Source organism: Acidovorax sp. Root219 (genome assembly GCF_001428665.1).
Lineage (GTDB): Bacteria > Pseudomonadota > Gammaproteobacteria > Burkholderiales > Burkholderiaceae_C > Acidovorax.
Genome location: NZ_LMIJ01000014.1, coordinates 197455 through 253580, shown reverse-complemented (window position 1 = coordinate 253580; position 56126 = coordinate 197455). Strand labels below are relative to the sequence as shown.

Annotated in this window: 48 protein-coding genes and 2 pseudogenes (1 of these 50 running past the window's edge); 22 read left to right on the top strand and 28 right to left on the bottom strand. The window is 67.5% G+C overall.

Annotated features, from left to right (window positions below; translation table 11 throughout):
- The 6 genes in view from ASE28_RS17060 to atzF are tightly spaced (at most 51 nt apart) and all read right to left on the bottom strand, a layout consistent with a single transcriptional unit that may run on beyond the window.
- Window positions 1-946, bottom strand: partial view of an AtzE family amidohydrolase gene (locus ASE28_RS17060; RefSeq protein ID WP_057267670.1) — the 5' portion only. The gene continues 473 nt to the left of window position 1, outside the view; the window shows 946 of its 1419 coding nt (coding positions 1-946); its start codon is at window positions 944-946; its stop codon lies beyond the left edge, outside the window.
- A complete protein-coding gene (locus ASE28_RS17055) occupies window positions 943-1152 on the bottom strand; it encodes a DUF4089 domain-containing protein (RefSeq protein ID WP_057267668.1) in 210 nt (69 codons plus the stop codon). Before ASE28_RS17055 ends, ASE28_RS17060 begins: the two co-directional genes overlap by 4 nt.
- Window positions 1149-1970 (bottom strand): ABC transporter ATP-binding protein, encoded by an 822-nt coding sequence (locus ASE28_RS17050; protein WP_057267666.1) that lies wholly within the window; start codon window positions 1968-1970, stop codon window positions 1149-1151. The genes ASE28_RS17055 and ASE28_RS17050 overlap by 4 nt, the downstream gene beginning before the upstream one ends.
- Entirely contained in the window at window positions 1967-2797 is an 831-nt protein-coding gene (locus ASE28_RS17045) for an ABC transporter permease (protein ID WP_057203092.1), read from the bottom strand. The genes ASE28_RS17050 and ASE28_RS17045 overlap by 4 nt, the downstream gene beginning before the upstream one ends.
- A gap of 11 nt (window positions 2798-2808) precedes the next feature.
- Window positions 2809-3828 (bottom strand): ABC transporter substrate-binding protein, encoded by a 1020-nt coding sequence (locus ASE28_RS17040; protein WP_057267664.1) that lies wholly within the window; start codon window positions 3826-3828, stop codon window positions 2809-2811.
- 51 nt (window positions 3829-3879) lie between these two features.
- Window positions 3880-5622, bottom strand: coding sequence for an allophanate hydrolase (atzF, locus tag ASE28_RS17035; RefSeq protein ID WP_157422010.1), 1743 nt, complete (start codon window positions 5620-5622; stop codon window positions 3880-3882).
- Window positions 5623-5973: 351 nt separating this feature from the next.
- Between atzF and ASE28_RS17030 the strand changes: the two genes are divergently transcribed.
- The 5 genes and pseudogenes from ASE28_RS17030 to ASE28_RS17010 all read left to right on the top strand — a co-directional run bounded on the left by ASE28_RS17030 (window position 5974) and on the right by ASE28_RS17010 (window position 9289).
- Entirely contained in the window at window positions 5974-7020 is a 1047-nt protein-coding gene (locus ASE28_RS17030) for a histone deacetylase family protein (protein WP_057267662.1), read from the top strand.
- Window positions 7017-8040: pseudogene (locus ASE28_RS17025) on the top strand (NAD(P)/FAD-dependent oxidoreductase). The gene ASE28_RS17030 and the pseudogene ASE28_RS17025 overlap by 4 nt, the downstream one beginning before the upstream one ends.
- 156 nt (window positions 8041-8196) lie before the next feature.
- Entirely contained in the window at window positions 8197-8502 is a 306-nt protein-coding gene (locus tag ASE28_RS17020; protein ID WP_057203089.1) for a DUF883 family protein, read from the top strand.
- 65 nt (window positions 8503-8567) lie between these two features.
- The gene (locus ASE28_RS17015) at window positions 8568-8963 is read left to right on the top strand and encodes a phage holin family protein (protein WP_057203088.1); all 396 of its coding nucleotides are present in this window, start codon (window positions 8568-8570) and stop codon (window positions 8961-8963) included.
- Window positions 8963-9289 carry a hypothetical protein gene (locus ASE28_RS17010; protein ID WP_057203087.1) on the top strand — a complete coding sequence of 109 codons (327 nt, stop codon included), beginning with the start codon at window positions 8963-8965 and terminating at the stop codon, window positions 9287-9289. The genes ASE28_RS17015 and ASE28_RS17010 overlap by 1 nt, the downstream gene beginning before the upstream one ends.
- Window positions 9290-9337: 48 nt before the next feature.
- Here the strand turns inward: ASE28_RS17010 and ASE28_RS17005 are convergent, their stop codons facing one another.
- On the bottom strand, window positions 9338-14917 hold the full coding sequence (locus ASE28_RS17005; RefSeq protein WP_082608110.1) for an alpha/beta fold hydrolase: 5580 nt from the start codon (window positions 14915-14917) through the stop codon (window positions 9338-9340).
- Between the two features lie 98 nt (window positions 14918-15015).
- On the opposite strand from ASE28_RS17005, the gene ASE28_RS17000 reads away from it, so the two are divergent.
- On the top strand, window positions 15016-16758 hold the full coding sequence (locus ASE28_RS17000) for a hybrid sensor histidine kinase/response regulator (RefSeq protein ID WP_057267658.1): 1743 nt from the start codon (window positions 15016-15018) through the stop codon (window positions 16756-16758).
- Between the two features lie 15 nt (window positions 16759-16773).
- Here the strand turns inward: ASE28_RS17000 and ASE28_RS16995 are convergent, their stop codons facing one another.
- Together ASE28_RS16995 and ASE28_RS16990 are read right to left on the bottom strand one after the other, a co-directional pair.
- The gene (locus ASE28_RS16995) at window positions 16774-17424 is read right to left on the bottom strand and encodes a response regulator transcription factor (RefSeq protein ID WP_057267656.1); all 651 of its coding nucleotides are present in this window, start codon (window positions 17422-17424) and stop codon (window positions 16774-16776) included.
- A gap of 184 nt (window positions 17425-17608) precedes the next feature.
- Complete coding sequence (locus ASE28_RS16990) at window positions 17609-18664, bottom strand: quinone-dependent dihydroorotate dehydrogenase (RefSeq protein ID WP_057267654.1); 1056 nt, start codon at window positions 18662-18664, stop codon at window positions 17609-17611.
- Window positions 18665-18711: 47 nt separating this feature from the next.
- Between ASE28_RS16990 and rpiA the strand changes: the two genes are divergently transcribed.
- Window positions 18712-19401, top strand: a complete 690-nt coding sequence (rpiA, locus tag ASE28_RS16985) for a ribose-5-phosphate isomerase RpiA (RefSeq protein WP_057267652.1) — start codon at window positions 18712-18714, stop codon at window positions 19399-19401.
- A 104-nt stretch (window positions 19402-19505) separates the two neighbouring features.
- Here rpiA and ASE28_RS16980 read toward each other — a convergent pair whose 3' ends face one another.
- The 5 genes from ASE28_RS16980 to ASE28_RS16960 form a co-directional block, all read right to left on the bottom strand.
- Window positions 19506-20165, bottom strand: coding sequence for a glutaredoxin domain-containing protein (locus ASE28_RS16980; protein ID WP_057267651.1), 660 nt, complete (start codon window positions 20163-20165; stop codon window positions 19506-19508).
- A gap of 37 nt (window positions 20166-20202) precedes the next feature.
- A complete protein-coding gene (locus ASE28_RS16975; protein ID WP_057267649.1) occupies window positions 20203-22248 on the bottom strand; it encodes a M3 family metallopeptidase in 2046 nt (681 codons plus the stop codon).
- 41 nt (window positions 22249-22289) lie between these two features.
- Entirely contained in the window at window positions 22290-23144 is an 855-nt protein-coding gene (folD, locus tag ASE28_RS16970) for a bifunctional methylenetetrahydrofolate dehydrogenase/methenyltetrahydrofolate cyclohydrolase FolD (RefSeq protein ID WP_057267648.1), read from the bottom strand.
- A 64-nt stretch (window positions 23145-23208) separates the two neighbouring features.
- Window positions 23209-23835: a response regulator transcription factor gene (locus ASE28_RS16965; RefSeq protein ID WP_007848524.1), complete on the bottom strand. Its 627-nt coding sequence runs from the start codon at window positions 23833-23835 to the stop codon at window positions 23209-23211.
- Window positions 23832-26393 carry a PAS domain S-box protein gene (locus ASE28_RS16960; RefSeq protein ID WP_057267646.1) on the bottom strand — a complete coding sequence of 854 codons (2562 nt, stop codon included), beginning with the start codon at window positions 26391-26393 and terminating at the stop codon, window positions 23832-23834. The genes ASE28_RS16965 and ASE28_RS16960 overlap by 4 nt, the downstream gene beginning before the upstream one ends.
- 238 nt (window positions 26394-26631) lie before the next feature.
- On the opposite strand from ASE28_RS16960, the gene aceE reads away from it, so the two are divergent.
- From aceE to ASE28_RS16935, 6 genes and pseudogenes are all read left to right on the top strand, one after another.
- Entirely contained in the window at window positions 26632-29349 is a 2718-nt protein-coding gene (gene aceE / locus ASE28_RS16955) for a pyruvate dehydrogenase (acetyl-transferring), homodimeric type (RefSeq protein ID WP_057267643.1), read from the top strand.
- A 17-nt stretch (window positions 29350-29366) separates the two neighbouring features.
- Window positions 29367-29659, top strand: a pseudogene (locus ASE28_RS33105) (biotin/lipoyl-containing protein); the annotation flags it as partial.
- 1 nt (window position 29660) lies between these two features.
- Window positions 29661-31029, top strand: a 1369-nt coding sequence (aceF, locus tag ASE28_RS16950) for a dihydrolipoyllysine-residue acetyltransferase (RefSeq protein WP_235516151.1), incomplete at its 5' end; no start/stop codon positions are given.
- A gap of 15 nt (window positions 31030-31044) precedes the next feature.
- Window positions 31045-32883, top strand: coding sequence for a dihydrolipoyl dehydrogenase (lpdA, locus tag ASE28_RS16945; RefSeq protein WP_057267640.1), 1839 nt, complete (start codon window positions 31045-31047; stop codon window positions 32881-32883).
- 235 nt (window positions 32884-33118) lie between these two features.
- A complete protein-coding gene (locus ASE28_RS16940; protein WP_057267638.1) occupies window positions 33119-34318 on the top strand; it encodes a hypothetical protein in 1200 nt (399 codons plus the stop codon).
- 17 nt (window positions 34319-34335) lie between these two features.
- Window positions 34336-34854: a DUF4274 domain-containing protein gene (locus tag ASE28_RS16935; protein WP_057267636.1), complete on the top strand. Its 519-nt coding sequence runs from the start codon at window positions 34336-34338 to the stop codon at window positions 34852-34854.
- 14 nt (window positions 34855-34868) lie between these two features.
- Here the strand turns inward: ASE28_RS16935 and ASE28_RS16930 are convergent, their stop codons facing one another.
- From ASE28_RS16930 to ASE28_RS16920, 3 genes are all read right to left on the bottom strand, one after another.
- A complete protein-coding gene (locus ASE28_RS16930) occupies window positions 34869-35645 on the bottom strand; it encodes a hypothetical protein (protein WP_057267634.1) in 777 nt (258 codons plus the stop codon).
- A gap of 125 nt (window positions 35646-35770) precedes the next feature.
- On the bottom strand, window positions 35771-36745 hold the full coding sequence (locus ASE28_RS16925; RefSeq protein WP_057203071.1) for a tripartite tricarboxylate transporter substrate binding protein: 975 nt from the start codon (window positions 36743-36745) through the stop codon (window positions 35771-35773).
- 19 nt (window positions 36746-36764) lie between these two features.
- The gene (locus tag ASE28_RS16920) at window positions 36765-37877 is read right to left on the bottom strand and encodes an ABC transporter substrate-binding protein (RefSeq protein WP_057267632.1); all 1113 of its coding nucleotides are present in this window, start codon (window positions 37875-37877) and stop codon (window positions 36765-36767) included.
- 92 nt (window positions 37878-37969) lie between these two features.
- Here ASE28_RS16920 and ASE28_RS16915 point away from each other — a divergent pair, with 92 nt between their 5' ends.
- On the top strand, window positions 37970-38485 hold the full coding sequence (locus tag ASE28_RS16915) for a MarR family winged helix-turn-helix transcriptional regulator (RefSeq protein ID WP_057267630.1): 516 nt from the start codon (window positions 37970-37972) through the stop codon (window positions 38483-38485).
- 87 nt (window positions 38486-38572) lie between these two features.
- Here ASE28_RS16915 and ASE28_RS16910 read toward each other — a convergent pair whose 3' ends face one another.
- Window positions 38573-39547 (bottom strand): DMT family transporter, encoded by a 975-nt coding sequence (locus tag ASE28_RS16910; protein ID WP_057267629.1) that lies wholly within the window; start codon window positions 39545-39547, stop codon window positions 38573-38575.
- A gap of 169 nt (window positions 39548-39716) precedes the next feature.
- Here ASE28_RS16910 and ASE28_RS16905 point away from each other — a divergent pair, with 169 nt between their 5' ends.
- A complete protein-coding gene (locus ASE28_RS16905; RefSeq protein ID WP_057203262.1) occupies window positions 39717-40622 on the top strand; it encodes a LysR substrate-binding domain-containing protein in 906 nt (301 codons plus the stop codon).
- A gap of 114 nt (window positions 40623-40736) precedes the next feature.
- On the top strand, window positions 40737-40916 hold the full coding sequence (locus ASE28_RS16900) for a CsbD family protein (protein WP_057203067.1): 180 nt from the start codon (window positions 40737-40739) through the stop codon (window positions 40914-40916).
- Window positions 40917-40997: 81 nt separating this feature from the next.
- Here the strand turns inward: ASE28_RS16900 and ASE28_RS16895 are convergent, their stop codons facing one another.
- Entirely contained in the window at window positions 40998-41756 is a 759-nt protein-coding gene (locus ASE28_RS16895) for a DeoR/GlpR family DNA-binding transcription regulator (protein WP_057267627.1), read from the bottom strand.
- A 69-nt stretch (window positions 41757-41825) separates the two neighbouring features.
- On the opposite strand from ASE28_RS16895, the gene ASE28_RS16890 reads away from it, so the two are divergent.
- A complete protein-coding gene (locus tag ASE28_RS16890; protein ID WP_057267625.1) occupies window positions 41826-42233 on the top strand; it encodes a hypothetical protein in 408 nt (135 codons plus the stop codon).
- Window positions 42230-42850: a GDP-mannose pyrophosphatase NudK gene (gene nudK / locus ASE28_RS16885; RefSeq protein ID WP_082608106.1), complete on the top strand. Its 621-nt coding sequence runs from the start codon at window positions 42230-42232 to the stop codon at window positions 42848-42850. Before ASE28_RS16890 ends, nudK begins: the two co-directional genes overlap by 4 nt.
- Window positions 42851-42859: 9 nt before the next feature.
- Here the strand turns inward: nudK and ASE28_RS16880 are convergent, their stop codons facing one another.
- Window positions 42860-43351, bottom strand: coding sequence for an EVE domain-containing protein (locus ASE28_RS16880; RefSeq protein ID WP_057267621.1), 492 nt, complete (start codon window positions 43349-43351; stop codon window positions 42860-42862).
- Between the two features lie 93 nt (window positions 43352-43444).
- Here ASE28_RS16880 and ASE28_RS16875 point away from each other — a divergent pair, with 93 nt between their 5' ends.
- Window positions 43445-45229: a DUF3592 domain-containing protein gene (locus tag ASE28_RS16875; RefSeq protein WP_057267619.1), complete on the top strand. Its 1785-nt coding sequence runs from the start codon at window positions 43445-43447 to the stop codon at window positions 45227-45229.
- A gap of 10 nt (window positions 45230-45239) precedes the next feature.
- Here the strand turns inward: ASE28_RS16875 and alkB are convergent, their stop codons facing one another.
- From alkB to ASE28_RS16840, 7 genes are all read right to left on the bottom strand, one after another.
- On the bottom strand, window positions 45240-45911 hold the full coding sequence (gene alkB / locus ASE28_RS16870; protein WP_057267617.1) for a DNA oxidative demethylase AlkB: 672 nt from the start codon (window positions 45909-45911) through the stop codon (window positions 45240-45242).
- Window positions 45908-46642 carry a 2OG-Fe(II) oxygenase gene (locus tag ASE28_RS16865; RefSeq protein ID WP_057267615.1) on the bottom strand — a complete coding sequence of 245 codons (735 nt, stop codon included), beginning with the start codon at window positions 46640-46642 and terminating at the stop codon, window positions 45908-45910. The genes alkB and ASE28_RS16865 overlap by 4 nt, the downstream gene beginning before the upstream one ends.
- Entirely contained in the window at window positions 46639-47766 is a 1128-nt protein-coding gene (gene ada, locus ASE28_RS16860) for a bifunctional DNA-binding transcriptional regulator/O6-methylguanine-DNA methyltransferase Ada (protein WP_057267859.1), read from the bottom strand. Before ada ends, ASE28_RS16865 begins: the two co-directional genes overlap by 4 nt.
- A 148-nt stretch (window positions 47767-47914) precedes the next feature.
- On the bottom strand, window positions 47915-50737 hold the full coding sequence (locus ASE28_RS16855) for a DEAD/DEAH box helicase (RefSeq protein WP_057267613.1): 2823 nt from the start codon (window positions 50735-50737) through the stop codon (window positions 47915-47917).
- Window positions 50738-50777: 40 nt separating this feature from the next.
- Window positions 50778-51650, bottom strand: a complete 873-nt coding sequence (locus tag ASE28_RS16850) for a helix-turn-helix domain-containing protein (RefSeq protein WP_057267612.1) — start codon at window positions 51648-51650, stop codon at window positions 50778-50780.
- A gap of 12 nt (window positions 51651-51662) precedes the next feature.
- Window positions 51663-52019 carry a nuclear transport factor 2 family protein gene (locus ASE28_RS16845; RefSeq protein WP_057267610.1) on the bottom strand — a complete coding sequence of 119 codons (357 nt, stop codon included), beginning with the start codon at window positions 52017-52019 and terminating at the stop codon, window positions 51663-51665.
- A gap of 84 nt (window positions 52020-52103) precedes the next feature.
- Complete coding sequence (locus ASE28_RS16840; protein ID WP_057267609.1) at window positions 52104-53009, bottom strand: DMT family transporter; 906 nt, start codon at window positions 53007-53009, stop codon at window positions 52104-52106.
- A 131-nt stretch (window positions 53010-53140) separates the two neighbouring features.
- Between ASE28_RS16840 and ASE28_RS16835 the strand changes: the two genes are divergently transcribed.
- Window positions 53141-53584: an Lrp/AsnC family transcriptional regulator gene (locus ASE28_RS16835; protein WP_057203055.1), complete on the top strand. Its 444-nt coding sequence runs from the start codon at window positions 53141-53143 to the stop codon at window positions 53582-53584.
- A 3-nt stretch (window positions 53585-53587) separates the two neighbouring features.
- On the opposite strand, the gene ASE28_RS16830 is transcribed toward ASE28_RS16835, so the two are convergent.
- Window positions 53588-54448 carry a helix-turn-helix transcriptional regulator gene (locus tag ASE28_RS16830; protein ID WP_200963960.1) on the bottom strand — a complete coding sequence of 287 codons (861 nt, stop codon included), beginning with the start codon at window positions 54446-54448 and terminating at the stop codon, window positions 53588-53590.
- A gap of 109 nt (window positions 54449-54557) precedes the next feature.
- Here ASE28_RS16830 and ASE28_RS16825 point away from each other — a divergent pair, with 109 nt between their 5' ends.
- Window positions 54558-55034 carry a DUF3237 domain-containing protein gene (locus ASE28_RS16825; protein WP_057203054.1) on the top strand — a complete coding sequence of 159 codons (477 nt, stop codon included), beginning with the start codon at window positions 54558-54560 and terminating at the stop codon, window positions 55032-55034.
- Window positions 55035-55088: 54 nt separating this feature from the next.
- On the top strand, window positions 55089-56093 hold the full coding sequence (locus tag ASE28_RS16820; RefSeq protein WP_157422009.1) for a tripartite tricarboxylate transporter substrate binding protein: 1005 nt from the start codon (window positions 55089-55091) through the stop codon (window positions 56091-56093).
- The last annotated feature ends 33 nt before the right edge of the window (window positions 56094-56126 follow it).

The window sequence follows — 56126 nt, the reverse complement described above, 5'->3', positions numbered from 1 at the left end:
GGAACGCCGCCGCACGGCCGGCCTCCACCAGCGGCAGCTCCACCGGTTCGGCCTGTGCGCCCAGCGCCTGCGCCACCCGGGCCACGGCGGCGCGCGCTTCAGGCAGGGCATTGTCGGCAAAGTAGCCACCCAGCACGCCAATGCGCAGGCCGGTGATTCCCTTGTCCAGGTCGCGGGCCACCGGCTGGGCCGGCCGCTGCGCGCAGCCGGCATCGGTGTGTGCGGCAGGTGCTTCGGGGCCCTGCATGGCGTCATAGGCCAGCGCCAGGTCGCGCACACTGCGTGCCATGGGGCCCAGGTGGTCCAGGCTGGAGATGAAGGGAAAGCTGCCCGTGCGCGGCAGCCGCCCGAAGGTGGGCTTGAGGCCGAACACGCCGCACAGCGAAGACGGCACGCGGATCGATCCATTGGTGTCCGACCCGAGCGTGATGGGCACCTGGCCCGCGGCCACCGCCGCGCCGGAGCCGCCCGAGGAGCCACCCGCGATGCGGGCCAGGTCGTGCGGGTTGTGGCAGGCGCCCTCGTGGCTGTTCTCGGTGGTGAAGCCGTAGGCGTACTCGTCCATGTTGAGCGCCCCCACGAGGATGGCACCGGCGGCCTCCAGGCGCTGCACCAGCAGGCCGTCGGCCCTGGCGGGAGGGCGGTCGCGCTCGATCTTGGAGCCAGCCAGCGTGGTGAGGCCCGCCACGTCGAACAGGTTCTTCACGGCAAAGGGCACTCCCAGCAGGGGCAGGGCGGCCTGCGTCCCCGCAGCCAGGCCGGCATCGATGCGGGCGGCACGCGCCAGGGCCCGTGCCCGCAGCACGGCGGTGAAGGCGTTGACGCGGGCGTCGGTGTGCTCGATGCGGTCCAGGCAGGCCGTCACCAGCGCGGTGGCGGTCACGTCGCGCGCCGCCACGGCCTGTGCCATGCCGGCGGCATCCTGTTGCCACCAGTGCGCCGTCATGCGCGGCCTCCCCCGGCAGGCAGCACCGGGACGAAGGCCATGGCGGGCTCGTCCGTCGCGTCCAGCGGCACGGCGTTGACGGTGTCGGCAAAGCCGTTGGCCAGCGCCAGGTAGCCGAGCACGGCCGCGCGGTGCTCGGGCGCGATGGGCAGGCCGACGGCCGTGGCCGCGGCGTCGAGGTAGCGTTCGAGCTCGGCCGCGTTCATCGGCGCACCTCGCGCTGAAAGATCTCCAGGCTGAGCTTCTTCATGGCCACGAAGCTCGGCTCGCTGAGCGTGGCCAGGGTGCGCGGGCGGGCATCGTCGTAGTGCAGGATCTCGGCCACGCGGGTGGGGCGCTTGGTCAGCAGCAGCACCTCGTCGGCCAGGTAGACGGCTTCTTCCAGGTCGTGCGATACCAGCAGCATGGTGGTGCCGGTCTGCATGAACACCTCCTGCAGCTTCTCGCGGATGAACAGCGTCATCTCGAAGTCGAGTGCCGAGAAGGGCTCGTCGAGGAACAGCACCTCTGGGTTGGGCGCCAGCGCCCGCATGATGGAGGCCGTCTGCTGCTGCCCGCCCGAGAGCTCGTAGGGGTAGCGGTTGAGGTCGAACTTCACGTCGAACGAGGCCACCAGCTCGGCCATGCGGCGGTCCACCTCGGCCTTGCTCTTGCCTTCGAGCTTGAGCGGGTAGGCGATGTTGTCGATGGTGCGCATCCACGGGAACATCGCTTCGCGGTAGTTCTGAAAGACATAGCCGATCTTGGTGTCCTTGAGGCTTTTGCCGTCGAACAGGATCTCGCCGCTGTCGATGGGCACGAGGCCGGCGATCATGTTGATCAGCGTGCTCTTGCCGCAGCCGTTGGGGCCGAAGACCGAGACGATCTTGTGCTTGGGGATGTCGAGGTCGAAGTCCTCGTACAGCGGCCAGCCGGCGAAGTACTTGGTCAGCCCGCGGATGGTGATGTGGGTGCCTGCCGGGCCGGGTGTGAAAACACGCTTGGGCACATCGGCATACACGGCGCCATTGACGACGGTGTTCATCGGCCGCTCCAGTGAACGATCCTGCGTTCGGCGACGAGGAACAGGATGTTGAGGGCATAGCCCAGGGCGCCTGCAGCCAGGATGGCGGCGTACATGCTCTTGACGTTGAGCACCTGCTGCGCATCGATGATGCGATGGCCCAGGCCGTTATCGGAGCCGATGAACATCTCGGCCACGATCACGATGACCAGCGCCATCGACACGGCTGAGCGCAGGCCGACGAAGGTGGGCTGCAGGCTTTCCCAGACCAGCACGTCCTTGAAGATCTGCCAGCGCGAAGCGCCCATCACGCGCGCCGCCATCACGCGCTGCTTGCGGGCATTGATGACGCCATAGGCGCTGTTGAAGATCACGATCAGGAAGGCGCCGAACGCGGCGATGGCCACCTTGTTCACGTCCGACACGCCGAAGATCAGGAGGAACAGCGGGATCAGTGCCGACGAGGGGGTGGAGCGGAAGAAGTCGATCAGAAACTCCACGCTGCGGTAGGCGCGCTCGTTGCTGCCCAGCAGCACCCCGAGCGGCACGCCGATCACGGCCGCGATCAGGAAGGCCTGCACCGTGCGCCAGACGGTCACCGCGAAGTCCAGCAGCAGCGGCCCGCCCGCCAGGCCGGTGACCAGCGTGAGCACGGTGGCGCCGGGTGGTGGCAGCAGGATGGGCTTGATGAAGCCCAGCCGCACCACCAGGTCCCAAAGGATGAACAGGGCCAGGGGGCCGACGAAGGGAAGCAGCTTGTCCCAGGCGGGCGTCTTGGGCGCAGCGGATGCCGCCTTGCCTGCGGGCGGCGACCAGGCGCCGGCGGTGGTGGAGGTGGTTTCGGCCATGGCGCGCCCCTTCAGGCCTTGTAGATCAGGCTGTCGACCACGACCTTCTTCTCGAAGATGCCCTTTTCGGTGAACAGGTCGTAGAACTTCTGGAAGTACGCCAGGTCGCTGGGCTTGAACTCGTTGTGCAGCATGTACGAGGCCAGCGGCACCTCGGCCGTGAGCGCGCCCTCGATGGCGGTGTAGCCCTTCATGAACTGCCGCGCCTCGTCGGGCTTGGTGCGCACCAGCTCGATGCCGCGGGCGTAGGCGGCGATGAACTTCTTGGCCACCTCGGGGTTCTTCTTGATGAATTCGCTGGTCAGGCTGGCTGCGCCGCCGTGCCAGGGCGCCATCGCGTCGCCCAGGATGTATTTGGCGACCACGCCCGATTCGATGATGCGCGTGGTGCCGTTCATGCGGCCGATGGTGCCCGTGGGCTCCAGGGTGTAGCAGGCGTCGACCTGGCCGGCGACGATGGAGGCGATGTGCTGGCCAATGGGCAGCTCGGTCACGGTGGCACCCGTCGCGCCGGCACGCGCCAGCATGGTCTTGCACAGCGTCATGTTCTGGATGCCGGGGCCCGAGGCGACCTTCTTGCCCTTGAGGTCGGCCATGGTCTTGATGGCGCTGTCCTTGCCGGTGATGAACTGGTCGAGCACGAACTTGGCGTTGCTCGGGTTGGTGGCGAAGATCTTGAACAGGCCCGGCTGGGCGATCTCGCCGATGGCCAGGTTGGCCGAGCCGGTGCCGTTGGAGCTGCCGTCGGAGCGGCCCGAGAGCATGGCCTCCATCACCTGCTGGGCGCCCGCGAACTTGAGCGGCTCCACATCCAGGCCCGCCTCCTTGAAATAGCCTTTCTCCACCGCAGCGAAGAAAGGCAAACCGGCCGCCACGGGCCAGAAGCCGATGCGGACCTTGGGGCCGGACTGGGCGCGCACCAGGGCAGGGGCTGCGAGCATGCCCAGCGTGGCGGCCGAGGCTGTGAGGACGCGGCGGCGCGAAGTGCTGGTGATAGTGCCGGTGGATGGGATGGAACTGTGGGATGTCATGGCAGGCTCCTGCAGCAAGGTTGAAAGGTGAGGGGATGAAAGGGGCATGCGTCAGTTGCTGGCCTTGAGCGACGTGATGTACGCCCGCCAGCCGCCGAAGCTGCTGATGTCGCGCGCACCGGCCAGCGCCAGCGGCTCGCAGATGAAGCCCTGCACGCTGCTGGAGTCGGCCAGTGTGAGCGTGCCTATGCCCAGCGGCTGCGGGATCAGCGCGACGAAGCTGCCGTAGTGCGCGGCGGGCATGCGCCACACCTCGACCGCGATGCGCTTGCCCTGGCCCGGCGCCACACGCAGCAGGCCGGGCTTGGGCGGCACGGTGCCGGGCAGGGCGTAGAGCTGGTAGTCGGCGGCCGTTTCGGTCGCCAGCTCCAGCGTGGCGCCGCGTTCGGTGAGCTGACCGTTGAGTGGCATGCCGCTCAGGTGGGCACCGACCACGGCGACCCGTACTGTGGCGGGTGCCTGCAGCCCGGCGATAGGTTGGGGCGCGGGCAAGGGCGTGCTGCCGGCGGCCTGGGGCAGGCCGGTGGCGTGGTGGTAGCGCTGGCCCAGCTCGGCCAGTTGCCAGTCGCTGCCGCAGGGGCCGATGAGGGTGATGCCGAAGGGCAGGCCATCGGCGCGCAGGCTGCTGGGCACCGAGATGGCGGCATAGTCCAGCAGGTTGACGAAGTTGGTGTAGGCGCCCAGGTTGCGGTTGAGCACCACCGGGTCGGCCTGCATGGCGGCAATGGTGTAGTGGGTGGGGGCCGTGGGCACCAGCAGCAGGTCGATGGCCTCGGCGCCCTGCCACATCGGTGCCACCTGCTGGCCCAGGGTACGCAGCCGGGTCTGGGCGTCACACAGGTCGGCCGCGCTGTAGCCGCGCCCGCTGGCCAGGATGCTGCGCACCGGCTCCACCACCTGGTCCTCGTGCTGGTCGAAGAAGCTGCGCACGGCGGCATAGCGTTCGGCGACCAGCGCGCTTTCATAAAGCAGGGCTGCTGCCTGGGCCAGTGGCGCGTAGGGGATGGGCACCGGCGTGCCGCCCAGGGCCTTGAGGCGGGCCACGGCCTCGGCGAATGCCGCCTCGGCCGCTGCATCGCCAAAGAACTCGAGCACATCGGGCACGCCGAAACGGAAGCTGGCGGGCAATGGCTCGGCGGCCAGGGTGAGCTGCCGCCCATAGGGGTCCTGCGCGTCATAGCCCTGTGCGACCTGGAGCACGCGGGCCGCCACGTCCACCGTGCGCGCGAAGATCGAGACACAGTCGGCGCTCTGCGCGGCCGGCACCACGCCCCGGGCGCTGACCAGGCCCTTGGTCGGCTTGATGCCCACGATGTTGTTCAGCCCGGCCGGTACCCGGCCCGAACCGGCCGTGTCGGTGCCCAGCGCGAAGTCCACCTGCCCGGTGGCCACCACATAGGCCGAGCCCGAGCTGGAGCCACCCGACACGTAGGCCGGGTCCAGCGCATTGGGCACTGCGCCATGCGGCGAGCGGGTGCCGTTGAGCCCGCAGGCGAACTGGTCCAGGTTGGTCTTGCCCACCAGCGTTGCCCCCGCATCGAGCAGGCGCTGCACCACCGCCGCATGGGCCGTGGCCGTGTAGGCAAAGGCAGGGCAGGCGGCGGACGTGGGGTAGCCGGCCACGTCGATGTTGTCCTTGACCGCAAAGCGCAGGCCGCTGAGCGGGCCGCCAGGCCTGCCGGCGACGGCGGGCTCGCAGCGCACCAGCCAGGCCTGCTCAGCCAGCGGGAGGGGCGGTGAACCGTCAGGCACAGGAGGAAATTCGGCCACCAGGGAGTTTGTTGCTTGCACCATTTTGAAGAATTCAATCTTGGATACAAAAAGAGATGCAAGCGCTGTGCCAGGGCGGCCTGGTCCGCAGCGGATCGGTCAGGTCCATGTGCCGCAAGGCGGGAAGTCCGGCGCGAACCGCCTAGCGCGCACAGGGAAGCCCGTGGCTTTTGGGCCCGGACCAGGCCTGGTGCCGGCGCGTGAGGCGCGGCACGTGCGGCCGGCTGCCGGCGCTGACGGGCGCCCGCTTTTGCTGCGGTCTGGTGCATGGGCTGCGTTTCGAGCGGTGTGGGACGCGCTAAAGTGGTGAGCCCTGCCGGCCTCCGTGGGATGCATCGACGGACGCTGGCGAAACCATTTCCTGTCTGTGCCCGCATGATTTCCTTCCACAACCCCTTGCACCACCGGCATGCGCCGGTCCATGAGTTCTACCGTGGCGAGCGCGTTCCGTGCTTCGAGAAGCCGGTGCGCGCCCAATATGTGGAGGACGCCCTGCTGGAGCGCGGCCATGGCCTGCTGGCGCCCGACGTGGACAGCACACCAGTGCTGGCCCAGGTCCATGCGCCGCGCTACCTGGCTTTCTTGCAGAACGCATGGTCGCAGTGGCTGGCGCTGGATGCGGCCAACGCCTCGGTCCAGCCCTTCCCTTCGGTGTGGCCGGTGCGCAGCCTGCGCAGCGACGTGGAGCCGGACAACTTCGTGGCCAAACTGGGCCTGTACTCCATGGACAACGGCACGCCCATGGCCGAGGGGACCTGGGAGGCCGCCAAGGCCGGGGCCGACGCCGCTGCCAGCGCAGCGGCCCGCGTGGCCCAGGGCGCGCGGGCCGCGTTCTGCTGTACCCGCCCGCCGGGCCACCATGCGGGGCCCGACTTCATGGGCGGCTACTGCTTCCTCAACAACGCCGCCGTGGCGGCCCAGTGGCTGCGCAACCAGGGCAGCCAGCGTGTGGCCCTGCTGGACGTGGACTACCACCACGGCAACGGCACGCAGAGCATCTTCTACGACCGTGCCGACGTGCTGTTCATCAGCATGCATGGTGACCCGCTGACCGAGTACCCGTTCTACCTGGGCCATGCCGACGAAACCGGCGACGGCGAGGGCGCAGGTTTCAACCTCAACCTGCCGCTGCCCGCAGGCACCACGGCTGATGAATGGTTTGCCGCGCTGGAGCAGGCCTGCGTGCGCATCGCGCAGTACCGGGCGGACACGCTGGTGGTCTCGCTCGGGCTCGATGCCTTCGAGGACGACCCGATCTCCAAGTTCGCGCTCAAGACCTCGGACTTCACGCGCCTGGGCGAGCGCCTGGCGGCCCTGGGGCTGCCCACGGTGTTCGTGCTGGAAGGGGGGTACGCGGCGGCGGAACTGGGCAACAACGCCGTGAACGTGCTCGACGGCTTCGATCACGCAGCGGCGCGATGAGCGATACCGTCGACTGCGTGGTGGTGGGTGCCGGCGTGGTGGGCCTGGCGGTGGCCAGGGCCCTGGCTCGCGCAACAGCGAGGTCATCCACGCTACGCTACGGGCTCGCTCAAGGCCCGGCTGTGCGTGCAGGGGCGCGATCTGCTGTACGCCTACTGTGCTGAGCGCGGCGTGCCGCACCGGCGCTGCGGCAAGCTGATCGTGGCCACGTCCCCAGAACAGATCCCTGCGCTGCAGGGCATCGAAGTGCGCGCCCGTGCCAACGGCGTCACTGACCTGCAATGGCTCGATGCCGAGGCCGCGCAAGCGCTGGAGCCCGCGCTGCAGTGCGTGGCGGCGCTGCACTCACCCAGCACGGGCATCGTCGACAGCCATGCGCTGATGCTGGCCCTGCAGGGCGACCTGGAGCATGCGGGCGGCCTGGTGGCGCTCAACTCGCCGCTGGCCCATGCCCGCTGCACGGCCCAAGGCATCCACCTGCAGGCCGCCGACGGCACCGAATTGCTGGCACGTACGGTGGTCAATGCGGCGGGCCTCGCCGCACCCGGCCTGGCGCGGCGCTTAGAGGGCCTGGACGCCCGCCATGTGCCCACGCCGCACTACGCCAAGGGCAGCTATTTCACCCTGGCCGGGCGGGCGCCCTTCAGCCGCCTCATCTACCCCGCGCCCGAGGCCGCCGGCCTGGGCGTGCACCTGACGCTCGACATGGGCGGGCAGGCCCGTTTCGGCCCCGACGTGCAGTGGGTGGACGACCCGGCCGACCTGCAGGTGGACCCTGCCCGGGGCGATGCCTTCTACGCCGAGGTGCGCAGGTATTGGCCTGGCCTCAAGGACGGCGCGTTGGTTCCAGCCTATGCCGGCATGCGCCCCAAGATCAGTGCCCCGGGCGAGCCTGCGGCCGACTTCGTGATCCAGGGGCCGGCAGTGCATGGCGTGCCGGGCCTGGTGAACCTGTTCGGCATCGAGTCGCCGGGGTTGACCAGTTCACTGGCCATCGGCGCGCACGTGGCAGCGCTGTGATGCGTGTCAACTCCATGCCAGTCGTAAGCCATTGCGTCCAAGTCCTACAAGGGTTTTGGCGATCTGTCCGCTAAGATGGTACTGAGCGCCACATCATTGGCCGGTAGGCGGACAGGGGATGTGATTTTTTCTTTTGTACACAGAAAGGTTTGCCATATGAGCGTTTCCGACTCCATCTCCACGACCCAGGCCGATCTGGAAAAACTCGTCTCTGATCTGCGCGGCCTGCTGTCGAGCAAGGACCTTGATTCCGTGCCAGACATCAAGCTGTTGCGCCAGAAGCTGGACGATGGCCTGCAGACTGCACGCGAATCGGCAGTGCGTGCCGCGCAGGACGCAGCCCGCCAAGCCAAGGACGCAGCGCTCGCGGCAGACCGTTATGCTCACGACGAGCCGTGGCGTGTCGCCGGTGCAGCATTGGCTGTCGGTGCGCTGGTGGGCTTCGTGCTGGCCCGCCGCTGAAACGACGACGCTCTGACATTGCACAGACACCGCTTGTCTCCACTTCGTAGAACCCAAGGACACTGATGAACTGGCTTGCTCTTCTGGGCCTGGATGCGCTGGTGGCGCGCTGGCGCGCTAATGTCATAGAAGGGGCCATTGCAGCCGAAGACCGGATGGATCTGGCCCGCCTGGAATGGCGGGACCAGAAGCAGCGCCTGCAGCAACTGCTGGTGCTGACCATTCTGCTCGGCGGGCTTACGGTGGTGGCACTCATCATGCTGTCCATGGCGGTGTTGGTGCATTTCTGGGATACCGAACACCGCGTGCTGGTGGGCTGGCTGGTGGCCGGGGCCTGGTTGCTGGGCTGGGGTGGCACGCTGCTCAGCCTCGTGTCCGTTGCAAAACGGGCCGGCAACGGCTTTGCGCTGACCCGCCAGGAGCTGGCCCAGGACTGGCGCGACATCAAGGAGCGCCTGTGATGGCTGCCGACAACCAAGCCTTTGTTCCCGAACCCACGGCCGAGCAGCAGCGCGTGCTCGACCGCATTGCCAAGCAGCGCGAGCGCATCCGCGCGCGGCGCATCGCACGCGCCCAATCGGTGGCGCTGGCCCAGTCCGCGCAGCAGGCCTCGTCGGAGGAGCCGTTTGCGCTGCGGGCTGCGGCTTTTGCCAAGCAGCACCCGGCAGCGGTGGCTGCCCTGGTGGGTGTGGCCCTGGTGGCGGGGCCACGCCGCCTGGTCCGATGGGTGGGCCTGGCGATGCCGCTGGTCACCCGGCTGCGGCCCTTTCTGGCGCGCAGGGCCTGACGGTCTCCCTCAGGTGGCCTCGGAACAGGTCCGGGGCTCTTTCGCACGCTAGCGAAAAGTGGGGGAGACACTCCCGACAGCCAGTTGCGCCTGCAGTTCCTTGACCAGGACATTGCCAGGCTCGTAAATGCCCATGGCGACGGTTGCGGTGCCGCTGGCCGCAGGGTCTTGTGTGATCGTGATCTTGGAGAACTGCCGCAGGGCACCTGACGCGAAGCGCGCGGTGGAAACCACGGCTGCATCCGCGTCGCTGCCTGGCGCGCGCACCGGTGTGTCGAAGGTGAAATCGGCTTGCTGCGCGTTGGCGAAGGGCAGGCTGGCATTCCACGCCGAGCACACGAGATTGAGCGCAGTCGCGGACTTGCCCTGGCTTGTGAGTTCGAGCTCGACCAGGGCGCTCAGGTGGTAGTCGCCAGCCACGAAGATCAGCCCCTCGACGTCGTTCTCGACAATGAACCGCACCAGCCTGCGCCAGCTGGCCGGATAGCCGAGCCAGTTGTCCGCAGCGATGCAGGTCGCCGGTTCGGCAACGAAACGGTTCTCGGGCAGGGCGAAGACGCTGCCGCTGCACAGCAGCTTGGGCCCCTTGGGGTGGGCCAGCAGCCAGCCTTCGATGGCCTGCATCTGCTCTTCGCGCATGATGGGCACACCTTTCCAGTCGTGCAGCGTGCGGGGTGCGCGTTCGGTGCGCGTATCGGCGGCGAAGGCGGGTATGCCGCCGACCTCGAACGCATGCCACAGGCCGTGTTCCACGGTCCATCCCTGGGGGGTCAGGGACAGCCTGGGCAGCTCCTTGCGGTGAAAGCGTGACTGGTAGGCCGTGGCCGCCAGGAAACCGCTGTAGAAACGCTGCCCACGCAGGGAGTCCGCCGTGGCACTGTCCGCCCCATCGAGGTTGTCCTCGAACTCATGGTCGTCCACCACCAGCCAGACGGGCAGGCGCGCGAACAATTGCCGCGTGGCAGCGCTGCCCCAGCTCTCACGGTAGCGCTGTGCGCCGCGCTCATCGCGCTCCGTGGTTTCTGCAATATTGGCCGTGGCATCGGCATAGATCTGGTCGCCCAGCAGCAGCAGGGCCTGCACAGGCGCTGGGGTGTGGGCGATGTGCTGCTCCATGTCGCCGGCCAGCGCGTCGATCGCGCGGCGCTCGAAGGCCAGGCCCGGCCAGCGGCAGGAGGTGGCCAGGAAACTGGTGCTGGCGTGCGCCTGGTCATCTGCGGTCCAGCGCTGCCACCAGGGCAGCTCGGCCAGATCGAGAACGATGGGCAGCGACATGCTTGGCGCAGCGCCCGGCGGCGGGCCGTCGGTTTCCATGGGCCGGGCCGTGCTCGATTCCTGTGGACTGCAGCGCAGCGTGAGGCTGATCTGCGGCAGATCGGCAAACCGCAGCTTCTCGCTTTCCTCGACTACACAGGTCCAGTAGTAGCCCTGCCCGGTGGGCGGGGGGCTTGGCAGGGCCGGTGGGGAGCTGGGTTCCAGCACGCCGGGAAATCCTTTCACCTCTACCGAGTCGCACAGCGCGCCGCCGATCCGGACCTCCGGCACCATCGGTGTGCTGGTGGTGTCGAAATACTGTTCCACCCAGACCACCAGCCGGCGCTTCCCGTGCGGTTCGCGTTCCGTCTGCAGCATGGGGCCGGTCAGTGGCCGGATGGGTGCGATGAAGTCCCGGTCGGCCAGATCCGTGTCGCTGGACTGACCATCCGGGCATGGCAGGTCGGGGTCGATGTGGCAGCCATCGGCGATGTCCTTGAACGCGGCGGGATTCTCCAGAAAGTCTGTGAGATGCGGGTAAATGTCCGTATGGGCATGTTTGCCGAACAGAAAATCCATGTGACCGTAGCCCTTGCGGATGAAGGTGCGGACCACCGGCCCGGGCTGGTGCGCGAAGACCCTGCGCAACCGGTTCCAGGTGCGTGCCGCTCCGCGCGGATCGAACACCTGGTTGTCCAGGCCGTGTACGAACAGCGTGGGAAAGCGCCAGTTCCTGAGGAAGTTGTCTTCCAGGAGGTAGCTGTTCTCCCCCTCGCGGTTGGTGAGCCGCTCGCGCAGCACGATGAAGTACAGCTGGCGGAACACCTCGACCCCCGCCGCCCCCACGAGTTCGCCCAGCCGCTCATGCGTGCGCGGATCCAGATTGGCATGCACCCACTCGCGCCCGTAGAAAGCGGTCATCCGGTTGCAGATGGCGCACCCTGCGCCAGGCGAGTCGCGGTGCGCTTCGTGCAGGCTGCGCTCTTCATCCGACCAGGCCAGGGTGGCCGCGAACCGGTCCAGCAGTTCATCTGCTGCACCCGGCTTGGCCGGGGGGAGGGGGTCGATCATTTCGCGGCCCGTGAGCAGGTTGCGGTAGAGCGCGGCCAACGCTCCCGAGAACCGGTTGGACACGGACGGCACCACCCAGGGGTGCACCGCATGGATGATGGCCGCGCGCACCTTGGCGGTGTCAAAGCGCGCCTGCAGCGCCGCCATGGCGAAGGCGCCCGCGCCCACGCAGTGCGCGAAGACGTCGATGGGCTGGCCGCCTGCCTGGGCATGGACGCGGTTGATGGCTGCCGGAATGTCGGTGTGCGCGATGTCGTCCATGGTGTGCGCATCGCGCGCGTAGCCCAGGCGGTTGGACATGCGGTTGTCCAGCAGCCAGACGGTATAGCCCTCGCGCAGGAAGTGGCCGGCCAGGTTGGTGTCCACGGTGTCGGTCGCATACACGCCGCTGCCGTGGGCGAGCCCGTGGATGAAGAGGACATGCCGCGCGCCCTGAGGGTGGCGGTAGACCGTCAGCTGCAGGTCGATCTGGTCCGTTTCTCCGCTGCGGCGCGCCACCTTCAGCACCTCGGCCTGCGGCCGGACATCGACGCCCCCGGCTGTTTTCAGCGAGGGATGCGGCGGCAGCGCGGGGCGCGTGTACTTCGCGTAGTCCAGGCCGCGCAGCGACCAGAAGTGCGTCTGCATCACGGCGCGCAGCCACAGGGAGGCGAACGACACCAGCGCGACGATGGTGGCTGGCGTGCTCGATGCTTCACGGACCTGCAGCCGCAGCCGGCTCACGAGGTCTGCCAGATCGACGCGCAGCGCCAGCTTCCAGGGCGCCTTGTCCTGCCACCTGAGGTCCAGGTCCAGCATCGTGAGGGCGTCCCACAGCGTGCGCGCGCCGTTGCGGTAGGCCAAGAGTTTGCGGCCCTGGGCGACGACCGCCATGGCCTGGCCTGCGGCACCGCCTTGGGGTACCAGCGTGAAGTGGTAGTCGAGCGTGCGGTATTGGGTATGCAGCCAGCCCGCACGGGCCAAGCCGAGCAGTTTTTTGCGCCAGTCGGGGCCCACATCCTGGGAAATGCCGCCGGGCCGGCGTTTCAGGTAGGCGCTGAATGCGAGCACGCCGCGCCAGGCCCGGCGCAGGAAGCCGGCATGCTCGAGCGCGAGCAGCGACACTTGCCCCGTGCCGCGCAGCAGGGGTTCGCCCTTCAAGGCGTCGGCGTGGATTGCCGGCCAGCCGGGGACGGGGTTGGCATAGATCGCCAATGAGGCATCCCATGGGGTCGAGGGGTTGGCCAGCCATTGGTGCAGGTCGACTGTGACCTCGACTGCTGCGATGAACGCGCGCGGCTGCGTGGCCGCCCCAGGGGGCAGCGGTGTGTCGTGCCGGGACAGGAGCCGCTGGGCCCAGTCGGGCAGGTGGGCTTTGTCGGTGCTGCCCAGCAGGTGCTCGTGGATGCGAAAAAGCACCACCCCTGTGTCGGATGCTTTCTGTCCAGCATCTGCCACACGGGGCTGCGACCTGGAGCCCTGTGCCGCCGCAACAGGCGCTGCGCTGTCCGCGTTTGGTTGCGCCAGCCCGCTGGCGATGTCCCGGGCCGCGAGCATGGACAGGGCGGAGATCGTGACGAACGGGTTGACACCCAGGGCGCGCGGAACGATGGCTCCGTCCAGCACATGCAGGCCCGCGTGGACTTCATTCCCCCGGCCCTTGAACACCGCACCGCGCCAGTCGACGGCCCCTTGCGTGCCATCGTCGCCCATGGGGCAGCCGCCAAGCGGGTGGACCGTGATCGATTTTTCCGATTGGGCGCCCGCGATGATGTCGGAAAAGCCGTCGGGTGTCGGGTGCCACAAGGGGTTGGGGAGGTAGTCGCCCCCATCGAAGCCGCCGGCAGCATGCGCCTGGCTGAATGCCCGGTGCACAGCCTGGTAGTAGTCTGCATGCCCTGCCGTGGCGCTGGAGCTGCTGGAGGGCCACCTGACATCCAGTTCCAGGGTGTCTGGATCCCCGGGGCTGGTACCGGAGGCCGGGCGCAGGGAGATGGTCCCGTTCGATGCGTCATGGCCCATGGCCAACAGCAATTGCGCGTGCCGCGCCGCCCCACGTGGAAGGGCCAAGGGGTCGTCGGTGCCTGGAAACCGCGCGTCCACATCGTGCACATAGCGGTGCAGGGTCGACAGCGCGTGGCCCAGTGTGCTGGTGGCCTGGGCGAGCGCAGAAGGGATGGCGCCGTCCTGCACCAGGATTTCCTGCCCTACGCCCTCCACATCCAGCGGCACGCGCAGCGTTCCACAGATCGTCGGCCCGACGTCACGGCTGGGTGCCGTGCTGTCCGCTTCGGGGGCCGAGACGGCATTGACGGCCCGGTGCTGGCGCCAGCCCATCGCGAGCACGTCGCCATTGGTGGAAAAGGCCGAGCCCAGCGCCTCGGAGTGCGGTACATGGAAGGACCGCAGCAGCAACTCCGTGCTGCCCAGGCTGCCGGCGCTGACGATGACGGTGTGGGCGTCGATGCTGAACTCGACGGGCGCTGTGTTGCGGCTGCCCGTTGAACACTGGAAGTGCACACGCCAACGCAGGCTGCGCCCGTTCGCACTGCGTGCGGGGGTCTCCAGGGGCTCCACCCGCAAAGCGTTGCCGCCGACGAAAAAACGTGCGCCACGACCGTGCGCCGCCGGGATGAGGTTGGTGGCCAGCGTGCCCTTGGCGCCGATGTTGCAGCCGGTGAAGCAGTTGCCGCAGCGCACGCAGGCCTGCATCTCCACCCCGTGCGCGTTGGTGTGCTGCGTGTTCGAGATGGTGAGGGGGACCGGCTGCGCGCCGCCTGCGCGCAGCGCACCTCCCAGGCGCGACAGCGCCTGGAACTTGGAGAGGTCTGCCGCGCGCTCCAGTGGTGCCGCTTGCAGCGCCGATACGACTTCGTCCAGGGCCTCCATCAGGGCCTCCCGCCGTGCGCCACCGTGTCGGTACACGCTGGGCCAGTGCTCCTGGTCGAAGGTCTTTGCCGCCGGCTTGAAGGCCACGCCCGCGTTGACCAGGGAGCCGCCGCCCAGGCCGCTGCCGGTCAGCACCGCCACCTCGTCGAAATTGCGGACGTTGAGAAGTGCCTGCGCGTTGCCCAGGGCCTTTCCGCTGGCGCCGCGCTGCATCCGCAGGTGGCCAGGCAGGTGGCCGATGTCTTCGGGGAACTCACCGAGGGCGTATTCCTTGCCGCGCTCGACGACCCAGGTTTCCACGCCGGGACCGGCCAGTTCACGTGCCGCGAAGCTTCCCCCGTAGCCAGAACCGACAATGAGCACGTCGCATTGGGGCGCCGGGTGGGCCTGCAACATCGTTTCGATGGACTCTGAACAGCGAGAATGGGTCGCCATGGTGCCTTTCCGTGGATATCCGTTGTTGGGTAACAATTACTTACATGCGTCTTTTACCGCCCTTTCCCGTTGATGCCAATCACCCATTGGATGTAGCCATGGCGCGCGAGTCGCTGCGGCTGCGCGCACTGCAGTCCGTGAAAGCGCGCAGCATGGTGGTCGTGGCGGCTGTGGTTGCTGCGATCTGTTTTGGCTTCACCACCCCGGTCTGGCGCGTGCTGGCGTGGATGTTTCCAGTGCTGCTCATGGCCCAGATCAATGCGGTGCTCAGCGCGCGCGCGCTGGCAGCGCTTGATACGTCAGACGCAGCAGCGCTGACCGAACAACAAACCCACCACTGGTGGATCACCGTGGCCAACCAGACCCTGATGGGGGTGACGGTCTGGTGGATCGGGTATGGCAGCGCCGGAGGTTCGGCCACGTTTGCCACCGCGCTGCAACTCATCTACCTCGGGGGGGCGCTGGTGAATGCTTCGACGCACCCGCCGACCTTCATTGCGGGCGCGTGGATCAACCTCGCTTTTGCGGCGCTCTTCTGGCTTACCCAGGGCGGCACCAATGGCCTGCCGCTGGCGCTGGCACTGTTCGGTGTGGGCCTGGTCATCGCCGCCTCGTCGCGGCAGACGGCGCAGGCCTTTCGTGATTCGCTGCAGATCCGCTTCGAAAATGCAGATCTGCTGCGCCAGTTGGGAGAGGAGAAACAGGTGGCAGAAGAAGCGAATGCCGCCAAGTCGCGGTTTCTTGCTGCGGCAAGCCATGACCTGCGCCAGCCCCTGCATGCCTTGCTGGTCTTCTCGTCCCTGTTGCACCGCCATGAGACGCCGCAGACCTCGCAACTGATCGCCCACATCCGCGACGCAGCGGGATCGCTGGACAAGCTGTTTTCGGGCCTGCTCGACCTCTCCAAGCTGGAGACCGGCTCCATCGTGCCGCAGATGCAGGCCCTGAACATCGCCGCCATGGTCCGGGATCTGGTCAAGGAGTTCCAGCCGCGATGCACCGCCAAAGGGGTTTCCATGGAGGCCGAGGGGGCCGATGAAGCGTGGGTGCTGAGCGACGCGTTTCTACTGGAGCGCATCCTGCGCAATCTGGTGGACAACGCGGTGAAGTACACCAACGAAGGTGGCGTGGTGGTCTCGGTGCTGGCGCAGGAGAGCGTGGTGCAGCTGCAGGTGCGCGATACCGGCATCGGCATCGCCCGCGAATCGCAGGCCCGCGTTTTCGAGGAGTATTTCCAGGTCGGCAATCCGTCGCGCGACCCGGGGCAGGGCAGTGGCCTGGGCCTGGCCATCGTGCGCCGCCTTGCCAACCTTCTCGGGCTCGAAATGGGCATGCGGTCCGATGCTGGCGAGGGAACCACATTTACCCTCATCCTGCCCCAGGCGCCGATTTTTGAAAACATGGGCATGGGGGCCGTTTCCGCACCCGCCCAGCCCGCGTTGACCACGGCCGTGGAAGTCTGGCTCGTCGAGGACCATGCCCTGGTGCGGATGGCAACCACGCAGGCTCTGGAGTCGTGGGGCTGCAAGGTCACGCAATGGGAGGGCATGCCCCCGGATGCCGCGATGAATGCGATCACCACGCCCCCGCATGCGCTGATCGCGGACTACCGGCTCGCGGGCGATGCCACCGGCCTGGATGTGGCGCAGCGGCTGCGCTCGCGCTGGCCCGGGCTGCCGGTGGCGATCATCACCGGGGACCCCGGCATCAACCTCCACGAGGTCGAGCGGCTGGGCAATATTGCGATGTGGCAAAAACCGGTTCTGCCCTCACTGCTCATCGACTGGCTGGCCGAACTCAGTGAGCAGGCCGTGGTTCCGGCTCCGGCCCAGGTCGACTGAGGCCGCTGGGCGGACTCAGGCGATGCGCACGCCTTGTCGTGCGCAGACGTAGACGGCCTCGGTGCGGCTTTGGACGTTCAATTGGCGGAATATGACGCTCAGGTGCGACTTCACCGTCTGGTCGCTGATATTGAGTTCGCGCGCAATCACTTTGTTCGGTAAACCGCGCAGGATGGCGGCCAGAACATCCCCCTGGCGCTGGGTGAGCTCGGGGAACGCCTGGGTGAGATCGCTGGGCAGGTTGGTGTCCGAGGGCGCGGCCGTCCTCCCAGGCCCAGAGAGGAGGGTGGCAGGCAGGTAGATGCCACCCGAGGCAATGGTGTTCAGGGCCAGCAGCAGGGTTTCGGGTTCGGAGTCCTTGGCGATGAAGCCGACCGCGCCGTTGTCGATGGCCGTGCGGACCAGGGCAGCGCTCTTCTCGCCCGACAGCACGATCTGGCGTGCCTGGGGCACCAGTTCACGGATGGCCACCATGGCCTCGGCGCCCGAGAGGCCGTCCATGTGCCAGTCCAGCAGCACGATGTCCGCAGGCTGCTGGCGCAATTTTTCGAGGCCTTCTTCGCAGCTGCCGGCGATCTGGGTGTTGATGCCGAAGCCGAGCTCGGCGAGCAGCAGGCGAAGCCCCTCTCGAAACAGGGAGTGATCGTCAATGACAAGAACATTCATGGGATGGGAATACGGGGCATCGCCGTGACGCCACCAAGGCGGCATGCACAGTCAAAATGGATTGGATTGCCATCGGCTGACACATCTGGTATCACACCGACTATGCCATGGTCTTGGCGTCCATGCATTGCGACATCCCAAGTTTTACCACTTGGTGGAATGTTAACCGCCAGCAGCGCTGCTTTCAGCGCATGGCCTTGATGGCCTGTGCCGCCCGGGTCACGAGCGCCGGACCTTCGTAGATCAACCCGGTGTAGATCTGCACCACGTCCGCGCCTGCGCGCACCTTGCTCACCGCGTCCTCGGCGCTCATCACGCCGCCCACGCCGATGATGGGGAAGCGGCTGCCCAGCGCGGCACGCAGCTGGCGTATCACCTGGTTGCTGGCCTCCAGCACGGGCGCGCCGCTCAGGCCACCGGTCTCCTCGGCATGGCGCAGGCCCTTGACGGTATCGCGGCCGATGGTGGTATTGGTGGCGATCACGCCGTCCATGCCGTGGCGCTGCAGTGTGGCGGCGATCACCGACACCTGCTCCTCGGTCAGGTCAGGGGCAATCTTCACGAAGATGGGCGTGCGCTTGCCGGTCTGCCTGGCCAGCACCTCGCGGCGCTCGGCAATGGCGCCCAGCAGGCCGTCCAGCGCCTCGTCGCTTTGCAGCGCGCGCAGGTTCTGGGTGTTGGGCGAGCTGATGTTCACCGTCACGTAGTCGGCATGGGGGTATACGCCGTCCAGGCAGGTCAGGTAGTCGCTGGTGGCGTTTTCGATGGGGGTGCTGGCGTTCTTGCCGATGTTCAGCCCCAGCAGCATGCGCGGGCCGCTGCGTTGCTGGTCGCGAAAGCGCGACTGCTGCACGTTGCGCAAAAAGGCGTCGAGCCCTTCGTTGTTGAAACCCAGGCGGTTGATGAGGGCACGCTTCTCGGGCAGGCGGAACATGCGTGGCTTGGGGTTGCCGGGCTGGGCCTTGGGGGTGACCGTGCCCACCTCCACGAAGCCGAAGCCCATGGCGCCCAGGGCGTCGATCACGCGGGCGTTCTTGTCCAGCCCGGCGGCCATGCCCACGCGGTTGGGGAAGGCGAGGCCGGCCAGCTCCACCGGGTCGTCCACCCGCGTATTGCACCAGGCCCACTGCAGCGGCGTGCGCTGCCCGCGCGCCAGCATGTCCATGGTGAGTTCATGCGCGGCTTCGGCATCCAGGCCGAAGAGGAAAGGGCGGGCGAGGGCGTAGGGGATCAGGGACATGGGGGTATGACAAGGGATAATTGCGCAATTACCTCCGATTTTCCTCCATGACGACCTCCACCCCCCTGACCCAAGATGAACTCAAGGCCCTCGTAGGCCAGGCAGCCCTGCAATACGTGGTGCCTGGCGAGATAGTGGGGGTGGGCACGGGCTCCACCGTCAACAAGTTCATCGACGCCCTGGCCAGCATGAAGGGCGACATCAAGGGCGCCGTGTCGAGCTCGGTGGCCAGCACCGAGCGCCTCAAGGCCCTGGGCATTCCCGTGTTCGACGCCAACGAGGTCGTAGCCCTGTCGGTCTACATCGACGGCGCCGACGAGATCGACGGCCAGGGCCACATGGTCAAGGGCGGCGGTGCCGCGCTCACGCGCGAGAAGATCGTGGCGGCACTGGCCGGCCGCTTCGTCTGCATCGCCGACGAATCCAAGCTGGTGCCAGCGCTGGGCAAGTTCCCCTTGCCCGTGGAGGTGATTCCGATGGCGTCCCAAAACATTGCGCGCCGTTTCGCGGCCCTGGGCGGCAAGGCCTCCATCCGCCAGAAAGACGGTCAGCCCCTGGTCACCGACAACGGCCAGCACATCCTCGACGTCACGGGCCTGTCCATCACCGACCCGCTGGCCTTTGAATCCGACGTCAACCAGTGGCCCGGCGTGGTCACGGTGGGTGTGTTTGCGCACCAGAAGGCCTCGGTCTGCCTGCTGGGCACGGCGCAGGGTGTGAAGACGCTGAACTACTGACGCCCGTTTCCGGTGGTTTCGCTCCTCCTCGGGGGGGGCGGACTACAAAGCCAATGGGCCGCTGCTGCGGCCCATTTACCTGAGGTGCAGGTATCGCGTTTGGATCAGAACCGGATACCCGCAGGATTGGTCGGTGCGGTGCCATCCGTCGAAGGTGCAGGGCGTGCGCGGGGTGAGACCGTTGCGTCCGACGCCGGCGCGGCGGCTGGTGCCGGCGCGGCGGGAGCTGCAGCCACCAATGGCGTGGCTGCCGGGCGGCGGTAGTTTGCCGGCAATTGAGACTGCTTGGGATAGCCGGCTACGTCCAGGTATTGCGCCCATTCCCCCTCGGAGAAGCCCGCCATCCGTTGCGCGCCGATGGTGCCAAAAGGCAGTGTGCTGCTGCCACTAGCCGCCTGCAGAGCATCGATGTCTGCATTGCTGTTGACCGTCCGCTCCGTGAAGGGAATGCCGCGGTTGACCAGAAAACTGCGGGCGCTTGAACATGGCGCGCAGTCGTTGCCGGTGTACAGCGTCACCGGAAAGCGCTGGGCGACCCGGGAGATTTCAAGCGGCAGTCCGGCACCGGCGCCGGCACTGCCGGCTGCAGGCGCTGCGCCCGTGGTGGTGGGCCTGGCGGAGGGATCTGCCGGCGCGCGGTCCGAGAAAGTCACCTTGCCATCGGGCCCGACGATGCGGTACACCGCTTGTGCCTGGGCACCGGCACAGGCCAGCAGGACCACCATGGGGGCCAGCATCGGCAGGGACAGCAGGTTCTTGCGCATCGTCTTTCTCCTCGGGGTCGGTTTGTTGTGGGACGCGTCAGGCCGCAGCAGGCTCGGCCATGCCCTGGTGGCGCATCAGGGCATCCAGGCGCGGTTCGCGGCCCCGGAATGCCTTGAACGACTCCATCGCCGGGCGGCTGCCCCCGGCTTCCAGAATCGCCTCGCGGTAGCGGCGGCCGGTCTCGGCGCTGGGCTGGCCATCGCTGCCCACGGTCTCTTCAAAGGCTGCATAGGCGTCGGCGCTCAGCACCTCGGCCCATTTGTAGCTGTAGTAACCCGCAGCATAACCGCCCGCGAAGATGTGGCTGAAGGTGTGCGCGGTTCGGCTGAACGCCGGCGGCTGCAGCACCGCCACTTCGGCGCGCACCTGGTCCAGCAGCGGCATGATGTCCTTGGCCGGGTCGTGCTCGGTGTGCAGCAGCATGTCGAACAGCGAGAACTCGATCTGGCGCAGGGTCTGCATGCCGCTCTGGAAGTTCTTGGCAGCGATCATCTTGTCGAACAGCGCGCGCGGCAGGGGCTCGCCCGTGTCCACATGGGCGGTCATGTGCTTGAGCACATCCCACTCCCAGCAGAAGTTCTCCATGAACTGGCTGGGCAGCTCCACCGCATCCCACTCCACGCCGCCGATGCCCGAGACGTCGCGCTCGTTCACCTGGGTCAGCATGTGGTGCAGGCCGTGGCCGAATTCGTGGAACAGCGTGATCACGTCATCGTGCGTGAGCAGGGGTGGCTTGCCGTCCACGCCGCTGGCGAAATTGCACACCAGGTGCGCCACCGGGGTCTGCAGCACGCCGGTGTCGGGGCGCAGCCAGCGGGTGCGCACGTCGTCCATCCAGGCGCCGCCGCGCTTGCCGGTGCGGGCCGGCTGGTCCAGGTAGAACTGGCCGACCAGCGTGTTGCCACGCTCGATGCGGTAGAACTCCACGGCCGGGTTCCACACGGGAGCGCTGTCGCGTCGGATCGCCACCTCGAACAGCGTCTCGATGATCTTGAACAGCCCGGCCAGCACCTTGGGCGCCGTGAAGTACTGCTTGACCTCCTGCTCGCTGAAGGCATAGCGCGCCTCCTTGAGCTTTTCGGCCACGTAGGGCCAGTCCCAGGCCTGCGGATTGGCCAGCCCCAGGTCGCCAGAAGCAAAGGCGCGCAGGTCGGCCACGTCCTTTTCGGCATAGGGGCGGGCGCGGTGCGCCAGGTCGCGCAGGAAGGTGACCACCTCGGCGGGAGAATCGGCCATCTTGGCCACCACCGAGACTTCGCCGAAGTTGGCGTAGCCCAGCAGCTGTGCCTCTTCCTTGCGCAACGCCAGGATCTCGCCGATCAACGCCGTGTTGTCGTACTTGCGGGCATCGCCCTCGGCCTGGTCGGAGGCGCGGGTCACGTAGGCGCGGTAGAGCTTTTCGCGCAGGGCGCTCTGGTGGGCGAACTGCATCACCGGCAGGTAGCACGGCATCTTCAATGTGAGCTTGTAGCCGTCCTTGCCCTCGGCCTGGGCGGCGTCGCGCGCGGCCTGCAGCACGTCGGCCGGCACGCCATCCACCTCGGCGTCGGTGGCGTAGTAGGCAAAGGCGTCGGTCGCGTCCAGGGCGTTTTCGCTGAACTTCTGGCTCAGCTCGGCCTGGCGCTCCTGGATCTGGGCAAAGCGCTCCTTGGCCGGGCCGGCCAGCTCCGCACCGCTGAGCACGAAGTTGCGCACGGCATTCTTGTGTGCCTGGCGCTGCTCCACGCTCAGCGCGGCGGGGTCGATGGCCTTGTACTTGGCGTACAGGCGCTCGTCGGCGCCCAGGCGCGTCCAGTACTCGGTCACGCGCGGCAGGGCGGCGTTGTAGGCGGCGCGCAATTCGGGCGTGTCGGCCACGCTGTTGAGGTGGCTCACCGCACCCCAGGCCGTGCCCAGTTGTTCGGTGGCCACGTCCAGCACCTGGGCGATGGCGTCCCAGCGGGCGGGGAAGTCGGGGGCAGTCACCGTCTCCAGCGCCACGTTGGCACGTTCGAGCAGCACGTCGACGGCTGGTGCGACGTCGCCTGGCGTGATGCGGTCAAACTGGGGAAGGCCGGAAAATTCGAGAAGGGCGTTGCTCATGCGGTGTAGATGGCGCCTCGGGGCGTTGGTTCAAGGGTTTTTTACCGTGCAGCCGTGCGCTCGGCCGCCTCGATGGTGTTCACCAGCAGCATGGTAATGGTCATCGGGCCAACCCCGCCAGGCACGGGGGTGATCCAGCCGGCCACTTCCTTGACGCCCTCGAAGTCCACGTCGCCGCAGAGCTTGCCTTCGGCGTTGCGGTTGATGCCCACGTCGATCACGATGGCACCGGGCTTGACCATGTCGGCCGTGAGCGTGTTGGCGCGGCCCACGGCCGCCACCACCACGTCGGCTTGGCGCGTGTGGTAGGCCAGGTCGGGCGTGCCGCTGTGCGTCACGGTCACGGTGGCATTGGCCTGCAGCAGCAGCAGGGCCATGGGCTTGCCCACGGTGTTGCTGCGCCCGATCACCACGGCATGCTTGCCCTTGAGCGACTGGCCGGTGGATTCGATCAGCTTCATGCTGCCGTAGGGCGTGCAGGGGCGAAAACCCTCCAGCCCGGCCATCAGTTCGCCGGCCGACAGCACCGAGTAGCCATCCACATCCTTGGCGGTGGAAATCGCCTCGATCACCTTGTGCGGGTCGATGTGCTTGGGCAGGGGCATCTGCACCAGGATGCCGTGCACGCTCGGGTCGGCATTCAGCGCGGCGATGCGAGCCAGCAGGTCGGCCTCGCTCAGCGTGGCCTCGTACTTCTCGAAGATCGAGCGCACGCCGCTGTCCTCGCAGGCCTTGACCTTGTTGCGCACATAGACGGCCGAGGCCGGGTCTTCGCCCACCAGTATCACGGCCAGGCCGGGCTGGTGGCCACGCGCGGTGAGGGCTGCGGCGCGCTGGGCGACTTCGCTGCGCAGTTGGCGGGAAAGGGCGGTGCCGTCGATGATGTGGGCTGTCATGGCTGGAATACGGATCGAAAAGGGCGCCGGGTGGCGCCCTGGTGGGGAACTGGGCTACGGTGGCTTAGCCCTTGGGGGCGTTTTGTCCGAGGGCAATCTTGAGCAAATCGGCCACGGTATTGGCGTTGAGCTTTTCCATGATGTTGGCGCGGTGCGCCTCCACCGTCTTGATGCTGATCCCGAGGTCGTCGGCGATCTGCTTGTTCAGGCGGCCGGCGACGATGCGCTCGAGCACCTGTGCCTCGCGGCTGGTGAGTTTGGACAGCAGGGCGTCGCGGCTGGCGGCCTGCTGGTAGCCGGCAAAGGCCTCGCGGGCGTGGTCCAGCATGCGCTCGACCAGGCCGACCAGCTCTTCCTCGTCAAAGGGCTTCTGGATGAAGTCGAGCGCACCCTTCTTCATGGTGTTCACGGCCATGGGCACGTCGCCGTGGCCGGTGATGAAGACGATGGGCAGGGGCGACTTGCGCTCGATCAGGCGGTCCTGCAGCTCCAGGCCGGTCATGCCGCCCATGCGGATGTCCACGATCAGGCAGGCCACTTCGCGGGGGTCGTAGCGCGACAGAAAGGTCTCGGCCGAATCAAAGCAGCGCACCCGGTAGTCCTTGCCTTCCAGCAGCCATTGCAGGGAGTCGCGGACCGCTTCGTCATCGTCCACGACGTATACGGTGCCCTTTTTCGGAATCAAGCTCATGCAATTGTCCTTGGAATATGTGCGTTTGCTACAGAATTTGTAGTGTCATCGGCAGGCTTGGCAAGCGGCAACCAGAAGGAGAACCTGCAGCCCGTGACGTCTGAACCATTGTAGATGTTCTCTGCACGCATCCGTCCCTGGTGCGACTCGACGATGCTGCGGCACAGATTGAGGCCCATGCCCATGCCTTCTTGCTTGGTGGAGAAGAAGGCCTCGAACAGGCGCTCCAGCACCTCGGGCGCCAGGCCCTTGCCGGTGTCCAGCACCGAAAATTCGACCACCTCGCGCTCCTCGATGGTCTTGGGCACCACGCGCAGCTCCACGCTGCGGCCCGCCGTCGGTCGGTTGGCGTGCTGTATTGCCTCGGCGCCGTTCTTCATTAGGTTCACCAGCACCTGCTCGATCAGGATGGTGTCGGCCATCACGGGCGGCAGGCGCGCGGCGATGTACAGCGTCAGGCGCACATGGTGGCGGCGCAGCTCGATGTCGGCCAGCTCCACGGCCTCGGTCACCATCAGGTGCACGTCGGCCAGGGCCCGGTTGGGCTCGCTCTTCTTCACGAAGGCGCGGATGCGCTGGATGATCTGCCCGGCGCGCTGCGCCTGGTGCGCTGTCTTCTGCAGGGCGGTGAGCAGGGCTTCCTCGGTCAGCTGGCCGCTCTGGATGCGCGAGACCATGCCACTGCAGTAGTTGTTGATGGCCGTGAGCGGCTGGTTGAGCTCGTGCGCCACGCTGGACGCCATCTCGCCCATGGTGATCAGGCGGCTGACCGACTGGGCGCGCTCGGCTTGGCGCGAGGCCTGCTCTTCCGCCTGGCGGCGCGGCGTGATGTCGGTGGCGATCACCATCTGCGCCAGGCGCCCGTCCACCCAGTTGAGGTAGCGCGAGCGCACCTCCAGCCACTTGCCCAGGTCGGGCAGGAAGATCTCGGCGTTTTCGGTGCGGGCGCTGGTCAGCGTGTCGGTGGGCAGGCCCATCAGGCCGTCCTCGTCGTCCACGCCCGTCGAAGTGCTGCCCGCCACGGGCACCACGCCGGCCTGGGCCACCAGCTGCAGGTGGCCTCCGGTCTGCGAGCCGAACCACTGGCGGTACAGCTTGTTGGCAAACAGCAGTTCCTCGCTGCCCAGCGGCGCCACGGACACCGAGGCATCGAGCGATTCGAGCACGATGGTGAAGCGCTCGTGCGACGCCGAGAGCTGCTCGCGCACCCGGTTGGGCTCGGTGATGTCGGTCATCGACGTCATCCAGCCGGTCTGGTGGCCATGGGCGTCGATCAGTGGCGACACGTACAGCCGCGCATCGAACAGCGTGCCGCTCTTGCGCCGCACCCGCACCTGGAAGCCGCCGACGATGGTCTTGCCGCTGAGCTCGTCGCGCAGCTTGGCGTGCAGGGCCTCGTGGTCCGAGTCGGGCCAGTAGGGGAAGGGCGCCTTCAAGCCCACCAGCTCGGCCTCGCTCCAGCCCGTCATCTGGCAGAAGGCGGCGTTCACATAGGTGATGCGGCCTTCCATGTCCAAGGCACGCATGCCGGTGAGGATGGAGTTCTCCATCGCCCGGCGGAAGTTGGTTTCGGCCACCAGGGCCTGCTGGGCCTGCATGCGCCGGCGCGTGTGTCGCCAGGTGGCGATCAGCATCCAGGCCGTCATGGCACTGAGCGTGCCCACCAGCCAGAACAGGCCGCTGCCCACCACGCCCAGCGAGGTGCGGTAGGCCTGGGCGCGCAGCACCAGCCCGTTGCCCACGGGGGATACGGGCACCTCGTACTCATTGGCGCGCGGGCTCCAGGGCAGCAGCTGCGTGGCCGGGTTGCGCGGGCCCAGAGGGGTGCCCGCAAGCACCTGGTTCTTGCTGTCCAGCAGCGTCACGGCGTAGCGCGCCAGCACCTCGGTGGGCGTGCCGTAGCGCAGCAGGCTGTCGATGGAGTATTCGCCCAGCACCACGCCGCTGAACTTGCCCTGGTTGTTCAGCGGCACCTGCAGTTGCAGCAGGGGGGTGATGTCGCCCGCCGTCGCGGCCGGTTGGGCATACACGGGCTGCTGCAGGTCGCGCGCCAGGCCATAGGTGTCGGCCGTGTCGCCAGCCTTGAGCACCTCGCCGGAAATGCGCAGCTCGCTGCTGGCCAGGGTGGGTGCCGCGTGGCTGGCGCGGATGCGGCGGCGCTCGTCGATCCAGGTGATGGCCTGCAGTTCGGGGTATTGGCTGATCAGCGTCTCGGCCCGGCTCACGAACTCGGATTTTTCGAGCTCCTGGTTGGACAGGTCGCGCGCAATGCGCATCAGCTGCTCCTGCCGCTCCAGGAGGCGCAGGCGCACCCGCTGCTGGGCGTATTCCACGTCGCGGCGCAGGGCCTCCTGCTCGCGCTCGGCCTCTTCGGCGCGCAGGTACCAGAAGGCCGCCACGATGGCCGCCAGGAACATCAGCACCGCCGCCAGGGGTGCGAGCGCGGCAAACCGGTCCTGCCGGGTGGGCGAGAGGCTGCGCCACCACTTGCGCCACCAGCGCGCAGGGGCCGCGATGGGCGAGACCGTGGTGGGGGGCGCTGGGTCGGTGGGATGCATGTCCCTCAAGTGTAGAGGAGGCGCACACCTGGTAACGGACAGCAGGGGCAAACCTGTCCACGATCCCTTGCATGGTGTTTTCGGGCAGGACGTGGATCTTTTGCGAACGCTCGTTCTTGTGCGTTTGCAGCAAATTCTCATAATATGATATCAATGGGCACCATTTGAAATTCGCAAAAAGTTGTGCGAAACTAGGGGCAGTGTTCTAAATTGCTGCCACACCTATAGGAGACAAAGCATGTCAGCTCAGCCCGACCCTCAGGCCGCTTTTGGCCTCGGTACCGACGTCGATCAGCAGGAAACCCGCGAATGGATGGATGCGCTGTCCGCCGTGATCGACAAAGAGGGCCCCGAGCGTGCCCATTTCCTGCTGGAACAGCTTTTGGAGCACGCGCGCCAGAGCAGCATCGACATGCCGTTCTCGGCCAACACGGCCTACGTGAACACCATCGAGGCCGACCAGGAAGCCCACTGCCCCGGCAACATCGCCATTGAAAAGCGCCTGCGCGCCTACATGCGCTGGAACGCCATGGCCATGGTCGTGCGCGCCAACCGGCTGAACCCCGCCGACGGCGGCGACCTGGGCGGCCACATCGGCTCGTTCGCATCGGTGGCCAGCATGTTCGGTGCTGGCTTCAACCATTTCTGGCATGCCGCGAGCGAAGACCACGGTGGCGACCTGCTGTACATCCAGGGCCACAGCTCGCCCGGCATCTACGCCCGCGCCTACCTCGAAGGCCGCCTGAACGAAGAGCAGCTCGACAGCTTCCGCCAGGAAGTGGACGGCAAGGGCCTGTCGAGCTACCCGCATCCCAAGCTGATGCCCGAGTTCTGGCAGTTCCCCACGGTGTCGATGGGTCTGGGCCCGCTGATGGCCATCTACCAGGCGCGCTTCCTCAAGTACCTGCACGCCCGTGGCATCGCCAACACCGAAAACCGCAAGGTCTGGGTGTTCTGCGGCGACGGCGAGATGGACGAACCCGAATCGCTGGGCGCCATCGGCCTGGCCGCGCGTGAAAATCTGGACAACCTGGTCTTCGTGATCAACTGCAACCTGCAGCGCCTGGACGGCCCGGTGCGCGGCAACGGCAAGATCGTGCAGGAGCTCGAAAGCGAGTTCCGCGGCAGCGGCTGGAACGTCATCAAGCTCCTGTGGGGCAATGGCTGGGACACCCTGCTGGCCCGCGACAAGACCGGCAAGCTCAAGCAACTGATGATGGAGACGCTGGACGGCGACTACCAGGCCATGAAGGCCAACGACGGTGCCTTCGTGCGCAAGAACTTCTTCGGCCGCCACCCCGAGACTCTGAAGCTCGTCGAGCACATGACCGACGACGAGATCTTCGAGCTGCGCCGCGGTGGCCACGAGCCCGCCAAGGTCTACGCCGCCTTCCACGCTGCCAACGCGCACAAGAACCAGCCCACCGTGCTGCTGGTCAAGACCGTCAAGGGCTATGGCATGGGCAAGGCCGGTGAGGGCAAGAACACCGTGCACCAGACCAAGAAGCTCTCGGACGAGGACATCAAGTACATCCGCGACCGCTTCAGCATCCCGATCCCTGACAGCCAGCTGGCCGACATCCCGTACTACAAGCCGGCCGACGACACGCCGGAAATGCAGTACCTGCAAGAGCGCCGCAAGGCCCTGGGCGGTTACCTGCCCAAGCGCCTGCCCAAGGCCGAAGAGAGCTTCACCGTGCCCTCGCTCGACACCTTCAAAGCGGTGCTGGAGCCCACGGCCGAAGGCCGTGAAATCTCCACCACCCAGGCCTACGTGCGCTTCATCACGCAGCTGCTGCGCGACCAGGCCCTGGGCCCGCGCGTGGTGCCCATCCTGGTGGACGAGGCCCGCACCTTCGGCATGGAAGGCCTGTTCCGCCAGATCGGCATCTACAACCCCAAGGGCCAGCTGTACACCCCGGTCGACCGCGACCAGGTGATGTACTACCGTGAAGACAAGGCCGGCCAGATCCTGCAGGAAGGCATCAACGAAGCCGGCGGCATGGCCAGCTGGATCGCAGCGGCCACCAGCTACAGCACGAACAACCGGATCATGATCCCGTTCTACGTGTACTACTCGATGTTCGGCTTCCAGCGCATCGGCGACCTGGCCTGGGCGGCGGGCGACATGCAGGCCCGCGGCTTCCTGCTGGGCGGCACCTCGGGCCGCACCACGCTCAACGGCGAAGGCCTGCAGCACGAAGACGGTCACAGCCACATCCTGGCCGGCACCATCCCCAACTGCGTGAGCTACGACCCGACCTTCGCCCACGAAGTCGGCGTGATCATGCACCATGGCTTGAAGCGCATGGTCGAGCGCCAGGAAAACGTCTTCTACTACATCACGCTGCTCAACGAGAACTACCCCATGCCCGGCCTGCAGCCCGGCACGGAAGAGCAGATCATCAAGGGCATGTACCTGTGCAAGCAGGCGCCCGCCCTGGCCGCCGATGCACCCACCGTGCAACTGCTGGGCAGCGGCACCATCCTGCGCGAATCGTTCTTTGCCCAGGCACTGCTCGAAAAGGACTGGGGCGTGGCCGCCGGCATCTGGAGCTGCCCGAGCTTCAACGAACTGGCCCGCGACGGCCAGGACGTGGAGCGCTGGAACCTGCTGCACCCGACCGAAACGCCACGCGTCTCCTTCGTGGCCGAGCAGTTGGGCAAGACCGCAGGCCCCGTGGTCGCCTCCACCGACTACATGAAGAACTATGCGGACCAGATCCGCTCGTTCATCCCTGCCGGTCGCACCTACAAGGTGCTCGGTACCGACGGCTTTGGCCGCAGCGACTTCCGCAGCAAGCTGCGTGAGCACTTCGAGATCAACCGCCACTACATTGTCGTCGCGGCCCTGAAGGCGCTGTCCGAAGAAGGCAAGGTGCCTGCTTCCAAGGTGGCCGAGGCCATCGCCAAGTACAACATCCAGGCCGACAAGGTCAACCCGCTGTACGCATAAAAGAACCGGAGACAACAATGGCATTGGTAGACATTCAAGTTCCGGACATCGGAGACTTCGACGAAGTCGGCGTGATCGAATTGCTGGTCAAACCCGGCGACACGGTCAAGGCCGAGCAGTCGCTGATCACGGTCGAATCCGACAAGGCGTCGATGGAGATCCCGTCGAGCCACGCTGGCGTGGTCAAAGAGGTCAAGGTCGCCATCGGCGACAAGATCAAGCAGGGCTCCGTGGTGCTCACGCTGGAAGTGGCGGGCGAAGCGGCCGCGCCTCCCGCTGCTGCTGCACCCGCGCCAGCCGCCGCGTCCCCNGGCTCCTGCCGCTGCAGCGCCCGCCCCAGCGGCGGCCGCCCCTGCAGCAGCTTCGGGTCCGGTGGAAGTGCGCGTGCCCGACATCGGCGACTTCAAGGACGTGGCCGTCATCGAGATGCTGGTCAAGGTGGGTGACACCATCAAGCTCGAGCAGTCGCTCTTCACCGTCGAATCCGACAAGGCCTCCATGGAGATCCCTTCGCCCGCCGCTGGCGTGCTCAAGGAACTCAAGGTCAAGATCGGCGACACCGTGAACATCGGCGACCTGATCGCCGTGCTCGAAGGTTCTGCCCCAGCAGCGGCAGCGGCGCCAACACCCGCTGCTGCGCCTGCAGCCGCAGCACCTGCGCCGGCCCAGGCCGCAGCGGCCCCAGCGCCCGCAGCAGCCGCCGTTGCCGTGCCGGCCCACCAGCCAGGCGCCCCCACGGCAGGCCTGCCCCACGCATCCCCCTCCGTGCGCAAGTTCGCCCGCGAACTCGGTGTGCCGCTCGAAGAAGTCAAGGGCACCGGCACCAAGGGCCGCATCAGCCAGGACGACGTGCAGGCGTTCACCAAGCAGGTGATGAGCGGCGCCACCCAGACCAAAGCCCAGGCCGCCAAGGCGCCTGCAGGCGGCGGTGGTGGTTCCAGCGCAGGCCTGGACCTGCTGCCATGGCCCAAGGTCGACTTCAGCAAGTTCGGCACGGTGGAGCGCAAGGACCTGTCGCGCATCAAGAAGATCAGCGGCGCCAACCTGCACCGCAACTGGGTGATGATTCCCCACGTCACCAACAACGACGAGGCCGACATCACCGAGCTCGAAGCCTTCCGCGTCTCCACCAACAAGGAGAACGAGAAGAGCGGCGTCAAGGTGACCATGCTGGCCTTCGTGATCAAGGCCGTGGTGGCCGCGCTCAAGAAGTTCCCCGAGTTCAACACCAGCCTGGACGGCGACACCCTGGTCTACAAGCAGTACTACAACATCGGCTTTGCGGCGGACACGCCCAACGGCCTGGTGGTGCCCGTGCTCAAGGATGCCGACAAGAAGGGCATCATGCAGATCAGTACCGAAATGGGAGACCTCGCCAAGAAGGCCCGCGACGGCAAGCTCGGCTCGGCCGACATGCAGGGCGGCTGCATGTCCATCAGCTCGCTGGGCGGCATTGGCGGCACGCACTTCACCCCCATCATCAACGCGCCCGAAGTGGCCATCCTGGGCCTCTCCAAGGGCCAGATGAAGCCGGTGTGGGACGGCAAGCAGTTCGTGCCGCGCCTGGTGCTGCCGCTGTCGCTGTCGTACGACCACCGCGTGATCGACGGTGCCAGCGCTGCGCGCTTCAATGCCTATCTGGGCCAGGTGCTGGCGGACTACCGCCGCATCCTGCTGTAACGAGGAGACCCTGGTATGGCAATCATTGATATCAAGGTTCCGGACATCGGCGACTTCGACGAAGTCGGCGTCATCGAAGTGCTGGTCAAGCCCGGCGACACCATCAAGGCCGAGCAGAGCCTGATCACCGTGGAGTCCGACAAGGCCTCCATGGAGATCCCCTCCAGCCACGCTGGCGTGGTCAAGGAGCTCAAGGTCAAGATCGGTGACAAGGTCGCCCAGGGCGCCGTGGTGCTGACGCTGGAGGCAGCGGACGCAGGTGCCGCCGCTCCCGCACCGGCGGCTGCGCCTGCAGCAGCAGCCCCGGCCCCGGCCGCCTCGGCAACCCCTGCCGCACCCGCACCCCAGGCATCAAGCTTTGGAGGCACGGCCGACCTCGAGTGCGACCTGCTCGTGCTCGGCGCCGGCCCCGGCGGCTACAGCGCGGCGTTTCGCGCGGCAGATCTCGGCCTCAAGGTCGTGCTGGTCGAGCGCTACGCCACCCTGGGCGGCGTGTGCCTGAACGTGGGCTGCATCCCATCGAAGGCGCTGCTGCACGTGGCGGCTGTCATGGACGAAGTGAGCCACATGGCCGACCTGGGCGTGAGCTTCGGCGAGCCCACGCTGGACATCGACAAGCTTCGCGGTCATAAGGAAAAGGTCATCGGCAAGCTGACCGGCGGCCTGGCCGCCATGGCCAAGATGCGCAAGGTCACCACCGTGCGCGGCCTGGGCCAGTTCGTCGGTGCCCACCACCTTGAAGTGGAGGAAACCAGCGGCGCCACCGGCCAGGAGAAGACGGGCAGCAAGAAGGTCATCGCCTTCAAGAACGCCATCATCGCCGCCGGCAGCCAGGCCGTGCGCCTGCCGTTCATGCCCGACGACCCGCGCGTGGTGGACTCCACCGGCGCGCTGGAATTGAAGGAAGTGCCCAAGCGCATGCTCATCCTGGGCGGCGGCATCATCGGCCTGGAAATGGGCACGGTGTACAGCACCCTGGGCGCGCGCCTGGATGTGGTGGAAATGCTGGACGGCCTGATGCAGGGCGCCGACCGCGACCTCGTCAAGGTCTGGCAGAAGATGAACGCCAAGCGCTTCGACAACATCATGCTCAAGACCAAGACGGTGGGGGCCAAGGCCACGCCCGAAGGCATTGAGGTGACGTTTGCCGCGGCGGAAGAGGGCGGCACCGCGCCGGCACCCCAGGTCTACGACCTGGTGCTGCAGGCCGTTGGCCGCACCCCCAACGGCAAGAAGATCGCCGCCGACAAGGCGGGCGTCTCGGTCACGGACCGCGGCTTCATCAACGTCGACATCCAGATGCGCACCAACGTGCCGCACATCTTCGCCATCGGCGACATCGTGGGCCAGCCCATGCTGGCGCACAAGGCGGTGCATGAAGCGCATGTGGCGGCGGAAGTCATCGCCGGTGAGATCCAGGGCAACAAGGAACTGGCCAGCGCCGCCTTCAACGCCCGCGTGATCCCGAGCGTCGCCTACACCGACCCCGAAGTGGCCTGGGTGGGCCTGACCGAAGACCAGGCCAAGGCCCAGGGCATCAAGGTCAAGAAGGGCCTGTTCCCCTGGACGGCCTCAGGCCGGGCGATTGCCAACGGCCGCGACGAGGGCTATACCAAGCTCCTGTTCGACGACAGCCCCGAGGCCCATGGCCACGGCAAGATCCTGGGCGGCGGCATCGTGGGCACCCACGCCGGCGACATGATCGGCGAGATCGCGCTGGCCATCGAGATGGGCGCGGACGCGGTGGACATCGGCAAGACCATCCATCCGCACCCGACGCTGGGCGAGAGCATCGGCATGGCGGCGGAGATTGCGCACGGCAGCTGCACGGATGTGCCGCCGCAGAAGAAGTAAGTAGGCAGACGAGCCGCTTCACTCCAGCAAAAAGCCGCGCATGCCTTTGGGCACGTGCGGCTTTTTTGTGCCCGGCTACGCACTGATCTAGCGTGCGCGGCTACAACATGGCTTTCTACAAGCCGTTGTGCGAATGCATCGAGTCCCATGCAGGCGGGGTTTTCCGGTAGCCGCCCGGCGCGCCATTGCGCACAATCCTCTGATCCCGTTACATATTCGGGCGCCTGCCGTTTCCATGAGCACCATCGTCCAGATCTTCGACCGCATCACGGCCACCGACGTGCCCACGGCCCTGGCCGCGTGCCAGCGCGACCAGCGGTCCACGCCGCGGGTGGTGGCCATGTTCGACCAGTTCCTGCGCGAGGTGCAGTGCCACTACCCGCTGGCCGCTGGTGCCAACGGCGTGGAGCAGCCCCTGATCTGGACCGAGGGCCTGCCGTTCGGGCCGCTGGACCACTGGCCCCTGAACCTGGGTGTCGATGTGCAGGCACTCGACGCCACAGTGCTCTCCACCCTGGGCCATGTGGCGGCCGACGCCGGGCTGCAGCTGTTCGAGCCGCAGGGCGGGGCGCTGTACCGGCTGGACCGCCAGGTGGTCTACGAGGACGGCACGGTCGAGCCCTTTGCCGAACGTTCCCTGCGGGTGGAGCCGCCCAAAGTCCATGCAGCGCCCGGCAGCTTTGCTCCGGCGCGGGTGCCCCATAGCCTGGATGTGCTGTGCGGCGCACTGATGGAGCGGCTTGCGCCGCTGGGCTTCGAGGTCCATCCCCATCCGGTGAACTCACGCGCACGCCTGGTGCAGCGCAGTTTTGGTCCCACCGTGCAGGCGTTTTTCATACAGGTGCAGCCGGAACATGACCGGCAGTACATCCATTGCGCCGTGCACTGGTGGCTGCCCAGCGTGCGCGAGGCCTGGCTGGCGCGCCTCGATGAGATCGGCGGCCCCGAACTGCGCAGCCGCATCAAGGCCTTCATCCCTGACTACGAGCGGACCCTGAGCGATTTCCAGCAGATTCCCTGGCACCGCAACCCGCGCCTGGGCCAGAACGACCTGCGTAGCGCGCACGACCTGGACGAGTTTGCCAAGGCCCTGGCCTTCTGGGCCGCCGAGCGCGCCATCCTCTGGCAGGATGCGCCCAAGGACATGGCGGCCCTGGGCAAGCTGCTGCTCTCGGTGGACCAGGTCAGCCGCGTGCTCAGGGACGGCGAAAGCGGCGTGCACGGCCTGTTCACCTTGCAGGAGCAGATGGCCCTGCTGGTGCTGGCATTGCACTGCAAGACACCCCTGCGAGAGGTGTGGATCGAAACCCTGCGCCATCGCCAGCGTGTGACGCAGCATGTGCAGTGGAAGCCCGTCAGCGGCAACGATGGCAATGCCTTGTTCGACGCCATCCTCCAGAGCCTGATCGAGCGGCCTCCTGTGCTGGGCGCCTGATCCAACCAACTTTTTGCATGACTTCCGACAACGACATTGAAGCCCGCGCCTGGAACCTGGTGCACGCCTACCTGGCCGATGCATCTCCCGCCGCATGGCATGTGTTCGCCGCGCGCTCCAACTACGACGGCAACAAGCAGGCCCTGCGCTGGCTGCTCGACCAGCCCACGCTGGACCGGGGCACTGCATTGCTGATCTACTGGTACCTGGGGGCCGCGTGGCACGTGCAATTCACCTCGGCGGACCAGGCGTTGAGCCCCGAAACCTTCACGCTGCTGCGCCTGATCGAGGAGCGCTATGCGGAGGGTTTTTATCAAGCCGGCAATATCTGGTTCGACCCGCACACCTCCGAAGGCGGCCGGCCCGATGACTACCCCAAGGTGCCGGTGGTGCGGCCTGTGCCAGCCATCATGCTGGGGCCGGTCAACGGCAGCGAGTTGGTCGAGGTCTCCGAAGACCCGGAGGGCTTTGACGAAGGGCTCCCACTGAGCGTGGCGGTGGCGCTGTATGCGTTGTTCGAGGAGAACGAAGACTGACAACGTCCTCCGGTTCAGCGTCCCGGGCCTTCGATTGTGTCGCTGTCTGCGCGGTGTGAGCCCACCCCGACACCCAGGGCCATGCCGCCCATGCCGGCCCCGCCGGAGCCTCCACCGCCTGCACCCCCTCCACGCCCGCCGCCGGCCTCGGCATTGCCTGCGCCTCCCGCTCGCTTGCCCGCCGCCCCGCCACTTGCGGCCGGGCGCAGAGGGCCCTGGTTGGGTATGGTCACTGCAGCCGGGATGGGCTCCAGGTCCAGCGCCGAGCGTATGAAGTGGCGCAGCGACACGACCAGCTGCGCGGTCTCGATGCTGCGGCCGGCCACCATGTCCTGCGCGGCCTTGGCGGCCAGTTCCACCTGTTCCTCGGTGCCGAGCAGGATCACGTCGGACAGGGCGGCCTCCACCGCATCGCGCATGCGGCGCTGGCGTTCGGTGCTGGTGAGGGTCGGAGAGGGCAGGTCCGATTCCTCCGCTTCGGATGCATCGGTTTCCTGTGGGGTGGCCATCGCCATCTGCACGGCACTGTCATGCACCTGCTGGCGCCGCAGGTCGCGCATGTGCGTGGGGTGCACCTGCAACTGCCCGGTGAAGGATCCACCCAGTGTCTTGTACGCAGCGATCAGCGTCTTGAGCCGTTCGTTGATCTGCCGGTTCTCGCGCTCGCGGCGCTTCTGGATGGTCTGCATGAACACCAGGCGCGTGCCCACCATGACCAGGGTGGCCAACAGCAGGCCCATCAGTGTGGTGAGCAGGGTGGACCAGGAGGTGAAGTCGAGCAGGTTGCGCATGCGGAAAGCTGAGGGCGAACGGTGCGCCCATCCTAAAGGCAAGCCGGCTGCCGCCCTGTAGGCCGGCGCCCCAGCCAGCCCCATGGATGCTTTGCGAAGGGCGCAGGTCGTCACCCCCCCGGTTCTCAATCGGCCGTCAGCCCCAGGCGCTTCACAACGGGTTCCCAACGGGCCATTTCCTGGGTCAGCGTCGTCTGCGCCTGCGCGCTGGTGGTCCCCAGGGCCGTCACATCGCTGTTTTGCAGCTTGGCACGCACCTCCGCCAGTTTCATCACCTCCTGCGCCCGTTTCGCCAGTTCGGCGATGACGGCGGGCGGCGTGCCCTTGGGGGCCTGCAGCACCAGCCGGAAGCTCACGTCCAGGCCTGGCTGCTTCAGGGCCTGGGCCAGCGTGGGAACTTCGGGCGCCAGCGGCGATGGCGTGGCCGAGGAGACGGCCAGTGCCGTGAGCTTGCCGGCCCGCACATGCGGCAGCACGGTGGGCGTGGCGAGGAAGCCGCATTGCACTTCGCCGGCCAGCACCGCCTGCGTAGCGGGCGCGGGCCCGCGGTAGGGGATGTGCTCCATGCGTGCGTGCGCTGCATCCAGGAACATTTCGGTCGCCAGGTGCCCGGGCACCCCCGGTCCACCGGATCCGTAGAGGATGCGCTCGGTCTTGCTCTTGGCCACCAATTCGCTGACCGTCTTCACACCCACCGAAGGGTGGCACACCAGCATCTGCGAAAAGCTGCCGATGATGGACACGTTCACCAGATCGGCCTTGGGATCGAAATCGCGGTTCTTGTAGATATGCGGGTTGACCGTGAGCACGGTATCAGGGCTGAGGACCAGGGTGGCGCCGTCGGGTTCCGCCTTGGCTGCCGCGATGGCGGCCAGGTTGTTGCCGGCGCCAGGGCGGTTGTCCACGATCACGGGTTGCTTGACCAGCCTGCCCAATTGGTCGGCGAACAGCCGCGCCGTGATGTCCGACGGGGCGCCGGGCGGCGAGCCCACGAAGAGGCGCACCGGTCCGGTGGGCCAGGCCTGTGCCAGCGCGGCGCAGGGCGCCAGCGCAATGAGGCCGATGGCACCGGCGCTGCGGATCGTCTTGAAAATGCCCATGGTTACTCCTTGTCGAAGCTCAGTACATCAGCTGGCCGCGGCGGTTCACGACGCCGATGTCCACCCACTGCGTGCCGATGTTCTGGCCATCGGTGAAATCGAGCGGCAGGCCCCCCAGGTCCATGCGCAACTGACGCAGCGCGGCCGTTACCTTCTCGGGCGTGGGGGATGCGCCAGCGCGAGAGATGGCCTCCACTGCGACCTGGGCGGCCACGTAGCCGGTCAGGTGCGGGTTGGACGGCTCGGATTTCGGATAGTGGGTGCGCATTGCGGCACGGAAGTCCCGCGTCAGGCGGGTCTTGTCGGCAGAGGCATTGGGCAGCACCTGCGCCACCCCCACGCCGATGGCCGATTCCAGTGGCGTCTTTTCAATGATGGCTTCTGCCGGCACGTAGGACATGCCATAGATCGGCGTGCGGTCAGAGGCTGCACGCACGTCGCGAACCAGCGCCGCGCCGCTGTTGCGCACCAGCACCATCACATAGGCCTGCGCGCCTGTTGCCTGCAGCTGTTTGGCCGTGGCCGCGAGCTGCTCTCCGACTGGGGGCACGGGCACGCGGCCGACGACCTCGAGCTTGAACTCCGCAGCCGCTTCGTTGAAGTGGCCCAGGCCGCTCTTGCCCATGGGGTTGTCCTGGTGGGCGACCGACACCTTGCGGATGCCCAGTGTGGACAGGTGCTGCAGGATGTGGCGGATCTGCGCGCGGTCGCCCGCGCTCACGTGGAAGATCCACGGGCTGCCGGGGGTGCGCATGGCCTCCGCGCCCGGGGTTGCGCCCACGGCCGGGATCTTCACGCGGTCGAGCACCTTGCTGGACTGAAGTGCCAGCACATTGGCCGAGCCGAACAGGTTAATGAAGGCCAGCGGCTTGTCGCGCGTGGCGATCATCTCGACCAAGCGCACGGTATCCTCGGGCTTGTACTGGTCGTCTTCGTGCACGAAGCGGATCTTCTGCCCGTTGACACCGCCCTTGGCATTCACGGTGTTGAAATACGCTGCGGCCCCCTCGTAGTTGCCCACGGCCGTCACGGCCAGCGGGCCCTTGGTGGGCGATACCTGGGCGATGACGATGTCCGCATGGGCAGTGGCCACCTGAAGGGCCGCGAAGAAGATGAGGGTACGAATGGGCAAGGGCTGACTCCAACGGCATAGAGAACTCTGCAGAGAATTCTTAGGCCTCAGCCGATGGTTCATCTAATGAAGAAAAGAGGAGACATTCCCTGATGTTGCGCAATCCCCGTGTGCCGGACGATTTCGTGAATTATCGATTGCTGCGGCTGTTCGCACTGGCGGGCGCGCCCGTGGTGCGCCTGTGCGAGGGGCGCTACGGTGTGACGCGGCGCGAATTTCGCCTGCTGTGCCTGGTGGTCGACGGCGGTCCCGTGTCCCCGTCGCGCCTGAGCGAATTGGCACACCTGGACCCGGCCCGCGCGTCGCGCGTCATCGCGGCGCTGGCCAGGAAACGGCTGGTGCGCCGCGAGGTGCAGGACGGCGACCGCCGTTTTGCGCTCATTGCAGCCACGCGCGAAGGCGTGGCGCTGCACAAGGAACTGTTTCCGCAGATCGCCGATATCAATCGGGGGGTGGTGTCGGTGCTCGACGCGGGGCAGGTCAAGGCGCTGGATCAGATCCTGTCGGTGCTCACGCGCCACGCGGAGGTGGTGAACAGCTCCATCGTGCTGGATGTGGGCGCGGACCGCCAGCGCGGGCGGCGCAGCTCCGATGACGACCCCGCGTAAGGGCCGCCGGGCAGACGGGCCCTGCAGTAAATTGCATCGACCTGTAGCCGGGGCAGGCGCCATCCCCGTTCGATGGTCCTGCTACCGTCAGCCCGCCTTGCTGGCTGCCAATCCCTTCGGCGGCGCCACTGCAGAGGCTGCCACCGGCTTGCTGCGCTTGCTGATCAGCAGCACCCCCGCCAGCACCAGCCCGGCACCCGCCATCTGCCACCAGGACAGCGGTTCGTTCAGCAGCCAGCAGCCGAAGAAGATGGTGAGCATGGGCCCCAGGTTGCCGATCAGCGCGGTGCGGGCGGCGCCGATGCGGCGGATGGCGGCGGAGGTCATGAACACCGGCAGCACGGTGGAGAAGACGGCCATGCCCAGGGCATGCAGGTACACGGGCGCGGGCTGCGCCAAAGCCGCGACCGGCTGGGTCGCGATGAAGTGGGCCAGCGTGGCGACAGTGGACACCAGCATGGCCAGCGCGGTGAAGCGCGCCGCGCCCAGGGTGCGAATGGCCGGCTCGCTACCCGCCTGGTAGAAGGCATACGACACGGCCGAGCCGAACACGAAGCCCGCACCGATGAGCACGGCCCGGGCATCGCCGGCCACATGCAGGTCGTGCGCAAAGGCCAGGCCGATGCCCGCGTACGACAGCAGCAGCGAGCCGATTTCGCGCCGCGATGCCCGTTCGCCCATGAAGAGCACGCCGATCACGATGGTGAGCGTGGGGTAGGTGAACAGAATCAACCGCTCCAGGCTGGCCGTGATGTACTGCAGGCCGATGAAGTCAAGAATGCTGGCGCCGTAGTAGCCCAGCAGACCCAGCGCGATGACCAGCAGCCAGTCGCGCCTGGCCAGCGATGCCAGGCTGCGGCTGGCGCGCCAGCCGACCCAGGCAAACACCGGCAGCGAGAACGCCATGCGCAGGGCGAGCAGGGTGACCGAATCGACCGGCGTGGCCTGCGGCACGGCATAGGCCAGCTTGACGAAGATGGCCTTGAACGAGAAGCCCAGGGCGGCGAGAACGGCCAGGGCCAGGCCGATGCGTTCGGCGGGCCAGTGTTTCCAGGAAGGCATGGGGAAGTCTTGTGACATGGTGCATGCGGCTACTGCGAACGTTATGCATGCATGCGATACGGGGAGGGCAAATCGGTGAGGCCATGGTGCCCGACGATGTCGCGGTGCACAATTGCTATTCCCGCAAGCCTGCGTTCGTTTTTGCCGAACGATGGCGGGGCCTTTGTTCATGAACTACGACCTCATTGACCTGCGCCTGTTTGTCGCCATTGCCGAAGAATGCAACCTTACCCGCGGGGCTGCCCGCGCCTGCCTGGCCCCATCGTCGGCCAGCCACCGGCTGCGCCGGCTGGAAGATGCACTCCACACCACCTTGTTCGAGCGGCAGACGCGCGGCGTGCAACTCACCCGAGCCGGCGAAGCGCTGCTGCGCAATGCGCGCCAGGTGCTGGCCAGCCTGGAGCAGATGCATGCCAACCTCTCGCCCTTTGCCACCGGCATCCGCGGCCATGTGAGCCTGTGGGCCAACACGCATGCCACGCACACCTTTCTGCCGGACGATCTGGCTGGCTTTCTCAAGCAGCACCCGCAGGTCAGCGTGACACTGGAGGAGCGCACCAGTGCCGAGATCGTGGTGGCCGTGGCCAGTGGCGAGATCGAAGTGGGTGTGCTGGCGGACAGCGGCCACAGCGCGGGCGTGGAGCTGGCCCCCTACCGGCAGGACCGGCTGGTGCTGATCGTGCCCACCGGCCATGCCCTGTCGTCTCGTACGCAGGTCGGCTTTGCCGAGGTGCTGGACCACGCCTTCGTCATGCTGCATGCGGGATCGGCCATCCACACCTTCACGATGAATGCGGCCGCCGCTCTGGGCAGGCACCTGGATGTGCGCATCCAGGTGCGCAGCTTCGAGGCCGTCTGCCGCATGGTGGGCGCAGGTGTGGGCATCGGCATGGTGCCGCGCAGCGCCGTCAAGCTGGCGGGTGTTGGCGATCTGCCGGTGGTCGTGGAAATGGACGAGCCCTGGGCCCGGCGCGACCTGCAGATCTGCGTGCGCAGGGGAGCAGAGCCATCGGGCTTTGCGGCCGCGCTGGTCGAGCACCTGCGCAGCAGTCGTGGCGCGCGCCAGGGGGTGTAGGTGGGTTCCGACGGCTTTGATCGGCATTGGCCCGCTTCGTGCGCCAAGGTGCCTGCGTAACCTTGGGGCCATGCAAAGCGATCCTGCTCTGCTCTACCACCCCAAGGAACCAATATGAACACCGATCAAGTCAAGGGCGCATTGAAAGAAGCAGCTGGCAAGGTTCAGCAAAAGACCGGGGAGGTGATCAACAGCCCCGAGCAGCAAGCCAAGGGCGCCGCCAAGCAGGTGGAAGGCAACATCCAGAAGAACTATGGCGACGCCAAGGAAGCGGTCAAAGACGCCGTGAAGTGACGCCCAGCGGGTGCGCCCGCTTGCCGCACGTGAAGCCCCGGATGCAGTGATGCCCCGGGGTTTTGCGTTTTCAAATCAGGCTCAGTCTGCCAGGAACACGTTTATGCCCGTGGCGCGCAGTTCCTTCTGGATGCGCCTGGGTGCGGTGGCGGGCACCACGAGCGCGGCCAACTCCTTGAGCGGTGCCACGGTGAAGGGCGATGCGGCACCAAGCTTGTCCAGGGAAGCCAGAACCACGGTTTCCGCCGCGCGGCGGTGCAGGACGCGCTTGACGGTGGCTTCCTCGAAGTCGCCGGTGGTGAGCCCGGCCTCGGCGTGCACGCCCGTCACGCCCATCAAAAACAGGTCTGCGCGCAGGCGCTCGGCCGCCTCTACCACGCTGGCGCCCACGTTCACCATCGAGTGCCGGTACAGGCGCCCGCCCAGGCTCAGCACCTCGATGTGCGCGTGCCCGGCCAGCGCGGCGGCCACCACGGGGCTGTGGGTCACCACCGTGGCGCGCAGGTCCAAAGGCAGGTGCTGAACCACCTGCAGCGAAGTGGTGCCCCCATCCAGAATGACCACCTGGCCCGGGCGCACCATAGCCGCCCCGGCGCGGCCGAGCAGGCGCTTTTCGTCGGGCGCCAATTCTTGGCGCACACGCAGGTCGCCCACGGCAGCCGAGGCGGGCAGGGCGCCGCCGTGCACACGCTGCAGCTTGCCCTCGGCGGCCAGTTCGCGCAGGTCGCGGCGCACCGTGTCTTCGGAGATGCCCCATTCGTCGCTGAGCGCCTTGGCCACTATCTGGCCCTCATGTGCGAGGCGCTGGAGGATGAGTTGCTTGCGCTGGGTGGTGAGCATGGGCTGGCCGATTGCATGAAATTCAATGAAAATGCATGATACTGCACGAATGCGTTTTTGGAGAAACCCATGCCCGATCCCATGGCGGCTGACCGCCCCCTGCTTGTGCTCATCGCCGGCCCTTATCTCTCGGGCACCGATGGCGACCCCGTCCGCATCGCCGCCAACCGCGAGCGGCTGGAGGCCGCCGCCTTGCCCATCTACCAGCGCGGCCACCTGCCAATGCTGGGTGAATGGCTGGCGCTGCCCATCATCCACGCGGCCGGCGGCCGTGAGCAGGGCGATGCGGTGTTCCATGCCTACCAGTACCCGGTAGCCGAACGCTTGCTCACGCGCTGCGATGCGGTGCTGCGCCTGCCGGGCGCATCGCGGGGTGCCGATATAGACGTGGCACGGGCGAAGGCCCTGGGCCTGCCGGTTTATCACCATATCGACGAGCTGCCGGTGCGCCAGGCGGCAGAGAGGGCAGCGGCATGAAGCGGCCCCAGCCCATGCCACTGCCGGGCGATACGGACAATGTCCGATTGCTGGATGCCCAGGTGCTGTCGGACAACTGGTACACCCTGCGCAAGATCAGCGTCGAGCTGCGCCGCCGCGACGGCCAATGGCAGCGGCTGAGCCGCGAGGCCTATGACCGGGGCAACGGCGCGGCCTTGCTGCTGTGGGACCCGCGCCGCAGCACGGTGGTGCTGACCCGGCAGTTCCGCCTGCCGGCCTTTCTGAATGGCTCACCCGATGGCCAGTTGATCGAGGCCTGCGCCGGCCTGCTCGATGGCGACGAGCCTGAGGCCTGCATCCGCCGCGAGGCCGAAGAGGAGACCGGCTACCGCATCCGCACACCGCGCAAGCTGTTCGAGGCGTACATGAGCCCGGGCTCGGTGACCGAGAAGCTGCACTTCTTCGTGGCCGAGTACGAGCCCGGCGACCGCGTGCGCGCGGGCGGCGGCCTGATGGAAGAGGGCGAGGACATCGAAGTCATCGAGATGCCCCTGGCCGAAGCCCTGGCCGCCATCGCCTCGGGCCGCATCCAGGATGGCAAGACCATCATGCTGCTGCAGCATGTGGCGCTGGTGCTTGCGCAAAGCACCGTCTGATGCCCGGTGTCAGCCTTTGCCGTCGAGCAGCGCGATGATCCGGTTCCAGTGGGATTCATCCACGGGCGTGATGGACAGGCGGCTGCCCTTTTGCAGCACGCGCAGGTCGGCCAGCTCGGGGTGCTGGCGCAGCTCGGGCAGGCCGAGCAGGCGCGTCTTGCGCACGGCCTGCACGTCGAGCAGCAGCCAGCGCGGCGCGTCGGGCGGCGATTTGGGGTCGTGGTAGGGCGAGGCCGGGTCGAACTGGGTGGGGTCGGTCCGTGTGCCGGACGCTACGCGGGCAATGCCGACGATGCCCGGTTCGGCGCAACTGGAGTGGTAGAACAGCACGCCGTCGCCCACCTGCATGCCGTCGCGCATGAAGTTGCGCGCCTGGTAGTTGCGCACGCCGGTCCAGGGCACGGTGGCTTTGGGGGCGGCCAGGGCGTCGTCGATGGAGCATTCCTCGGGCTCGGATTTCATGAGCCAGTGGCGGGGGGTGGCGCTGGAGGGGGATGTCATGGCACCATTCTGGCAAAGAGTCGGGGGCCGACGCAAACAACGTCCGTGAGGGGAAAGGCGCTGCGGTCCAGATGGGCCGTGGCGAAGCAAGCAATGGCTGAACCATCCAAGCGCAAGAGCAAAGGCCCCGGCACCTGGGTGCTGGCGCTGTTCGGGCTGCCCTTTGCGGCCGCGGGCCTGGGCCTGTTGCTGCTGAGCGTGCTGCCCACGCTGGTCGACTGGTCGACCATGCAGGGCTGGCAGCCGGTGCAGGCCACGCTGGCCTCGGCCGAGACGGTGGCCAGCCGCAGCAGCAAGTCCACCACCTACAGCGTGAAAGCCGAGTACCAGTACCGCGTGGCGGGGCAGGAGTACACCGGGCGGCGCGTGGCCATCGGCTCGGGCAGCGACAACGTGGGCGAGTTCCAGAAGGAACTGGGCGCCCGGCTGGAAGAGGCGCAGCGCAGCGGCACACCGGTGCAGGCCTGGGTGAACCCCGACAACCCTGCCGAAGCGGTGCTGGACAGGAGCCTGCGGCCTGGAATGCTGGCCTTCAAGCTGGTGTTTGCGCTGGTGTTTGGCGGGGCGGGCCTGGGCATCATGCTGTTCGCATGGCGCATGCGGTCCGTGCTGTCCAGCGAGGAACGGGTGGCAGAGCGGACCTGGGAGGCACGCCCCTGGGAGTCCCGCCCCGAGTGGAAGGACAACCGCATCCGGGCGCGCCGGCGCATCGGGCGGTGGGTGTTGTGGGTCCTGGCCCTGGTGTGGAACGGGGTGGCGCTCCCCATGGCCGCCATGGTGGTGCCGCGCACGCTGGAGCGCGGCGACCCTCTGCTGGCGGGCGCCTTGCTGCTGTTTCCATTGGCTGGGCTGGCCCTGCTGGTCTGGGCACTGCGCAGCGCTCTGCATGCACGCCGCTATGGCGATGTACGGCTGGAACTCGACCCGTTCCCGGGCTCCATCGGTGGGCACTTCGGTGCCATCCTGGCGCTGCCTGTGGCCTACAGTTCGGGGCTGCGCTTTCTGGCCACCCTGCAGTGCGTGCAGCACACCCGCTCCCGCTCGGGCGGCAAGACCAGCTACGACAGCCGCACGCTGTGGCAGGTGCGCGGCCTGCCGCAGGTGGAGGCGCAGGGCGAGGGCGTGCGCCTGGCCTGGCGTTTCGACCTGCCGGCGCACCTGCCCGCATCGGAAGACCCTGGCAGCGAGTACCACCGCTGGGAGCTCGAGGTCAAGAGCGTGCCGGGCACCTCGGGCGACAACCTGGCACCGGGGTTCGGGTGCAGCTTCGACGTGCCGGTGTACCTCACGAACCAGAAATCCGTCTGGCTGCAGCACGATGCGGCGCAGCACCCGCAACTGGGCGAGGTGGCCAAAACGGACGAGGAGGACGTCTCCGATGTGGAGCAGGTAGCCGGCGGTGTGCGGCTGTACTTCCCCTATGGGCGGCGCTACAAGCAGATGCTGGCGCTGCTCGTGTTCGGTGCCATCTTCGCGGGCGCGGGCACCCTGCTGTGGAGCAGCGATGCACCGCTGCTGTTCGGTGTGATCTTTGGCGGCATCGGCTGGCTGGTGGTGCTGGGCGCCATCTATGGCATGGGCAACAGCCTCACGGTGCAGATGGACCGCCACGGCCTGCGGACCGAGCGGCGGCTGCTCGGCCTTGCAAGCTTCAAGAGCGCGGCTTCGGCGAGCGAGGTGGCGCGCCTGGAGATCCAGGAAAGCTATTCCACCACCACGGGCGGCAACAAGGAGACCTACTACCGCCTGCAGGCAGTGCTGGCCAGCGGCAAGGGCATCACCGTGGCCGACAGCCTGCGCGGCAGGGCGGCGGCGCAGCAACTGCTGTCCTCGCTGTGCCGCCAGACGGGCTACACGAAGGGATCGACGCTGGATTGAGGGGCGAGCCTCACCCCGCCCTGCGGAAGGTCAGGTTGATCCGAAAGGCCCCCGTCAATGGGTGCACGGCCTCGGCCAGCGGCATCACGCCGTGGTAGCGCAGGCGCGCCGGGCCACCCCAGACCACCACGTCGCCATGGACCAGGGGAATGCGCTGCGGCTTGTCGGCCCGCGCATCGCCACCGAACAGGAACACGGCAGGGATGCCCAGTGACACCGAGACGATAGGGTGGTCGTGGCTGCGCTCATCCTTGTCCTGGTGCAGCGACAGGCGCGTGCCGGGGGCGTAGCGGTTGATGAGGCAGGCGTCGGGCTCAAAACCGGCAAAGCCTGCGGTATCGGCTGCCTCGCGCGCCAGGGTGGCGAACACGGTGGGCAGGGGTGGCCAGGCGCGGCCGGTCAGCGGGTCGGCCCGGCCATAGCGGTAGCCGCTGCGGTCGGAGATCCAGCCCAGCGGGCCGCTGTTGGTCATGGCCACCGACATGCGCTGGCCGCCGGGCGTTTCGAGGTGGCGGAATGGGGCGTGGGCGGTGATCGCCTCCACGGCCTGCAGCAGGGCCGGTGCCAGGCCGAGTGCAAAGCCGCGCAGCAGCGCCGCCCCGGGGGCCAGGGCTTCGCGGGTGCCGGCCTGCTGCCCCAGCAGCAAGGCCTCTTCGTCGTCGCTGAACAGGTTCAGGGTCATGTCGCGTCGTGGAAGATGATGCCGGCGGTGTGGCGCATGCCCGAGCGCAGGCGGCTCACGCCATGGCGCATGTTCACGCGGTAAGGCCCGCGCGTGCCGTAGACCGGGCGGTGGTGCACCGCGAACACCACGGCATCGCCCTGGCGCAGGGGCACGACCTCGGCACGCGACTGCATGCGCGGGCGCTGCTCGGTGAGCACGAATTCGCCGCCCGTGAAATCGCGGCCCGGCTCCGACAGCAGTATCGCCACCTGCAGCGGAAATACATGCTCGCCATACAGGTCCTGGTGGAGGCAGTTGTAGTCGCCCGCCTCGTACTGCAGCAGCAAGGGCGTGGGGCGCACCTGGCCGGCCGCGTGGCAGCGGTCGATGAACTCGGCATGCGTGGCCGGGTAGCGGGTGGCGATGTCCATCACCGCATTCCAGTGGTTGGCCGTGGGGCACAGGTGCGGGTACAGCGCCTCGCGCAGCCCGGCCACCAGCGGCGGCAGCGGGTAGGCGAAGTACTGGTACTCGCCCTTGCCAAAGCCGTGGCGGGCCATTACCACGCGGCTGCGAAAGAGGCCTTCTGTTGCATACAGGCCGGCCAGGGTCTGGCACTCGCCTGGGCTGAGCAGGGCGGAGAGAATGGCCGCGCCCTCGGTGTTCAGGGTGTCTGTCACCGTGGCCCAATCCATGGCACCGGCGCGGGCAGCCCAGTCGGTGGTCTGTTCGGGGAGGCGGGCGTTCATGCGGGCTGGCCCTCGGTTTCGCCGTGCCTGGCCTGCCGCTGTTCGCGGTCCAGCAGGGCCTGCTTGCGCTCCACGCCCCAGCGGTAGCCCGACAGGGCGCCATCGTTGCGAACCACCCGGTGGCAGGGGATGGCCACGGCCAGGGCATTGGCGGCGCAGGCCTGGGCCACGGCGCGTGCGGCGGTAGGGCTACCGATGCGCTGGGCGATCTCGGCATAGCTGGCCGTTGCGCCCGCGGGGATGGTCTGCAGCGCCTGCCATACACGCTGCTGGAAGGCCGTGCCCTGCACGTCGAGTGGCAGGGCGAGGCCGAGGCCGGGGGCCTCGACAAAGGCCACCACCCGCGACACCAGCGCGTCGAAGCTGCGGTCGTCGCCCACCAGGTGGGCCTGGGGGAAGCGGTCCTGCAGGTCCTGCGCCAGCAGTTGGGCATCGTCGCCCAGCAGGATGGCGCACACGCCGCGCGCGCTCTGCGCCACCAGGATGGCGCCCAGCGAACACTGCGCAATCGCAAAGCGGATGGTGACCTGATTGCCGCCCGCCTGGTAGCGCGTGGGCGTCATGCCCAGCACGCCATCGGCTTCTTCGTAGAAGCGGCTGGCGGTGTTGTAGCCCGCGTTGAAGATGGCATCGGTGACGCTTGCGACCGGTGCCACCAGTTCGCTGCGCACACGCCGGGCGCGCTGGGCGGCAGCGTACGCCTTGGGCGTGAGGCCCGTCGCCTGCTTGAAGATGCGGTGGAAGTGGTGGGCGCTCATGCCCACGCGGCCGGCCAGTTCGTCCAGCGTGGGCGGGGTTTCGGCCGCCTCGATGATGCGGCAGGCCTCGGTGACCAGCGCGGCGTGGTGCGCTACGGGCGACGCCTGGGTTGGCTTGCAGCGCTTGCAGGGGCGAAAGCCGGCCTGCTCGGCATCGGCAGCGGTGGCATGGAAGCTTACGTTCTCTGGCAACGCCGGCCGTGCGGCGCAACTCGGGCGGCAGTAGACGCCGGTGGTCTGCACCGAGTAGTAGAACGTGCCGTCGGCCTTGGCGTCGCGCGTGCGCACCGCCGCCCAGCGCGGATCGGCCAGGGTGGCTGCGGCCTGGGCGGCCTTGGTGGCCCTGGAGCGGCGGGTTGGCGGCATGGTGCTATCAGCGGTGGCGGTGGAATGCATGGGTGGCCTCGCAAAGGGAATGGAGATGGCCTGACTGTAGAAACAGCCTGCGATCCACGCACCCCGAAGCTTGCTTTTGAATTCTGCACCCATGCCGCATGGCAGGGGGGCTGTGGGGTCAGGGATCAGGCACAAAGGGCCGCGCCCTGCGCAGGCCCGTGCCGCCCCAGCGCCTCGCATCCTCGCCCGGTATCGCCAGCGGGTTGTACTGCGGCTCCGACAGCGGTGCCAGCAGGGCGTGCAGGTCGGCCTCGCTGAACTTCACGGCGCCCTCGGCATCGTGTCCCAGCACGCCCTGGGCCAGGGCGGCCTTGCGGGCCTGCAGCTCCAGCATGCGCTCTTCGATGCTGCCTTCCACCACCAGCTTGTAGACGAAGACCGGCTGGTCCTGCCCGATGCGGTGGGCGCGGGCCGTGGCCTGCTCCTCCACGGCGGGGTTCCACCACGGGTCCATGTGGACCACGGTGTCGGCGGCGGTGAGGTTCAGGCCCACGCCGCCCGCCTTGAGGCTGACCAGCAGGATGGGCGGGCTGGTCTCGTCCTGCGCCTGGAACTGCCGCACCACGGCGCCGCGCTGGCGCGGCGGGGTTTCGCCCGTGAGGCTCAGGAACGGCAGCTCCAGCGCTTGCAGCTGCCCGGCCACCAGGTTGAGCATTTCGGTGAACTGCGAGAACACCAGCACGCGCCGGCCCTCGGCCACCAGGGCGGGAAGCATGTCGGCCAGCAGTTCGAGCTTGGCCCGTTCCATGCTGGCTGCTGTCTTGCTGCCTTTGACCAGGCGTGGGTCGCAGCACACCTGGCGCAGCTTGAGCAGGGCGTCGAGGATGGTGATCTGCGCGCCGTCGAAGCTCTCGCGCTCCAGCACGCGGCGCACCTGCTTGTCGGCGGTGGCGCGCACGGCTTCGTACAGCTCGCGCTGCTTGCCTTGCAGCTGCACGCGCTGGACCACCTCGGTGCGCGGGGGCAGCTCGGTGGCCACGTCCTGCTTGCGCCGGCGCAGGATGAAGGGGCGCACGCGCTGCGAGAGCAACTGGGCACGCAGGGTTTCGCCGTTCTCCTCGATGGGCTTGCGCCAGCGCGCGTTGAAGCTGCGCACGTCGCCCAGGAAACCCGGCATGAGGAAGTCGAACTGCGCCCACAGCTCGCCCAGGTGGTTTTCCAGCGGTGTGCCGGTCAGGCACAGCAGGTGCGGGGCCTGCAGGCGGCGCAGGGCGCGCGCGCTGCGGCTGCCGGCGTTCTTGACCATCTGGGCTTCGTCCAGGATCAGGAGGTGAAAGGCTTGTGCTGCCAGCGCCTCCACGTCGCGCCAGAGCAGGGGGTAGGTGGTGAGCACCAGATCGTGCTCGGCAATCTCGGCAAACAGCTTGCCCCGCTCGGGCCCGTGCAGGGCCAGCAGGCGCAGGCCGGGCGCCATGCGCTGGGCCTCGGCCTGCCAGTTGAACAGCAGCGAGGTGGGCAGCACCACCAGGGCCGGGCGCGTGAGGCGGCCAGCCTCTTTCTCCACCAGGATGTGGGCTAGCGCCTGCGCGGTCTTCCCGAGGCCCATGTCGTCGGCCAGGATGCCGCCCAGGCCCTGGGCTCGCAGGTACTGCAACCAGGCCAGGCCTTCGAGCTGGTAGGGGCGCAACTGCACCTGCAAGCCCTTGGGTGCGGCGACCGGCTCGGGCCTGCCGATGGCCTTCAGGCGCTTGGCCAATTGGGACAGGCCGATATCGCCCTGCAACTGCCAGTCGTTGGAGGCGTCCACCCGGTGCACCTGCACCAGGCCGGCGCGCAGGGCTTCGAGCCGGCGCAATTCCCAGACGCCCAGGCGCAGCGGGTCGCCCTCCTTGCGCTGGGCGCGCTCTGGGTCGGTGAGCAGGTCGACCATGGCGCCCACGATGGCCTTGAGCGGGCCGGCGGGCGCGTCGATGCGGCGCCCGCCGGGGGCACGCAGCGAGACGATCTCCAGGTCGTCGATGCGGGCCATGCGCCGCGCGATGAGCCAGCGCGCGTCGCGCTTGAGCAGGTCGGCCAGCATGGGGGCCAGGTCCAGCGTCTCGCCGTCGATCTCGATGCCCAGGCTCAGCAGCCAGGCGCCTTCGCGTGCGGGCAACTGCAGCTTTTGCACGGGGCGCTCGCGCGGGCCCACGGGGCCGGCCACCTCCTTGCCCAGCACCTCGCCGGTGTCGGGGGTGATGAGGAGCTTCCAGCGCTGCACGGGCACGCTCTCGTGCGCAAAGCCGGGCCGCACCACCACGCTCCAGCCCTTGGCCGAGAGGCGCGGCACCTGCTCGGCCCAGAAGTCGCCGAAGAAGGCCTCCTGCGCCAGCGTCCACAGCGGACCCAGGTTGGCCGCCGCATCGCGGTTGCGCCACTGCAGGGTGCGTGCGTCCAGGGGCTGCAGGCCCAGCTCCCAGACCAGGTCCATGGCGTCGGCCTCACCCGCCAGGTCGCGCTGCATGCGCACTACCGGGCCGCCGGTGTCGTACAGGTCCTGCAGCGGCGCCGGGCGCGAGTTGAGAATGGAGGTGGGGGCCGGTGCCTGCCAGGCAATGGTGGCCTGGGGCATGTCTTCGAGGCGGTAGGTCCAGTCAATCTGCGCCAGCGTCACGCTGTCCCCGCGCGGGCCCATCTTGCCCTGGGGCTTTAGGCCCAGCAGCCCCTCGCCCCGGCCCAGGGTCATGAGCGTGATGCGCGGCTGGAAGTGGCCGGCGGCAATGCCGGGCGGCAGGGTGGGGCGCCTGGATGGGATCGCCTCGGTGCTGGCCTCCCCGTCTCCACGCATCAGCCCCATCACCCTGGCGGCCTCGGCGTCCGTCAACGGGGGCAGGGCCTTCAGGGCGGCGGCATCGGCCTGGCGGCGCAGGGCGGCCACCCAGGCAGCGATCACCGCCTGGCGGTCAAAGCGCGGTGGGACGGGTTCTGCGGAATAGGAGGGAGGGTCACCGGGGCGTGTCACTGGGCGGTGATTGTGCCCGCACTATCCACACGATCCGACACTACCCGAGCACCGGCACAGCGTAGTGCATGACGGAAGTTTCCGATCCGCCCTGGTAGCTGGGCCCGTAGATTTCCAGGTCCGCACCGCCGCTGTGGCGCTGTTCGGCCCCCGCCAGCCAGTTGGCGTAGATGTAGTTGACGGTATGGTTCACGTTTTCGGGCGCGCCCCGGTGCTCGAAGGTCGCGTAGCGGGCGGCCGGCACTTCAAAATGCACCATGCCCTCGGGCAAGTCGCCGGCTTGCGAGACCTCGATGGCGGCGTGGTACAGCAGCAGGTCCGAGGTGCTCGCGGTCTGGCTCACCACGCCATAGCAGACCCCGGGCACCCGGTGGGGGATTTCTGCCAGCCGGGGCATGAAGCGGGCCCACAGCGGGGGCAGCTTCTGGCCCAGGTTGTCCTTGTCGGAGTCTGCACCGTAGAAGTGGGTGGCCAGCCCCACCAGTTGCAGGGGCGCACGCTCGCGGATGTCCGGGGTGAGCGACAGGTTGCGGTCCAGCTGGCGCAGGTAGTCTTCGTCGAACTGGATCTTCTTCACGAAAAGGCTGCGCCTGCCGAATTTGCGGTACTGGTTGGGGGTGAGCTCGAAGCAGGCCTTGAACGCACGGGTAAAGCTCTCCTGCGTGTCGTAGCCCGCCGCCAGGGCAATGTCCAGGATGCCCAGGCGCGTGTTCAGCAATTGGTCCAGCGCCTTGGCGAAGCGCCGCGAGCGGATATAGGTCTTCAGCGTCTCGTTGGTAAGGGCCTTGAAGATGCGCTGGAAGTGCCACTGGCTCAGCCCCGCCGCCCGCGCCACCTCCGACAGCTCAATGTCGGTATCGAGGTGCGCTTCGATGAAGTCGATTCCGCGCTGGATGCGGTGCAGGTAGAACATGCTGTACGAGATTCAGGGGGTGTCGTAGAAGCCGGTCATGGCCACCAGCTTACCCTGGTCGTTGTACTGGCCAAAGCTCACGCCTTCCCCCATCACTGCGCCGCTGCCGTCGTGCATCTTCCACTGGGCCATGCAGACGTTGTGGTGGCTGGCGAAACGCTCGGTCACGAAATAGGCACCGGGCAGCTGCTGGTGAAAGCCCTGCATGGTCTGCGCCAGCGCCTCCCAGCCTGAGGCCACGCCCAGCGGGTCGGTGTAGGTGCAGTGTTCGTCCAGGCTGGCGGCGAACAGGGCCTGCTTTTCAGCGGGTGTGGGGGCCTTCCATGAGGCGACGTAGGTCTCCCAGGTGGTTTGCAGTGCGTGGTCCATGTGTGCTCCTTGGGGTGAATAGAAGCTGCCAATGGTGCCCATCGCCGCATCCGGGCTTTGACATTTTGTGCTTATCTCACCTGCCTATTTCACACCCTGCGTTGCGGGCTCCGTGGTCGTCGCCCGCGGCCGGTGACCCAGCAAGTTCATCGCTGCGGCGGCCAGCAGGATGGCGGCTGCTCCGAACCACTGCGCGGGCTGCAGGCGGTGGCCGAAGGCGATGAAATCTACCGCAATGGCCACCACCGGGTAGATGAAGGACAGCGCGCCCTGCAGGTAGGTGGGCAGCTTCTGCACGGCTCCATAGAGCAGGATGTACATGAGCCCGGTATGCACCACGCCCACGGTGACCAGCAGCAGCCAGGTGCGCGCATCCTGGGGCAGGGCGCCAAAATTGGCGAAGGGCGCGAGCATGAGCACGCCCACGCAGACCTGCACCAGCGCGATCAGGTGCGGCGGTGTGCCTGTGAGCCGCTTGGCGATCACCGAGGCCACGGCCCAGAAGAAGGCCGCGCCCAGCGCCATGGCAATGCCCAGTGCATAGTTGCTGCCCGCATCGCCGGCACCCGGGCGCGCCTGCACGATGAGCAGCATGCCGCCAAAGGCCAGGGCCAGCCAGCCGAACTTGGGCAGGGTAACGCGTTCGCCAAACAGCAGGGCCCCAAAGGCCACCAGCATGAAGGGCTGGGTGTTGTAGACCGCCGTGGCAATCGAGATGGAGGCATGCGAGTAGGCGCCGAACAGCAGCAGCCAGTTGGTGACGATGGCCACGCCGCCGAGCGCGGCCCAGGCCGCCTGGCGCCAGCTGAGCACGCCGCGCAGAATGCCCATTGCCGCGCAGACCAGCGCCAGCGTGGCCGCGCCGAAGGCGCAGCGCCAGAACACCACGTCGAGCGCGGCCTGCCCCGATTGCACGACAAACCAGCCGATCGTGCCTGAAATGGCCATGGCGCCGCTCATTTCCAGCGTGCCCTGCGTCTTCTTGTCCATCACCGTTCCACCTTGTAGTCAGATGCACCGAGTGTAGAAAAATGGCAGTGCCGAGTGAATGGTTGAAAGAAGGCTGATTTTCAGATAGTCCTCATAATCGAAGGCATGGCTCGAAATTGGAGTAATTTTCCATGGACCTGGTCGATCAATCCATTCTGTCTGTGCTGCACGCGGACTCGCGCACCTCGCTCAAGCTGCTGGCCGAGCGCGTGGGCCTTTCGGCACCGAGCGTGTCCGAGCGGCTGCGCCGGCTGGAGGAGCGCGGGGTGATCCGCGCCTTCACCCTCGACATCGAGCCGCGCGCGCTGGGTTACCAGTTGCAGGCCATCGTGCGCATCAAGCCGCTGCCGGGGCAACTGGCGGCGGTGGAGGCGCTGATACGCGATACACCCGAGTTCTGCGAATGCGACAAGGTGACGGGCGACGACTGTTTCATCGCCCGGGTCTACGTGCGCTCCATCGAGCAGCTCGACGGCGTGCTCGACCGCATCGCCGACAAGGCCCAGACCAGCACCGCCATCGTCAAGGCGCAGACCATACGGCGCCGGCCGCCGCCCTGGAATTTCGGCGGCTGAACGCTACCGCCCCAGCACTTTCGCAAACAGCTCGTTGCGAAAGTGAATGCCCAGGCGGGCAAAGGCGCGGTTGCGGTAGGTCTTGACGGTGGGCACGCCCAGGCCCAGGTCGGCGGCGATGCCCTCGTGCGTCATGCCCTGCAGCACGCGCGCGCAGACGTCGAGTTCGCGGTCTGTCAGGTCATGCTGCAGGCGCAGCAGCCGCTCGCGCAGCGCCGGCAGGCCCTGGGGCAGGGCGACCAGGGCAGGTAGCACGGCATGGTCCGTGTCTTCCTCCTGCACCAGCGGCACCATGGCCTGCGGGCGCGCCAGCGCGATGTGCTTGCGGGCCAGGGCCAGCAGTACGGGCGCCACACTCTCGAAGCCGCTGATCTGGCCATCCCGAAAAGGCGGCTGGTGCAGGTGGCGGTAGAAATTGACGGCAAACACCGAGCCGTCGCTTTCATAGTCCACCACCGAGACGCGCTCGGCCACGCCATGCGCTTCGTAGACGCGGGCGCGGTGTTCGCCCTCGACCTCGGTGGCCGTCACATGGCACAGGCGGGTGAGCGGCTCCGAAGGCACGTCCTCGAACGCGCGGCCCCAGGTGCGGTCACGGCGGTAGGGCCCTGACAGGTACGCCCACCAGCAGTCCTGCGTGGTGTCGGGCACGCCCCGGCTGGCCGACATGAACAGGGTGGGCTTGCAGCGCTGGCCCGTGCGGTACACCGACCAGGAGGCCGCAGGCAGCACCGGCGCCAGGTCGTCGAGCAGGCCGGATGCAAAACCGGGCTCGCCCAGGCGCTGCACCATGCCGGCCAGGGCCTGGCCGCTGGAGGGTTGCCTGCCCGATGCGGGCGCCACAGGGGGAAGCCATTGCCTCATGGGGTGGGGGAGATCCGTGTCATAGCGCTGTCATCCTCAGGGATGACAGGCGGTGGGCACAACCGGATTTACGCTAGGTTCATAACCAATTTTGCCGCCAACACCGCCCATGTCCGACCTGCCCCCCCTGCCCGAACCCCGCCTGAAATTCTTTGCCGACCTGCGCGTGCAGGTGGGTGTGCCGCAGGAGGTGGGACAGACCGCCCATGGCCTGCGGCGGTTGATCCCCATCACCGGTGGCACGGCCACGGGCGATGGCTGGACGGCCCGCGTGCTCCCGGGCGGCGCGGACTTTCAGCTCATCGTCAATGACCGCCTGTCCGAGCTCGATGCGCGCTATGTGCTCGAAACCGATGGCGGCGATTTCATCTACGTGCAGAACCGGGCCGTGCGCTCGGGCCCGCCCGAGCTGATCGCCCGCCTGGTGCGTGGCGAGCCGGTGGACCCGGGGCAGATCTATTTCCGCTGCAGCCCGAGTTTCGAGACCGCCTCGCCCACGCTGGCCTGGATTGCCGAGCGCATGTTCGTGGGCTCGGGCGCGCGCTACCCGGATGCGGTGGCGATGCGCTTCTTCGAACTGGCCTGAGCTTTCCATTTTTTCTTCCCCGACTTTCCCTCACAAGAACCACTGGAGACAAGCATGATGAACACCTCTTTCAAACCCGTGCGGCGCGCCTTGCTGGCTGCGGCCGTTGCAGCAGGCCTGGCCGCACCGTGGGCCGGCGCTCAGGCGCAGCCCGCTGCCTACCCGAACAAGCCGGTACGCATCATCGTCGGCTTTCCGGCCGGTACGGGGCCGGACATCGTGGCGCGCCTGCTGGCGCAAAAGCTCTCCGAGGGCTGGGGCAACATGGGGGTCATCGTGGACAACAAGCCGGGCGCCGGTGGCCTGATCGCCGCCAGCGAAGCGGCCCGTGCAGCACCCGATGGCTACACGCTGATGCTGGGCGAAACCGGCCAGCTGAGCATCGCGCCCAGCAGCTACAGCAAGCTGCCGTACTCGCCGCAAAAGGATTTCGTGGCGGTGAGCCAGGTGGTCACCTCGGACTTCGTGCTGCTGGTCAACCCGCAGAAGGTGCCCGCGCGCAACGTCCGGGATTTCGTGGAGTGGACCAAGCAGCAAAAGGGCCTGTTCCTGGCCACCTTCGGCGCCGGCACGCCGGGGCATTTCGGTGCCTTCATGTTCGGTGATGCGGTGCAGTTGAAGCCCGAGCCGGTGCACTACAAGAACACGGCGGACGCGCTGGGAGGCCTGTTCAGCGGCGACGTGCAGGGAGTGTTCGCCAGCGTGGGCCTGGCCGCCCCCAATGTGAAGGCCGGCAAGTTGGTGGCCCTGGGCAGCACCGGCGCCACGCGCACCAACGCGCTGCCCGACGTGCCCACCATCAAGGAGCAGGGCTACGCCAACCTGGAGTTCTCGTCCTGGTTCGGCATCGTGGCGCCGGCCAAGACGCCGCCCGAGATCCTGGCCAGGCTCAGCGCCGACATCGTCAAGGCTGTGCAGTCGCCCGAGGGCAAGGCCAAGATGGAAGAAGCCGGCTTTCGCGTGACGGGCACGGGGTCGCCGGAGTTCACCAAGATCATCGCGGCCGACACGGTCACCTGGGGCAAGGCCGTGGCGGCCACCGGCTTCAAGGCGGATTGAGGACCGCAGGCTAGTGTTCTGTCCCGCAAATAG

What these genes read in the sequence shown, in the direction of transcription:
- ASE28_RS16975 (WP_057267649.1), bottom strand. Translation starts at nt 22,248, where the DNA reads ATGAGCAACGCCCTTCTCGAATTTTCCGGCCTTCCCCAGTTTGACCGC.
- alkB (WP_057267617.1), bottom strand. Translation starts at nt 45,911, where the DNA reads ATGACCCTGAACCTGTTCAGCGACGACGAAGAGGCCTTGCTGCTGGGG.
- ASE28_RS16830 (WP_200963960.1), bottom strand. Translation starts at nt 54,448, where the DNA reads ATGAGGCAATGGCTTCCCCCTGTGGCGCCCGCATCGGGCAGGCAACCC.
- ada (WP_057267859.1), bottom strand. Translation starts at nt 47,766, where the DNA reads ATGCCGCCAACCCGCCGCTCCAGGGCCACCAAGGCCGCCCAGGCCGCA.
- ASE28_RS16825 (WP_057203054.1), top strand. Translation starts at nt 54,558, where the DNA reads ATGTCCGACCTGCCCCCCCTGCCCGAACCCCGCCTGAAATTCTTTGCC.
- ASE28_RS16880 (WP_057267621.1), bottom strand. Translation starts at nt 43,351, where the DNA reads ATGACATCCCCCTCCAGCGCCACCCCCCGCCACTGGCTCATGAAATCC.
- ASE28_RS17000 (WP_057267658.1), top strand. Translation starts at nt 15,016, where the DNA reads ATGGCGCGCGAGTCGCTGCGGCTGCGCGCACTGCAGTCCGTGAAAGCG.
- ASE28_RS16865 (WP_057267615.1), bottom strand. Translation starts at nt 46,642, where the DNA reads ATGAACGCCCGCCTCCCCGAACAGACCACCGACTGGGCTGCCCGCGCC.
- ASE28_RS16840 (WP_057267609.1), bottom strand. Translation starts at nt 53,009, where the DNA reads ATGGACAAGAAGACGCAGGGCACGCTGGAAATGAGCGGCGCCATGGCC.
- ASE28_RS16850 (WP_057267612.1), bottom strand. Translation starts at nt 51,650, where the DNA reads ATGTTCTACCTGCACCGCATCCAGCGCGGAATCGACTTCATCGAAGCG.
- ASE28_RS16895 (WP_057267627.1), bottom strand. Translation starts at nt 41,756, where the DNA reads ATGCTCACCACCCAGCGCAAGCAACTCATCCTCCAGCGCCTCGCACAT.
- ASE28_RS16990 (WP_057267654.1), bottom strand. Translation starts at nt 18,664, where the DNA reads ATGTCCCTGATCCCCTACGCCCTCGCCCGCCCTTTCCTCTTCGGCCTG.
- ASE28_RS17005 (WP_082608110.1), bottom strand. Translation starts at nt 14,917, where the DNA reads ATGGCGACCCATTCTCGCTGTTCAGAGTCCATCGAAACGATGTTGCAG.
- folD (WP_057267648.1), bottom strand. Translation starts at nt 23,144, where the DNA reads ATGACAGCCCACATCATCGACGGCACCGCCCTTTCCCGCCAACTGCGC.
- ASE28_RS16925 (WP_057203071.1), bottom strand. Translation starts at nt 36,745, where the DNA reads ATGGGCATTTTCAAGACGATCCGCAGCGCCGGTGCCATCGGCCTCATT.
- nudK (WP_082608106.1), top strand. Translation starts at nt 42,230, where the DNA reads ATGAAGCGGCCCCAGCCCATGCCACTGCCGGGCGATACGGACAATGTC.
- ASE28_RS16835 (WP_057203055.1), top strand. Translation starts at nt 53,141, where the DNA reads ATGGACCTGGTCGATCAATCCATTCTGTCTGTGCTGCACGCGGACTCG.
- ASE28_RS16875 (WP_057267619.1), top strand. Translation starts at nt 43,445, where the DNA reads ATGGCTGAACCATCCAAGCGCAAGAGCAAAGGCCCCGGCACCTGGGTG.
- ASE28_RS17015 (WP_057203088.1), top strand. Translation starts at nt 8,568, where the DNA reads ATGAACTGGCTTGCTCTTCTGGGCCTGGATGCGCTGGTGGCGCGCTGG.
- ASE28_RS16910 (WP_057267629.1), bottom strand. Translation starts at nt 39,547, where the DNA reads ATGCCTTCCTGGAAACACTGGCCCGCCGAACGCATCGGCCTGGCCCTG.
- atzF (WP_157422010.1), bottom strand. Translation starts at nt 5,622, where the DNA reads ATGGTGCAAGCAACAAACTCCCTGGTGGCCGAATTTCCTCCTGTGCCT.
- rpiA (WP_057267652.1), top strand. Translation starts at nt 18,712, where the DNA reads ATGACGACCTCCACCCCCCTGACCCAAGATGAACTCAAGGCCCTCGTA.
- ASE28_RS17040 (WP_057267664.1), bottom strand. Translation starts at nt 3,828, where the DNA reads ATGACATCCCACAGTTCCATCCCATCCACCGGCACTATCACCAGCACT.
- ASE28_RS16845 (WP_057267610.1), bottom strand. Translation starts at nt 52,019, where the DNA reads ATGGACCACGCACTGCAAACCACCTGGGAGACCTACGTCGCCTCATGG.
- ASE28_RS16890 (WP_057267625.1), top strand. Translation starts at nt 41,826, where the DNA reads ATGCCCGATCCCATGGCGGCTGACCGCCCCCTGCTTGTGCTCATCGCC.
- ASE28_RS16940 (WP_057267638.1), top strand. Translation starts at nt 33,119, where the DNA reads ATGAGCACCATCGTCCAGATCTTCGACCGCATCACGGCCACCGACGTG.
- ASE28_RS16935 (WP_057267636.1), top strand. Translation starts at nt 34,336, where the DNA reads ATGACTTCCGACAACGACATTGAAGCCCGCGCCTGGAACCTGGTGCAC.
- ASE28_RS16980 (WP_057267651.1), bottom strand. Translation starts at nt 20,165, where the DNA reads ATGCGCAAGAACCTGCTGTCCCTGCCGATGCTGGCCCCCATGGTGGTC.
- ASE28_RS16930 (WP_057267634.1), bottom strand. Translation starts at nt 35,645, where the DNA reads ATGCGCAACCTGCTCGACTTCACCTCCTGGTCCACCCTGCTCACCACA.
- ASE28_RS16965 (WP_007848524.1), bottom strand. Translation starts at nt 23,835, where the DNA reads ATGAGCTTGATTCCGAAAAAGGGCACCGTATACGTCGTGGACGATGAC.
- ASE28_RS16995 (WP_057267656.1), bottom strand. Translation starts at nt 17,424, where the DNA reads ATGAATGTTCTTGTCATTGACGATCACTCCCTGTTTCGAGAGGGGCTT.
- lpdA (WP_057267640.1), top strand. Translation starts at nt 31,045, where the DNA reads ATGGCAATCATTGATATCAAGGTTCCGGACATCGGCGACTTCGACGAA.
- ASE28_RS16820 (WP_157422009.1), top strand. Translation starts at nt 55,089, where the DNA reads ATGATGAACACCTCTTTCAAACCCGTGCGGCGCGCCTTGCTGGCTGCG.
- ASE28_RS17010 (WP_057203087.1), top strand. Translation starts at nt 8,963, where the DNA reads ATGGCTGCCGACAACCAAGCCTTTGTTCCCGAACCCACGGCCGAGCAG.
- ASE28_RS16900 (WP_057203067.1), top strand. Translation starts at nt 40,737, where the DNA reads ATGAACACCGATCAAGTCAAGGGCGCATTGAAAGAAGCAGCTGGCAAG.
- ASE28_RS16960 (WP_057267646.1), bottom strand. Translation starts at nt 26,393, where the DNA reads ATGCATCCCACCGACCCAGCGCCCCCCACCACGGTCTCGCCCATCGCG.
- ASE28_RS16905 (WP_057203262.1), top strand. Translation starts at nt 39,717, where the DNA reads ATGAACTACGACCTCATTGACCTGCGCCTGTTTGTCGCCATTGCCGAA.
- ASE28_RS17055 (WP_057267668.1), bottom strand. Translation starts at nt 1,152, where the DNA reads ATGAACGCGGCCGAGCTCGAACGCTACCTCGACGCCGCGGCCACGGCC.
- ASE28_RS16915 (WP_057267630.1), top strand. Translation starts at nt 37,970, where the DNA reads ATGTTGCGCAATCCCCGTGTGCCGGACGATTTCGTGAATTATCGATTG.
- ASE28_RS17045 (WP_057203092.1), bottom strand. Translation starts at nt 2,797, where the DNA reads ATGGCCGAAACCACCTCCACCACCGCCGGCGCCTGGTCGCCGCCCGCA.
- ASE28_RS17020 (WP_057203089.1), top strand. Translation starts at nt 8,197, where the DNA reads ATGAGCGTTTCCGACTCCATCTCCACGACCCAGGCCGATCTGGAAAAA.
- aceE (WP_057267643.1), top strand. Translation starts at nt 26,632, where the DNA reads ATGTCAGCTCAGCCCGACCCTCAGGCCGCTTTTGGCCTCGGTACCGAC.
- ASE28_RS17030 (WP_057267662.1), top strand. Translation starts at nt 5,974, where the DNA reads ATGATTTCCTTCCACAACCCCTTGCACCACCGGCATGCGCCGGTCCAT.
- ASE28_RS17050 (WP_057267666.1), bottom strand. Translation starts at nt 1,970, where the DNA reads ATGAACACCGTCGTCAATGGCGCCGTGTATGCCGATGTGCCCAAGCGT.